Below are 57,671 nucleotides of genomic sequence, written 5' to 3'. Positions count from 1 at the left end.
AGCCGATCTTGCCGCCGCTTCTCGTGGTGGCGGCGGCAAACCGGCCTTGCTCAGGAAATATGACGACGCAATCGTCCGGCAACGCCAGCAGATTTCAAAGGCCGTCAGCCAGGCCAGCAGCGCCGGCTGCGGCTTTTCGCTGTCTCGCCGCAACGCCAACGCATGCGCGGCACTTGACGCCACCATCGATCGCATGGCAGCCAATCTCGACGCCCTGCAGGCCAAGCGCGCCGACCTTGCCGGCGGTGGTTCGCGACGCGATCGCGCGCGCATATTGACGTTGCTTGACGCCAATGGCTGCCGCGATGATGCGGCGCCGCCGACGCCCGCACCGGTCCGCGAAGCCAGCCGTGAAAACGGCCACCGAAACCTGCTCGACCAGCTTTTGGGCAGTGACACAAGTGAACCGGGCGCGCCCGACCAGCCTGAAGGGCCCAGCCAGGCCGAAGAGCTAAGCCAGCCGGGCAACATCCGCACCATGCTCAACAACGCCGACATGGGCCAGCCCCAAGGCGAATTCCGCACCATGTGCGTGCGCACCTGCGACGGTTATTTCTTCCCGATGTCGAATGCCGCCTCACTGGGCGATTTCGAGCGCGACCAGAAGAATTGCGAATCGAGCTGCCCCGGCACCGAAATGCAGGTTTTCTACACGCGCGGCATGAATGGCGATTCGGCGTCCATGACGTCTTCGGTGACCGGCAGGCCTTATATCGAACTGCCGACGGCCTACCTCTACAAGCAGTCCGACATGCCGCGGCCGCCGGCCTGCGGCTGCAATGCCGCGCAGAATTTCGAGATCATCGCCGGCAACCCGCCAACCCGGGAACAATCTGAGTCGAATGTAGAGAGTACCCCGTTCATGCCGCTGCCGGTTGCCAAGCCTGATCCGGGCGTCGACCCGGAGTCCTTGGCCAATGCGCAAGGCGGCCTCGACCGTGAGGCGATCAGACGCCTTGCCGTCAAGCCCGTGCCTTCGCCGACATCGCTGCCGCCGCCGGAACAGCGCAAGGTCAGGGTCGTCGGGCCAACGTTCCTTCCCGACCCAGCAGCGGCAACAGATCTGCAAGCTCCGGACCCGAAGGCTGTCCCGTAAGCGCCAGCCTGAGCGGCATGAACAGCGCCTTGCCCTTACGACCGCTCGCTTCTCGGATCTTGCCGGTCCAGTCTTTCCAGACGGCGCCGTTCCAAGGCTCCTCCGGCAGCAGTTCGAACGCCTGGCGAAGAAAGTCGCGGTCATCGTCGGAAAACTCCGCCGGCTCCTCTGGACCGTCTCGAAGCGTACGCCACCAGATCGCCGCATCAGCCAGCCTGTCGAGATTGCCGCGCACCGCCAGCCAGAAAGGCTCGGCCTGTTCGCCAGAGATGCCGAGCACGATCAGCCGGTCGCGCGCCTCGGAAAACGGCATGTGGTGCAGCAACGTGCGGTTGAGCACGAAGAGCTCGTCCGGATCGAATTTGGCGGCGGATTTCGATGTTGCAGCCGGATCGAAGCGCTCGGCAAGTTCAGCCATCGTCGGCACCGCCACGACGTTTTCCGAGGTACCGACGAGCACCGCCAGCGAAGCGACCGCCATTGGCTCGATGCCGCTCTCACGCAGGCTCTGGATGGACAGCGCGCCGGTGCGCTTGGAAAGCCCCTCGCCTGATGCTGTTGTCAGAAGATTGTGGTGGCCGAACACCGGCGGCTCGGCGCTGAGCGCCCGGAACAGGGCTATCTGGACGCCGGTATTGGTGACGTGGTCGTCGCCACGAATGACATGGCTGACGCCCATTTCGATGTCGTCGATCACCGAAGGCAGCGTGTAGAGATAGGTGCCGTCCTCGCGCCGCAAAACTGGATCTGAAAGCGAGGCGAGGTCGACGGTCTCCTCGCCGCGCACCAGATCGTTCCAGTGGATTTCAGTGCGCTCCGGCTGCAGCGGATCGCCGGTGAAGTTGGGCAGCAGAAAGCGCCAGTGCGGCCGCCGGCCATCGGCCTCATATTCCGCGACCTGCTCGGGTGCCAGCGTCAGCGCCTCGCGGCCATAGACTGGCGGCAGACCACGCGTGCGGCGCACCTTGCGCCTCAGGTCGAGCTCTTCAGGTGTCTCATAGCAGGCATAGACGAGGCGCGCCTCCTTCAGTCTTTCCAGTGCGGCATCATAGATTTCGACCCGCCGCGACTGATACTCCGTGGCGTCGGGGAAGATGCCCAGCCAATGCAGGTCGTAAAGGATGGCGTCGGAAAATTCCTGCGTCGAACGGGCAACGTCGGTATCGTCGAAGCGCTGGATGAAGCGGCCCTTGTTCTTGATGGCAAACAGCCAATTGAACAAAGCGGTGCGCGCATTGCCGATATGGATGCGGCCGGTCGGTGACGGGGCGAAACGGACGGTAACTGTCATGAGCGGGGCGTACCGGATGGTTTTGCTGTTGACAAGACGCGCCCCCGCGCTCGGCGGCAGACATAGAACATGACGAAGGCGAAGAAAAGACTGCAGCGCCACGCGTCCATCAGGACGCGCGGCGCCGCAACCGTCAGATCACCATGCTTTTGGTCAGCTCAAGCGCCTGGCGTTCGAACAGCCGGCGGTAGATGCCGCCTTGCAGCCGGATCAGCTGGTCATGCGAGCCCTCTTCGACGATGCGGCCGCGATCGAACACCAAAAGCCTGTCCAGCGCCCGCACCGTCGACAGCCGGTGGGCAATGACCAGCGTCGTGCGGCCGACCATCAACCGCTCCATCGCCTGCTGGATCAGCACCTCCGATTCCGAATCGAGACTCGACGTTGCCTCATCCAGGATGAGAATGCGCGCATCGGCAAGAAAGGCGCGTGCGATTGCAACGCGCTGACGCTCACCACCCGATAGCTTTACGCCACGCTCGCCGACCAGCGTGCCATAGCCTTTCGGCAAATTGGCGATGAAGTCATGCGCGCTGGCCAACCGCGCCGCGTGCTCGATCTCGGCCTGCGTGGCGGCCGGCCGGGCATAGGCGATGTTTTCGGCCAGCGACCGGTGAAACAGGATCGGCTCCTGCTGGACAATGGCGATCTGTGCGCGCAGCGACGCCTGCGCGACACCGGCAATGTCCTGGCCGTCGATCAGGATATTTCCCGCGGTCACGTCATAGAGGCGCTGGATCAGCTTGACGAATGTCGTTTTGCCGGAGCCCGAATGGCCAACCAGCCCGACCCGCTCGCCCGGCGCGATGTCCACCGAAAAGTCGCGATAGAGCGGCAGGCGGTGGCTGCCATAATGGAACGTGACATTGTCGAAGGTGATACGGCCATCGGTGATCCGGATCGGTTTGGCGCCGGGCCGATCCTCAATGCCGAGTGGTTCGGACTGGAAGTCGACCAGTTCCTCCATGTCGTTGATCGAGCGCTGCAGATTGCGGATATGTGTGCCGATGTCGCGCAGATAGCCTTGCAGCACGAAGAATGAGGTCAGCACGAAGGCGACATCGCCGGCGCTCGCCTGCCCCCACGACCACAACAGCAGGGAGAACCCGATGACCGCTGCCCTCAAAAGCAGCAGCATCGTCCCTTGCGTGGTGCCGTTGACGGTGCCGCGCATCCAGGTGCGGCGCGTGCGACCGCGCCATTTGGCGACGACCTCGGCAAGCCGCGTCTCCTCGCGTTCCTCGGCGCCAAAACCCTTGACCACGGCGTTGCAGCTCACCGCATCGGCCAGCGAGCCGCCAAGCCGTGTATCCCACGCATTGGCAAGCCTTGCCGCGGGCGCGACATAGCCAAGCGACAGCATCGTCGTCACCGCGATGAACAGAACCGAACCGGTGGCGACGACAGCACCCATCAGCGGCCAGAACCAGCCAAGCAGCAGCGTCGAGCCGACGAGCATGACGACCGATGGCAGCAGCGCGATCAGGATCGTGTCGTTGAGCAGGTCGAGCGCCCACATGCCGCGCGTTATCTTGCGCACCGTCGATCCGGCGAAGCTGTTGGCATGCCAGTCGGTGGAAAAGCGCTGGACGCGGTGGAAGGCGTCGGCGGCAATATCCGCCATCATCTTCAACGTCAGCTCGACGATGGCCATGAAGGCGAGATTGCGCAGCACGACACCGGTGAGCGCCAGCGCCACCAGCATCGAAAAGGCAGCCATCGCCGCATTCCATGCGGCATCGTCGGCTGTGGCACTACTGGCAACGGCGTCGACCAGCCGGCCGGAATAGAGCGGCGTCAGCACGTCGGCCAAGGTCGACAGCAGGAACGTGCCCATAATGCCGGCAAGCCGCCACGGCTGACGTCGCCAATGGCTGAGCGTGAAGCCAAGAACGCTGCGAAAGGCGCCCGCGCGCAAATCTATTCGAAAACGAGTCATGATGTCATTCGGGCGCAAACGAGCCCGATCCCACGAAAGTAGAAATTGAAAAACCGCGTCGGCGCCGTTTGGCGCCCGGAGATGCGGAGGTTTGGCGTATTTGGCGGCCCTGTAGAGGGGCGGCGACCGGCAGCGGCGAAATACCTGCCTCGGTTCAGCCTTGCCGCGAGGCTATCTCGCGGCGCACTGACCAAGACCTAGGCTTCGCGGCCTCGCATAACGATGTCAAATCCTGGCATTCGGTTCCTCCTGAAGGGGAATCGCGGAGAGGTGTTTATAGAGACGCCTCAACGCCGCGCCAAGTCAGTAGATAGCCAAAAGCGCATCTGGTCCAAGCAGTGAGACGATTTTGCAACAATCGCGGGTTGTGCGCTGCCTCTGTTCAGGTTGCCGGGATACGGTCGAAGCGCATATAGCGGCCGTCGGTGGAAGGCCTGAAGCCGAGCTTTTCGTAAACCGCATGGGCGTCGTTGGTCGACAGGCTCCAATGCGTGACCGTCTTGACGTCCGAGTGGTCGATAAGCGCCTGGACAAGCCGGGTTCCGATGCCTTGTCCGCGATACCCGGGCCAGACAATTATGTCGGCGAGATAGGCAAATACCGTACGGTCGGTGATCGCCCGGCCGAAGCCGACCTGATTGCCGCCGACATAGGCGCCGACGCACAGTGAGTTGGCGAAGGCGCGGCGGTGCAGTTCGTCGCTGCGGCCACTGCCCCAATAGCTCTCCTTCAAAATGTCGGACGTCGCCCGGAAGTCGATCCGCGACGGGTCAAAGCTGATTTCAAGGTTGGCCATGGCTAAACCGTTAAACAGGCCAATCGCCTACCCGCCATCCCTGAACCGGTTGGTAATGGGATAGCGGCGGTCGCGGCCGAAATTCTTCCTGGTGATCTTCACACCGGGCGCCGCCTGCCGGCGCTTGTATTCGGCGACGTAAAGCAGGTGCTCGACGCGCGTCACCGTCGCCCGGTCATGGCCGCGCGCGACGATGTCGTCGACACCCATCTCGTTTTCGATCAGGCACTCCAATATGTCGTCGAGCACCGGATAGGGCGGCAGCGAATCCTGGTCCGTCTGGTTCTCTCGCAGTTCCGCCGAGGGCGCCTTGTCGATGATGTTGTTCGGGATCACCTCGCCGGACGGACCGAGCGCACCCGGCGGCACATGCGCGTTGCGCCAGCGCGACAGCGCATAGACCTGCATCTTGTAGAGGTCCTTGATCGGATTGAAGCCGCCATTCATGTCGCCATAGAGCGTCGCGTAGCCGACCGACATCTCGCTTTTGTTGCCGGTGGTGACCACCATCGAGCCGAACTTGTTGGAAATCGCCATCAGGATGGTGCCGCGGGCCCGGCTCTGCAGGTTTTCCTCGGTGATGCCTTCCTTGGTGCCCTCGAAAAGCTGTGTCAACGTGTGCAGGAAACCCTCGACTGGCTCGAAGATCGGCACGATGTCGTAGCGGCAGCCGAGCGCGCGGGCGCAGTCCTCGGCATCCTTGAGCGAGTCCTTCGAAGTGTAGCGGTAAGGCATCATCACGGCGCGCAGCCGTTCCTCGCCGAGCGCATCGACGGCAAGTGCCGCGCAGATCGCCGAATCGATGCCGCCGGAGAGGCCGAGCACGACATTCTTGAAGCCGTTCTTGTTGACGTAATCGCGCAGGCCCAACATGCAGGCGCGATAGTCGGCCTCCTCCTTTTCCGGGATTTTCGACATCGGTCCGTCAGAGCAGACCCAGATGTCATTCTTTCGCTTCCAGGTGGTGACGTTGACCGTCTCCTCGAACTGGCTCATCTGGAAGGCCAGCGTCTTGTCAGAACCTATGGCAAACGATGCGCCATCGAAAACCAGCTCGTCCTGGCCGCCAAGCTGGTTGGCATAGATAATCGGCAGTCCGCATTCGATGACCTGGCGGATGACGATCTGGTGGCGGACGTCGACCTTGCCGCGGTAATAGGGCGAGCCGTTCGGGACCAGCAGGATTTCCGCGCCGCTTTCGGCCAGCGTCTCGCAGACGGCAACCTCGCCCCAGATATCTTCGCAGATCGGCACTCCCACGCGCACGCCGCGGAAATTGACCGGCCCCTGGATCTCGGGGCCGGCCTGGAAGACGCGCTTCTCGTCGAACTCACCGTAATTCGGCAGATCGAGCTTGTAGCGTTCGGCAAGGATCTTGCCGCCATCGGCAAAGATGATCGAATTGTGCGTGCCGGTCTTGCGCTTCAACGGCGTGCCGATGACGAAACCCGGGCCGCCGTCGGCGGTATCGCCGGCGAAATCCTCCGCCGCCCGCTCGCAGGCCTTCAGGAAGGCGGGCTTCAGCACCAGATCCTCAGGCGGATAGCCGGCAAGGAAAAGCTCGGTAAACAGCACGAGGTCGGCGCCTTGGCGGGCGGCATCCGCCCTCGCCTCGCGTGCCTTGGCAAGATTGCCGGCGACGTCGCCGACCGTCGGATTGAGCTGGGCGACGGCGATGCGCAATATGTCTGGAGCGGTCTTGTCTGTCATGCCCGTGGGTTTAGCGCGGCAAAATTCGTCGGGCAATGGCGTTCGTTTGGACCAAACAGTCGATCCTATTCGCCCATATATTCGCGCAAGGCTTCCGGCGGATGGTTCTCGCCGATCGACATTGCCAGAATGCGCGAAATGTGCCGGCGCGGCAGCCCGGTTTCCGCCGCCCAGGCGTTTATCTGCACTTGGATCTTGCCCAGGTCCTTCTTCGATGTCGGGCTCTGCGCGAGGTCGAGCCCGGCGTCGCGCAGCGCTGCCGCCATGTCGGCCGAGACGATGAAGGCGTCCCACTCCAGCCAGCGCAGAAAATACTGGCCGGTATTGCCGCCGAGCCGGCTGCCGTGCTTGCCGAGATAGGCCATCAATCCGACCTGGTCATCCGCCGGCCAATTGGCCAGGAACTTGCCGAAGCTGCCATGCTCCTTCGACACGCGCTCGACGAAGGCTGCGTTGTCGCGTACGGATTTGATCTTCTGCGGATTGCGGACGATGCGCTTGTCGGCTGTGAGATCGTGCCAGAAATCGTCAGGCTGGAACAGCAGCCGCTTCGGCTCGAAGCCAAGAAATGCTTCCTCGAAACCCGGCCATTTCTGCTCGATGACGCGCCAGACAAAGCCGGCGGCAAAAACCCGCTCGGCCATGGTCGACAGGATCCGGTCGTCCGCAATCTTTGCCACCGCGGCATTATCGGGCATAGGACCCAGCAGCGACGTCAGCGCTGCCTCACCGCCTTTGCGCTTCGCTGCACGGGCGCGAATTTTCTGAAAATCCACCATTGTTTCCTGATCCCATCGCGTCAATCTACCACTTCCCGTATGAACCGGCAGCTTCTACCTCATCGCTGACGACGGAGGCGACGATGAACAAAACGATCGAGGACCTGGCAAGCCGCTGGCTGAAGCGAAAGCCGGACGGCCTCAGCGCGCTCGAAAGTCGGGTACTGCAATCTACGCTCGAGCGCACCACGATCTCCAAGGACACCAACAAGGCCGTCGCCTTTCACCAGACGTTTGGAGATCGCCTGGCCGACACCATCGCCCGGATCGGCGGCTCGTGGTCCTTCATCCTGGCATTCATTGGCTTCCTGATCCTGTGGACGGCAGGCAATGTCTGGCTCTTGTCGCGCGCCGCCTTCGATCCCTATCCCTTCATCTTCCTCAATCTCGTGCTTTCCATGGTTGCCGCCCTGCAGGCGCCAGTGATCATGATGGCGCAGAACCGCCAGACGGAGCGCGATCGAATCGACGCCGCGCACGACTATGAGGTTAATCTCAAGGCCGAGATCGAGATCATGGCGTTACACGAAAAGCTCGACGAACTGCGCCACAGCCAGATCATCGGCATGCGAGACGAGATCGCCCGGCTGGCCGAGCAGGTGAAGCGCATCGACGACATTCTGTCGAAGCAGCGAACGTCTTCATGACGGAAGTCATCCATCGTCTCATTGAGCAATATGGGCTGGTCGCGGTTTTTCTGGGCTGCGTCGCCGAGGGCGAAAGCGCCGCCATTCTCGGCGGTTTTTTCGCGCATCAGCATGTCTTCGTCCCGTGGCAGGCCTTCCTCGCGGCGGCGCTCGGCGCCTTCGGTGGCGACACGTTCTTCTTCATCTTGGGACGGAGCTTCGCCGACCATAAATTCGTGATCAGGCTCCGAGCCCGGCCGGGCTTCAGCCACGCCTACCGCCTTGTCACCTCTCATCCCAACATTTTCGTGCTGTCGAACCGTTACATCTATGGCCTGCGACTGGTCGGCGGAATCGCGGCCGGGCTGTCGGGCATCGCCGCGGCGCACTTCATCATCCTCAACGCCATCTCGTCGGTAGTCTGGGCGGCACTGTTCTGCACTGTCGGTTATGTCTTCGGGCTGGGCGCGGAGCACATCGTCGGCCAGGCGCTGGCCCGCCACGAGCGGTTGCTGATCGCTCTGGCAATCGGCCTCGTTGTGGCCATCCTCGGCTGGCTCGCGGCCCATATCGTCGCCAAGAAGGAACTCCACAAGGGAAGCTGATCGTCAATCAATGCCGAGCGCACGATCACCCTTCTCGAGGATCAGCGGAATGATCAGGTCTTCCTCGTCGGCAAGATGCCGGGTCAACATGGCGATCAGCCGGCTGTTCTCGTCAGCATAGGCATCGGCGGCGAAACGCTGTTTGTCTTCGCTCTCCTGAAGCGTGCGGATGAAGGCATTTGCCGCCTGGGCATTGCGCTCCAGTCCCTCATGGATTGTGTGGTGATCGGCATCCAGGATTTCGAAGCCGCGCTTCAGACGGGTCTCGGCCCTGGCGAAGACCGGGAAATAATGATGGTCCTCGACATTGTGGTGGCCGTCGAGATTGCCGAGGAAATGGTTGAGGCGCGGCGCGAACCAGCGCGCGAATTCCTGCGCGTTCAGCCTACCATCCCGATAATCGCCAATACCACTGGTGAGCATGCCGCCAAGCTCGCGGAACATGTCGTGCCGCTGCAGCCACATATTGGCTATGCCGTGGATGTTGGCATGCGCCTGCCAGACCTCGCGTGGAAATTTTTCAACCAGCCAGCGAAGATCGTCCGGCAGGCCCTCACGTTCGAGCAGCAGAAATCCGGCGGTATCGGCCATATCGGTTTCCTCAGACCATGATCCCGAAAGTGGTACCGGTCTTCGGAAAAGATCATGGTCAAAACGAGAGATGCAGTGACGGCATGTAGTGTCTGAAACCTCAGATCGGTACCCCGAGGATCCGCTCGATGACGGCGACGCCCCAGACGCCGGCAGCGATCGCCACCGAAATCAGCACCGCCAGCGAACCGCAATCCTTGGCCAGTTGGATATCGATGTTGAATTCGCGGCTGAACGCGTCGCATGCCGCCTCGATGCCGGTGTTCAACACCTCGATCATGATCATGAGCAGCACCGCGCCGATCAGCAACGCATAGCCGCGCCACGATTCCGAAAGGAACCAGCCGAGCGGCAAGGCAAGCACGAGCAGTGTCAGCTCCAGCTGGAAAGCCTCCTCGCTGGCCGCCAGTTTGCGAAACGCCCGCACCGAATTGTAAAAAGCGTCGATCAGCCGCTGCATACCAAAACCCTTCGGAATCACCGGCAGGGGATTAGCGCAATGGCTGGACCAAGGGAATAAGGCGACCTCTTCAAAATCAGTCGCCTGCCACCTTGATCGACGGCGTCGACTTCTCGAACTGCGGCAGCCCATCATCGATGGCGTAATAATCGCCCTTGTCGCCGACGAAGATATGGCATTCTCCTTGAAGCCCGGTTGGCGCGTCGAACAGCCCTGCCATGACCGAAACATAGCCGTCATCGCTCGGCTTCCAGAACAGCAGAGAGCCGCATGTCTTGCAGAAGCCGCGCCTGGCGAACGAAGAGGCCTCGTACCAGGTGATGCTCTCCGCGCCGGTGATTGTGATGTCGCGGTCGGCAACGTTGGCCGCCGCATAAAAATGCCCGCTCTGCTTCCGGCACTGCGAGCAATGGCAGTAGACGACACCGCGTAGCGGTCCTCGTGTCTGGAACCGCACTGCCCCGCACAAGCATGATCCGCAGTGACTGTCAGTCATGTCGGCCTCCCGATGCAATTGCCATCGCCTGGCAGGATTCCAGTTTTGCGCGCGTTAGGCACGAGCAAATGCGACACCGGCGGGATTGAATAGAAAAAGCGCCGGTTTTCGCCCGGCGCTTCTTCAATGACATCACAGTTCAGATCGTATCAGCCATTGACGGCCTGCTTGTGCTGCACCGGATGGGTCTTCTTGAGCAGATCGGAGACCAGGAACGCCAACTCGATCGCCTGGTCAGCGTTGAGGCGCGGATCGCAATGGGTGTGGTAGCGATCCTGCAGCTCTTCGGCGGTGATGGCGCGGGCGCCACCGGTGCATTCCGTGACGTTCTTGCCGGTCATCTCGACATGGATGCCGCCCGGATGCGTGCCTTCGGCGCGATGCACCTCGAAGAAGGTCTGCACCTCCTTCAGGATGCGGTCGAACGGCCGTGTCTTGTAGCCGGCGGCCTCGATGGTGTTGCCATGCATCGGGTCGGACGACCACACCACGCTGCGGCCTTCCTTCTGCACCGCGCGCACCAGCTTCGGCAGGTGGTCAGCAACCTTGTCGGAACCGAAACGCGCGATCAGCGTCAGCCGGCCGGGCTCGTTCTCCGGATTGAGCAGGTCGATGAGCTGCAACAGGCCATCCGGCGTCAGCGACGGGCCACATTTCAGGCCGAGCGGGTTCTTGATGCCACGGCAGTATTCGACATGGGCATGGTCGGGCTGGCGCGTGCGATCGCCGATCCAGATCATGTGGCCGGAGGTGGCGTACCAGTCGCCGGAGGTCGAATCGACGCGGGTCAGCGCCTCCTCATAGCCGAGCAGCAACGCTTCGTGGCTGGTGTAAAAATCGGTCTCGCGCAGCGCGTAATTGGTCTCCGAGGTGATGCCGACGGCCTTCATGAAGTCCATCGTCTCGGTGATGCGGTTGGCGAGCGACTCGTATTTCTCCCCCTGCGGGCTGTCGGACACGAAGCCAAGCATCCATTGATGCACGTTCTCCAGGCTGGCATAGCCACCTTGGGCGAAGGCACGCAAAAGGTTGAGCGTCGCCGCCGACTGGCGGTACGCCATCTCCTGTCTTGCAGGATCGGGAATGCGCGACTTGGCGTCGAACTCGATGCCGTTAATGATGTCGCCGCGATAGCTCGGCAGCGTCACACCGCCCTTGGTCTCATTGTCGGACGAGCGCGGCTTGGCAAACTGGCCGGCGACACGGCCGACCTTCACCACCGGCTGCGCGCCGGCGAAGGTCAGTACCACCGACATCTGCAGGAAGACGCGGAAGAAGTCGCGGATATTGTCGGCGCCATGCTCGGCGAAGCTCTCGGCGCAATCGCCGCCCTGCAGAAGGAATGCGTCTCCGGCAGCGACGGTCGCAAGCTGCTTCTTCAGCTTGCGTGCCTCACCTGCAAAAACCAACGGCGGAAACGTGGCAAGCTGGGCTTCCGTGTTCCTCAGCGCGGCAAGATCCGGATAGGCAGGAACCTGCTGGATCGGCTTAGCTCTCCACGAATTCGGCGACCATTTCGTCATCGAAACACCTAACGCTCTTTCACACGGACGCCATCGCCCGCCAATCCGCCCCATATGGGGTCGCGGCTCCATACACGAAGCCGATTTCCTATTCTAGACCGGAAGTGGTCGCGTGGCGAATGAGCACGGCACTGCGAAAGTGCCGGTGCGGCTGTGCCCAGAGCACCAGCGACGCGCTGCTACGCCGCCTTCTCCACCAGCCGCGCCAGCTGCGTCATGACAACCGCTGAGCCAGCCAGCCGCTTCTCGGGCGTCGCCCAGTCGCGGCTGAAGACGACGCTCTGGTCGGGTCGGATCTTGGCCAGCGAGCCCTGTTCGCCGATGAGCTTGACCAGCCCGACCGGATTGGGGAATTCCCGCTTGCGGAAATGGATGACGACGCCTTTCGGCCCGGCGTCGAGCTTCTCCACGTTGGCCTTGCGGCAAAGCGCCTTGATGAAGACGATCTTCAACAGATGCTTTACCTCTTCCGGCAGCGGCCCGAACCGGTCGATCAGCTCGGCGCCGAAAGCATCGATCTCTTCCGTATTTTCGAGATCGCCAAGACGGCGATAGAGCGCCAGCCTGAGCTGCAGATCCGGGACGTAGCTTTCCGGGATCATCACCGCCGTGCCGACGGCGATCTGCGGCGACCAGCCGCCGTCCTGCACCTCGCCGGAATCCTTCACTTCGGCCACCGCCTCCTCCAGCATCTGCTGGTAGAGCTCGAAGCCGACCTCCTTAATGTGGCCCGACTGCTCTTCGCCAAGCAGATTGCCGGCGCCGCGGATATCGAGGTCGTGGCTGGCCAGCTGGAAACCGGCGCCGAGCGTGTCGAGCGACTGCAGCACTTTCAGCCGACGCTCGGCCGTATCGGTGAGCTTGCGGTTGGCCGGCAGCGTGAACAGCGCATAGGCGCGCACCTTCGAACGCCCGACGCGGCCACGCAGCTGATAGAGCTGCGACAGTCCGAACATATCGGCGCGGTGCACGATCAGCGTGTTGGCGGTCGGTATATCGAGGCCGGATTCGACGATTGTGGTCGACAAAAGCACATCGTACTGGCCGTCATAGAAGGCGTTCATGATGTCGTCGAGTTCGCCGGGCGGCATCTGGCCGTGGGCCACGGCCACTTTCAGCTCAGGCACGGATTCGCGCAGGAAATCATGGATTTCCGCGAGATCGCTGATGCGCGGTACGACGTAGAAGGAATGGCCGCCGCGGTAGCGTTCTCTGAGCAGCGTCTCGCGGATGACCAGCGGATCGAAGGGCGAGATGAAGGTGCGCACCGCCAGGCGGTCGACCGGCGGCGTAGCGATCAGCGACAACTCGCGCACGCCGGTCAAGGCAAGCTGCAGCGTGCGTGGGATCGGCGTCGCCGACAAAGTCAGAACGTGGACGTCGGTCTTCAGATCCTTCAGCCGCTCCTTGTGCTTGACGCCGAAATGCTGCTCCTCGTCGATGATCAGCAGACCAAGATTCTTGAACGAGATCGAGGAGCCGAGCAGTGCATGCGTGCCGACGACGATGTCGATCTGGCCTAGGGCGATGCCCTTCTTGGTCTCCGCCAATTCCTTGGCGCCGACCAGCCGCGAGGCCTGGGCGACGCGGATCGGCAGGCCGGAGAAGCGCTGCGAGAAAGTCTTGAAATGCTGGCGCGACAACAATGTCGTCGGCACTACTATGGCCACCTGAAAGCCTTCCATCGCCCCAATGAAGGCGGCGCGAAGTGCAACTTCGGTCTTGCCGAAGCCGACGTCACCGCAGATCAGCCGGTCCATCGGCTTTCCGGCGCCTAGATCATCCACGACTGAATCGATCGCGGTCTGCTGGTCATCGGTCTCCTCATAAGGAAAACGCGCTGCAAACTCGCCATAGAGGCCTTCCGCCGGCACCAGCGCCGGTGCTGCCCGCATTTGCCGCTCGGCGGCAATGCGGATCAGCTGCCCGGCCATGTCGAGCAGGCGTTTCTTCAGCCGCGCCTTGCGCGATTGCCAGGCGCCACCGCCAAGCTTGTCGAGCGTCGCCTCGGCCGAATCCGAGCCATAGCGCGACAGCAGCTCGATGTTTTCCACCGGCAAGAATAGCCGATCGTCGCCGGCATAGTGGATCTCGAGGCAATCGTGAGGCGCACCAACCGCCTCGATGGTACGCAACCCGATGAAACGGCCAATGCCATGGTCGGCATGGACGACGATATCGCCTGACGACAAGGCCGAAGCCTCGGCGATGAAGTCGGACGCACGCTTCTTGCGCTTCGAGCGCCGGATCAGCCGGTCGCCGAGAATGTCCTGCTCGGCGACGACGACCAGTTTCTCGGTCTCGAAGCCGGATTCGAGCGGCAGCACGGCCAGCGCCGCCTCCCCTGGCTCAAGCTTTTCGGCTTCGGCAAGCGTCGCCACCGGCTTCAGATTGCCAAGATGATGCTCGGCAAGGATCTGACCAAGCCGGTCGAGCGAACCCTCGGTCCAGCCGGCGACGATGACGCGGCGGCGTCCAGCGCGCTCGTCGGAAATGTGTTTTACGACGACGTCGAAAACGTTGGCGTTAGGATCGGCGCGTTCCTCGACGAAGCTGCGGCCGTGGCGCGAGCCGGCATGGAACACCTTTTTCGCGCCGGCATCGGGCGCGTCGAAGGCCGTGAAATCTATCGCCTCGCGCGGGCCAAGCGAGGCAATCAGGTTCTCGGGCGACAGATAGAGCAGATCCGGCGGCACCGGCTTGTAGGGCACCGCGTCCTTCAAGGCGCCGTCGGCCTGCTTCTTGCGCGCTTCGTAGTGGTCGAGGATTAGAGTGTGGCGCTCGGCCAGTGCCTCATGCGCCAGATGGTCGAAAACCACAGGCGCATCGGGCAGGTAGTCGAAGACGGTTTCCAGCCGCTCATAGAAGAACGGCAGCCAGTGCTCCATGCCGGCAAACCGCCTGCCCTCGCTGACCGCCGCATAGAGCCCATCGTCGCGGGAGGGCGCGCCAAAGGCTTCGATGTAGGCGCGGCGGAAGCGGCTGATGGTTTCCGGCGTCAGCGCCACCTCGCTCATCGCCTGCAGCGCCATCGATTTGCGTTGGCCGATGGTGCGCTGGGTTGCGGTGTCGAAGACGCGGATCGATTCCAGCGTATCGCCGAAGAAATCGAGGCGCAGTGCCTCCGTCCAGCCGGGCGCGAAGAGATCGAGAATGCCGCCGCGCACCGCAAATTCGCCGATGCCGCGCACCGTCGGCACTCGCTCGAAGCCGGAATTCTCCAGCCGCGACACCAGCACGTTCATGTCTATCTGGTTGCCGGGTTTGGCGTGGAAGGTCTGCGCCTCGACGAGTTCAGCCGGCGGAATGCGTTGCAACAGCGCATTCGCGGTGGTGAGGACGACGGCTCGGTGCGGCTTCTTCGCCAGCGCAATCATTGCGGCCAGTGCATCGAGCCGCCTTGCGGCGGCGTCGGCGCCGGGCGAGACGCGGTCGTAAGGCAGGCAGTCCCAGGCCGGCAGTTCCAGCACCGGCAGGCCCGGCGCCGCAAAGGCAAGCGCCTCGACGATCGCCGGCAGACGCTGGCCGTCGCGTGCCACGAACAGCACCGGCTTGTCAGGGGCGATCTCGTGCGCAGCCTGCACCAGCGCAAAGGCTTCGTAGCCGTCGGCGACGCCATCGACGATGAACTGGCCGGCGCGGCCTTTCGGCAGACCGATCGTAGGGATAAGGCTCATGGCTACACGTTGTTCAGAAGGTCATCTCCCGGCGCGAAGCCAGGATTTTTTGCAGGACGGCACAGTCGATATCCGCCGGAACCGGGCGTTCGCCAGTGACGAGAGGCAGGAATTCGGTGTCGGGAATGTCGAGGAGCCTCTCATATTGGTCGATTTCGTCGCCGGTCAAGGCGCCGATCTCGGCGTCGGCGAAGCTGCCGAGTATAAGGTCCATCTCGCGCATGCCGCGGTGCCACGAACGAAACAGAAGCTTGCGGCGGCGGGCATCGAGCCCCTCGCTTGATCGTTTCGTTCCGGTCATCTTGCAACATCCTTGCCCAGGCGGCGCATATAGCGTGGATAGGAGGCGGTGTCAGCCTTGCGCTACAGTCGCCGCAACATAAGCTGACATCATGCGTCCCTCCCTCCTCGATCCGCTGTTTGTCCCGATCACCTCGCTTGCCGGGGTCGGGCCAAAAGTTGGCGCCCTGATCGAAAAAGTCGTGGCAGCCGACCTCGGCGACCGGGCCGCGCGCGCCGGGGATCTCTTGTTCGTGCTGCCGCATACTGTCATCGACCGCCGCAACCGGCCTGGCATCGCCGGCTCGGCGGAAGGCGCCATCGTTACGCTCGACGTCCGCATCGACCGCCACCAGCCGCCGCCACGCGGCAACAGGTCGGTCCCGTACCGGGTCTACGCCCATGACGACACCGGCGAGATCGCGCTGACCTTCTTCCATGCCCATGCCGCCTATCTCGAAAAAGCAATGCCCGCAGGCGAGCATGTCGTCGTCTCCGGCCGCATGGAATGGTTCAACGGCCGCCCGACCATGGTTCACCCCGACCATATCGCACTTGCCGGCGACGCGGAAAACCTGCCGCTGGTCGAGCCGGTCTATCCGCTGACCGCCGGGCTCTCGGGCAAGGTGCTGCGCCGGGCCATCGGCCAGGCGCTGGCCCGCCTGCCGGTGCTGCCCGAATGGCAGGACGGTGAGTTCCAGCGCCGCCATGCCTTTCCTGCTTTTAGCGATGCGCTCAACCGCATCCACAATCCTGCCGACCCGATCGACATCTCTGTCGACGGCGCAGCGTGGCGGCGCCTTGCCTATGACGAGTTCTTGGCCGGCCAGGTATCGCTGGCGCTGGTGCGGGCCAAGGTCCGCCGATTATCTGGCCGGCCACTCGTCGGCGACGGCCGCATAGTCGAACAACTGCGCGTGGCACTCCCCTATTCGCTGACCATGTCGCAGGAAATGGCGCTTGCCGAAATCAACGCCGATCTCGGTGACCCCGAACGCATGCTGCGCCTTTTGCAGGGCGATGTCGGCTCCGGCAAGACGGTGGTCGCGTTGCTTGCCATGGCGCGTGCCGTCGAGGCCGGCGGCCAGGCGGCATTGATGGCGCCGACCGAAATCCTGGCGCGCCAGCATCTGGCAACGATTGCGCCGTTGGCGGAACGGGCCGGCCTGCGTGTCGCTGTCCTCACAGGTCGCGAAAAGGGCCGCGAGCGTGCCGACACGCTGACCGGGCTGGCCAATGGTGACATCGACATCGTCGTCGGCACCCATGCGCTGTTCCAGGAAACGGTGACGTTCCGTGACCTCGTGTTCGCCGTCGTCGACGAGCAGCACCGTTTCGGCGTCCATCAGCGCCTTGCCATTACCGCCAAGGGCGATGCGCCCGACATGCTGGTGATGACAGCAACGCCGATACCGCGGACGCTGGTGCTGACTGCATTCGGCGACATGGATGTGTCGAAGCTGACGGAAAAGCCGGCCGGCCGCCAGCCGATCCGCACCGTCACCTTGCCGCTTGAACGGCTCGACGAACTGATCGGACGCATGCTCGACGCCGTCGCCGATGGCCAGAAAATCTACTGGATCTGTCCGCTGGTCGAGGAATCCGAGGAGATCAAGCTGATGTCGGCCGAGGACCGTTTTGCCTCGCTGAAGCCGCTGTTCGGCGACCGCGTCGGCCTGGTGCATGGTCGCATGAAAGGCGCCGACAAGGACGAGGCGATGCGCGCCTTCAAGCAGGGTGACACCCGTATCCTGATCGCCACCACAGTGATAGAGGTCGGCGTCGATGTGCCTGATGCGACAATCATGGTTATCGAGCATGCCGAGCGTTTTGGCCTTACCCAGTTGCACCAATTGCGCGGCCGGGTCGGGCGTGGCGACAAGCCTTCATCGTGCGTGCTGCTCTACAAGGATCCGCTCGGCGAGACGGCAAAACGCCGTTTGTCGGTAATGCGCGAGACCGAGGACGGCTTCCGTATCGCCGAAGAGGATCTGAAGCTGCGCGGCGAAGGCGAGTTGCTCGGCACCCGCCAGTCCGGCACGCCGGGCTTCCAGGTGGCGCGCATCGAGGCGCATGCCGACCTGCTCGAGGCCGCTCGCGACGATGCGCGGCTGATCCTGTCGCGCGATCCGGAATTGCAGTCCGATCGCGGCACGGCGCTGCGCCTGTTGCTCTATCTGTTCGGCCGCGACGAGGCCGTGCGGCTCCTGCGTGCCGGCTGAGGCATCGTGTCGAGCGGAGGATTGGCAAGCGCGCCGTGGATCTGCTCGCCGTTCACCGTCACCATTTTGACCGCCGGCGCCACCAAGCCGGCCGACACGATCAGCTTGGCTCCGTCCTCGATTGTCATGTCGAGCAGCACAATGTCGGATTTCGGCACATACATCAGAAAGCCCGTCGTCGGGTTGGGCGTACATGGCATGAATACGGCAATCAGCGGATCGCCTTCCCGGTCGAGCTTCTGGTTGATCTCGGTTTCCTTCTCGCTGGCGACGAAGACCAGCGACCAGACCCCTTTGCGCGGATATTCGACCAACCCGACCTGGCGGAACATGTCGCCCTTGTTCGACAGCACGGTCTCGAAAATCTGCTTCAGCGAACGGTAGATGCCGCGCACCAGCGGCATGCGGCCAAGCAGGCGCTCGCCGAAATTGACGATGGCGCGGCCAACGATATTGGCGGTCATAAAGCCGATGAAGGTGATGAGGATCAAGGCAACGATCAGCCCAAAACCCGGCACTGGAAACGGCAGGTAGGTGTCCGGATTGTAGCGTACCGGAATGTAGGGTTTCACCCAGGAATCGACCCAGCCGATCAGCGACCAGGCAATGTAGGCGGTAATCGCCAGCGGCGCGCAAACGACGAAGCCGGTCAGGAAATAGTTTCTCAGCCGGGTCATGCCTGAGGTCTTGAGAGCATCCGACATGGTTCACCGCAGCGTGTGTTTGCAGCGCGACACTACTGAACCCCAAGGCGCTTTGGAATGGCGAAGTTTTTAAACGAGACCTATTCCACCGTTACCGATTTCGCCAGATTGCGCGGCTGGTCGACATCCGTGCCCATGAACACGGCGGTGAAATAGGCGAGCATCTGGATCGGCAGCGCGTAGATGATCGGCGAGATGATTTCCGGCACGTCCGGCAAAACGATCGTCTCCATCGTCTTCACCGTAGCGTGTGCAGCGCCCTTGCTGTCGGTGATCAGGATGATCTTGCCGCCGCGTGCCGCGACCTCCTGCATGTTCGACACGGTCTTTTCGAAGATGCGGTCATGCGGCGCGATGACGATGACGGGCATGTTCTCGTCGATCAGCGCGATCGGGCCGTGTTTCAACTCGCCGGCAGCATAGCCTTCGGCATGGATGTAGGAGATCTCCTTGAGCTTCAGCGCACCTTCCATGGCCAGCGGAAAATTGGTGTCACGGCCGAGATAAAGCACATTCTTGTAGTGCGAGAGGTCGCGCGCGACCTTTTCGATCTGCCCGTCGAGCTTTAGCACCTGGTTCGCATAACGCGGCGCTTCCGACAGCTCGCGTATCAGCGTTTTCTCCTGCTCCTGCGAAATCGTTCCGCGCGCCACGCCCGCCCGCACCGCCAGCGAGGCCAGCACGGAAAGCTGGCAGGTGAACGCCTTGGTCGAAGCGACGCCGATCTCCGGGCCGGCCAACGTCGGCAGGATGACGTCGGATTCGCGCGCCATGGTCGATTCGCGCACATTGACGACCGCGCCGATCTTCATGCCGGCCTTGCGGCAGTAGCGCAGCGACGCCAGCGTGTCGGCGGTCTCACCCGATTGCGAGATGAAGAAAGCGGCATCGTTCTTCGACAGCGGCATCTCGCGATAGCGGAACTCCGAAGCGACATCGATGTCGACCGGCAGCCGCGCATAGCGCTCGAACCAGTATTTGCTGATCAGCCCGGCGAGATAGGCGGTGCCGCAGGCCGAGATCGCCAGCCGGTCGATCTTGGCGAAATCGAACGGCAGGTCGAGCGGCTTCGAGACGCCGCTGACGAAATCAACATAATGCGCCAGCGTGTGCGAGATCACTTCCGGCTGCTCATGGATTTCCTTTTCCATGAAATGGCGGCGGTTGCCTTTGTCGACCATGAAGCTCGTGCTGAGCGACTGTTGGCGTTTGCGGTCGACCTTGTTGCCGCCCATGTCGAAAATATCGACCTCGTTGCGGCGCACCACCGCCCAGTCGCCGTCTTCCAGATAGGTGATCGAATTGGTGAAAGGGGCAAGCGCAATGGCGTCGGAGCCAAGGAACATCTGGCCGTCGCCATGACCGACCGCGAGCGGCGGGCCATTGCGCGCGCCGACGATCAGATCCTCGTCGCCCTTGAACATGATGGCGAGCGCAAAGGCGCCTTCCAGCCGCTTCAGCGCCTTGTGCGCCGCCTCAACCGGCTTCAGCCCCTTGGCCAGTTCGCGCGCCACCAGATGAGCGACGACTTCGGTATCGGTCTGCGAGGCGAAGCTGTAGCCGTCGCGCATCAGCTCGTCGCGCAATTCGGCGAAATTCTCGATGATGCCGTTATGGACGATGGCGACGCCGTCGGAAAAATGCGGATGCGCATTGCTCTCGTTTGGAACGCCATGTGTGGCCCAGCGCGTGTGGCCGATGCCGATCATGCCGTCGAGCGGTTCGTCCTTCAGCCGGCGCTCGAGATTGACCAGCTTGCCCTCGGCGCGGCGGCGGTCAAGCCTGCCATGCTCGATCGTGGCGACGCCGGCCGAGTCATAGCCGCGATATTCGAGCCTTTTCAGCGCATCGACGATAAGCGGCGCGACCGGCGAGTTACCCACAATTCCAACGATACCGCACATGGCGCTTGCCCCCGATTCCGACCTCAAACCCGGCGCTATTTAGAGACTGCCGGGCTGTCGCGAAAAATCACATTCCATTTCGTCCGGTATCAGCCGGACTATCCTGCACAGATGCACCATGACAGGGCGCACTTGCAATCCGGTTACTGCAATTGCTCAGTTTCTCCGCTTATGTATCCTATCTCGGCTCAACGGCTCCAGAAATCAGTCAAAGACATGATGCGGCTATGAACGAACGAATTGACACGGTGACGCTTTGGCGTCCGGTTGGCCCCCGCGAACTGGAGTTGATCCAGAGGGCAGGGATGCGCGCCTTTCCTCCTCGACTTGCCGATCAGCCGATCTTCTATCCGGTCACCAGCGAGGCCTATGCCACCCAGATCGCCCGAGACTGGAATGTGCCCGCGAGCGGATCAGGTTTCGTGACGCGTTTCGAGGTGCGTCGCAGCTTTCTGGACCGTTACAGCGTCCAGCATGCCGGCAGCCGGGCGCATCTGGAATACTGGATCCCGGCCGAAGACCTGTCGACGTTCAACAATGCAATCGTTGGCGAAATCCAGCTTGTCGCCGAGTTCCGCTAGTCTACCCTTTTTTGCGGGCCGCCGCGGCCTGAGAAAAACGCTCTCGCAACTCCTTGCCCTTGCCGGCTAGAGTCCGCTGGCGGGCGCGGCCGAAGGCCAGCGCATCGTCGGGTACGCTTTCGGTGATGACGCTGCCCGAGGCGATGTAGCCGCCCTTGCCGATCGACACCGGCGCCACCAGCGAGGAGTTCGAGCCTATGAAGGCGCCCTCGCCGATATCGGTGAAGAATTTCGAATAGCCGTCATAATTGCAGGTGATGGTGCCGGCGCCGATATTGGCGCCGGCGCCGATGCGGGCATCGCCGATATAGGTCAGATGGTTGACCTTGGCGCCCTCCTCGACGATCGCCTGCTTGACCTCGCAGAAATTGCCGACCTTGGCCTTGGTTCTCAGATCGGCCCCGGGCCGCAGCCGCGCGAACGGCCCGACATCGCAATTCGACGCGATGGTGGCGCCTTCGATATGGCTGAAGGCATGGATCTTGGCCCCCGTGGCGATTTTCACGCCCGGCCCGAACCAGACATTGGGTTCGACGATCGTGTCGGCACCGATCTCGGTGTCGTGCGAGAAGAACACGGTTTCGGGCGCGATCAGCGTAACGCCAGAAAGCATCGCCTCGCGCCGCCGGCGCGCCTGCCAGATACCTTCCGCCTGGGCAAGCTCGGCACGGTTGTTGATGCCGAGCGCGTTCTCGAAACTGGCTTCGGTGGCTACGACATCAAGTCCCTGCGCAGCGGCGATCTCGACGATGTCGGTGAGATAATACTCGCCCTTGGCGTTCTTGCTGCCGACTTGATCGAGCAGATTCAGCGCGTGCCTGCCGGCGACCGCCATCAGCCCGCCATTGCAGAAGGTGATTTTCTTCTCCTCGTCCGAGCAGTCCTTCTCCTCGCGGATGGCCACGAGCCTGCCGGCCTTTTCGATAAGCCGGCCGTAGCCCGAAGGATTTTCCGTACGGAAGCCGACCACGACGACGGCCGCACCTTCCGCCAGCTTCAGCCGCGCCGCCGCGAGCGCTTCCGGATCGATCAACGGCGTGTCGCCAAACATCACCAAGATGTCGTCATAACCTTTTGATATTGCTGCGCGTGCGGCAAGCACGGCGTGCGCGGTGCCGAGACGTTTTTCCTGAACGAAAGCCTCGGCCTTCGGCGCAAACTTGAGTGCGGCCTTGCGCATCTCATCGGCGCCGTGGCCGATCACCAGCGCCAACTCGCCGCTGCCGGCGGCTTCGGCCGCCTTGACGACATGGGCAACCATCGGCAGGCCGGCGATTGTGTGCAGCACTTTCGGCACTGCACTCTTCATGCGCGTGCCTTCGCCGGCGGCGAGGATGATGGACAGGCAGGATCTCTGGCTCATGGGGACAGCAACCGTTGAAAGGGGTCTGGAATCGAAGCGTTAGTAGCACCGGCGCCATGCTGCACCAATGCGGTTAAATTCCGGTGAGACGGTGGAACCTCCAACCCGCGACACGCTCAGACCGATCGGCTCAGGCGGCTTCCGCCTCGTTGCGTGATGCGAAACTGGAGGCTCGCCCACGGCCGTATTGCCGTGGCGAACAGTTCATGACCCGCTTGAAGGCTGTGCTGAAGGCGCTTTCGGATTCGTAGCCGAGCGAAAGCGCTATGACGGCGACGGGATCGCTGGAATTCGTCAGCCGGTCGCCGGCCAGCAGCATTCGCCAGCGCGTCAAATAGTCCATCGGCGACGCGCCGACCGTCTCCTTGAATCTGAGCGCAAAGGTCGATCGCGACATGCCGGCCCGTTCCGCCAGTTCCTGTAACGTCCAGCCATGCGCCGGATCGTCATGCATCGCGCTGATCGCCGCGCCGATCTGTTTATCCGCGAGGGCAAAGAGCCAGCCGATGCCACCTTTCAATCCTTCCGAAAGATGCAGCCGCAGCGCCTGAACCAGCATCATGTGGGCGAGGTGCTGGATCATCAGAAAGCCGCCCGGCTGCGGCTTGCGCAGCTCCTGCATCATCCGCTCCACCGACCAGCGCAGCGCCGACTGGTCCGACTCTTTGCGGATATGCACAATGGCTGGCAGCATCCGCAACAGGATGCCGGCATGATTGCCGCCAAGCGCGAAGCGGCTGCTGACCAGAAAGAAATCACCACCGCCATTGTGGGTCACGACACCGCCGGCTCGCGCAGGCGGAAAAATCTTGACGGCTTCAACAGGCGTCAAGCTCATGTCGCTTGCAAGGCGGAAAGGCCGTCCACGCGGCAGCAGGAAGCAGTCTCCCGTCTCAAGGCGCACTGCGTCAGCAACGCCCTCCACAGATAGCCAGCACCGACCGGAGACCACCGCTCCGGTCTTGATGCTTTGCTGCTGGTCGGGGAACTGGATCGACCATTCACCACCAGCATCGAAACCGGCCGACATATAGTTTCGCGGCTTCAGCAGCGAGAGCACATCTGAAAGGGGATCCACAGGTCATTCCGGACGATTGCGAAGACAATACGGACTTTACCGCATAGATCGTATTTTCTCAAGCGCCTATCACGACACAACTGAGCCGCGAAAATGGTCGTGGTCAGAAACGAACAAGGAGAAGTCGTGATGCGTGTTTTCGTTACCGGAGCGACCGGATTCGTCGGTTCTGCCGTCGTTCAAGAACTCATCGGCGCCGGCCATCAGGTGCTCGGCCTCGCCCGCTCGGCGGCGTCGGCCAAGTCGCTTGCAGCCACCGGAGCCGAGGTGCATCGAGGTGACCTCGAAGACCTCGAAAGCCTCAGCAGGGGCGCAGCGGCAGCTGATGGAGTGATCCATACCGGCTTCAACCACGACTTCTCGAAATTCGCGCAAAATTGCGAGATGGACCGGCGCGCCATCGAGGCCTTGGGCGGTGCACTCGAAGGCTCCGAGCGGCCCCTGCTCGTCACCTCCGGAACCGCGCTCCAGGCGCGGGGCCGTATCGCGACCGAGGAAGATGCGCCTGTCCCCTCTTCCGCTTCGTATCCCCGCGCCTCCGAAGCGATAGCCGCCGCGCTGGCGGCACGCGGCGTGCGCGCGTCGGTTGTGCGCCTTCCTCCGTCGGTCCATGGCCAGGGCGACCACGCTTTTGTTCCTATTCTCATCGACCTCGCTCGCAAGAAGGGCGTGTCGGCCTATATCGGCGAAGGGCTCAATCGCTGGCCTGCCGTGCATCGGTTCGATACCGCCCGCGTTTACCGGCTTGCGCTCGAGCATGGAGCCGATGGCGGGCGATATCACGCGATCGCCGAAGAAGGCGTGCCGTTCAAGGACATCGCCGGCGTGATCGGCCGGCGCCTGAACGTGCCGGTCGTCGCCAAGTCCGCGGAAGAAGCCGCCGATCATTTTGGCTGGTTCGCGATGTTCGCGGCGATGGATGTCCCGACCTCGAGCGAGCGGACTCGCGCGCTGCTGGGGTGGGCGCCGAGCGGACCCGGGCTCATCGCCGATATCGACCAGCCGGGCTATTTCGAAGGCTGAACGGATCACTTAGCTGCGGTGCCCTTGCGCCGCAGCTACGGCCTCGCGCTTCGGCCGGGCGGCAAACCTATCCCAATTGCCCGAGCACCGGAAAATTCTCGAGCAGCCAGTATGACACCGCCTGCACGCCGCCGGTCAGGAAAAACACGCCGGCGACCACCAGCAGCGCGCCGATGGCCTTTTCGACACGCCCGAGATGGACGCGGAATTTTCCGAGAAAGCGCATGAAGGCGCCTGAAAACAGCGCCGCGACCAGGAAGGGAATACCGAGGCCGAGCGAATAGGCGGCAAGCAGCAGCGCGCCCTCGCCCACCGTCTCGCGGCCGCCGGCAAGCGTCAGGATCGGCCCCAGCACCGGGCCTATGCAGGGCGTCCAGCCAAAGGCGAAGGCCAAGCCCATGACATAGGCCGCGACCAGGCTGGCCGGCTTGCCTTGCGACTGGAAGCGCGCCTCGCGTGAAAGCAAAGGGATGCGCAGTACGCCGAGGAAATTCAGCCCCATCAGGATGATCAGCACGCCGGCCGCCATTGCCAGCGGCTCCTGCCAGACTCGCAGCAGATGGCCGATGGTCGAGGCGCCGGCGCCGAGCGCGACGAAGACGGTCGAAAAGCCGAGCACGAAGGCGATGGAGGAATTAACCAGCGCGCCTCGCGCACCGGCCTTTGCCGTAATGCCGGCCTCGCCGCGGAAATCGTCGACCGACACGCCGGCCATATAGCACAGGTAAGGCGGCACCAGCGGCAGCACGCAGGGTGACAGGAACGAAATCGCTCCCGCCCCGATCGCACTGACATAGCCGACGTCCAATGCCATTTCCGTCTCCCGATGACTGCGCAGCCATATAGCCGCGACAACGGCCGTCCGCCAATCACCATCGCGTGGCCCCATCACATTGGGTAGCAAGTCGACGCCCGCCCGGGAAGAAAGGGCAGCCAGGCAGCGTTGATCAAACGAAGCTGCGTTGTTCCGCGCGCTCTTCGAATGATCCAGGGAGAAGTCCATGAAAACGATCGCAATTGGCACGGCCGCGCTTTTGCTCGGCACTGCCGCATCCTTCGCCGCCGAGGCGTGGAAGGAAGCGGAAGTCGGCGGCACCAAGATCTACACCGACGCCAGCGGCATGACGCTCTACACCTACGACAAGGACGAGACGGGCAAGTCGAACTGCTACGACAAATGCGCCGCCAATTGGCCGCCGCTGAAGGCTGACGCCAACGCCAAGGCCGAGGGCGAGTGGACGATCGTCGACCGCACCGACGGCACCAGGATGTGGGCCTACGAAGGTAAGCCGCTCTACACGTTCATCAAGGACAAGAAGGCCGGCGACGTGACCGGCGAGGGTGTCGGCGGCGTCTGGCACATCGCCAAGGCCGACTAGGCCTTGAGCTTCTGATCGGCTGTAACAGGCGGTAACACGGTTGGTCGCTGGGAACTCGACCCAACCGCCCCGGCGGCCAGCTTTTCAGCACGGTACTTCCTTGCGACTGTCCGAGCAAAATGCCGGGCTACCGACTGCGCGCTTCACAGCATCTGTTCAAGCAGGGCTGGCGCGTGCTCGATGTTTCTCTTATATCCGCGGGAGAGTTTGTCCCGTTCTCCAGGATCAATTGCCGGGCTTGTCCAGCGATAAGCTGGCCATTTCCCTTAGCCAGGATTGCGGAAAATCGCATGGCGCCGTTGGGTTGCGCATTCGGTACAGGGCCGCATTTTGACTGCTTGGCCTTGACCGGATGCAAAAGCGCGGCCATGTGAGCGACACATTGAACGAGATTTCGTCGCGCGCAGCGGAATTCTTCTGCCGCATCACAACTGATATGAGACCGTATGGACGTCGTCGTCGTCGAATCGCCGGCCAAGGCCAAGACAATCAACAAATACCTCGGCAAGAACTACAAGGTTCTGGCCTCGTTCGGCCATGTCCGCGATCTGCCGGCCAAGGATGGCTCGGTGCGTCCGGATGAGGACTTTGCCATGTCCTGGGCCGTCGACACCGCGTCTGGAAAGCGTCTCGCCGATATCGCCAAGGCGGTCAAGGACGCCGACGGGCTGATCCTCGCCACCGATCCGGACCGCGAGGGCGAAGCGATCTCCTGGCATGTCCTGGAAGTGCTGAAGCAAAAGCGCGCGTTGAAGGACAAGCCGGTCAGCCGCGTCGTCTTCAACGCCATCACCAAGGCGTCGGTGCTGGAGGCGATGGCCAATCCGCGCCAGATCGACGCGCCGCTGGTCGATGCCTATCTCGCCCGCCGCGCGCTCGACTATCTGGTCGGCTTCACGCTGTCGCCCGTGCTGTGGCGCAAGCTGCCCGGCGCCCGCTCCGCCGGCCGCGTCCAGTCGGTGGCGCTGCGTCTGGTCTGCGACCGCGAATCCGAGATCGAGCGCTTCATCCGCGAGGAATACTGGCAGGTCGCCGCCATTCTCGGTACGCCGCGCAAGGAAAATTTCGAGGCGCGGCTGACCGCCTTCGAGCGCAAGAAGCTGCAAAAGCTCGACATTTCCAACAAGGCGCAGGCCGACGACATCAAAGCGATGCTCGAAGGCGCCAGCTTCAAGGCGGCGTCTGTCGAAGCCAAGCCGACCAAGCGCAATCCCGGGCCGCCCTTCACCACCTCGACGCTGCAGCAGGCAGCCTCATCGGGTCTCGGCTTTTCGGCCAACCGCACCATGCAGGTGGCGCAGCGGCTCTATGAGGGCATGGAGATCGGCGGTGAGACCACCGGCCTGATCACCTACATGCGAACCGACGGCGTGCAGATGGCGCAGGAGGCGATCTCTGCCGCGCGCGATGCGATTGCCAAGGAATTCGGCTCTAAATACCTGCCTGAAAAGCCGCGCGTCTATTCCGCCAAGGCCAAGAATGCCCAGGAGGCGCACGAAGCGATCCGTCCGACCGATTTCATGCGCACGCCGGCCTCCGTCAGGCAGTATCTCGACGCCGACCAGGCGCGGCTTTACGAGATGATCTGGAAACGCGCCATCGCCAGCCAGATGCAGCCGGCCGAGATAGAGCGCACCACGGTCGAGATCGAGGCAGTCAACGGCCCGCGCACCGCCGAGCTTCGCGCTGTAGGCTCGGTTGTTCGCTTCGACGGCTTCCTTGCCGCTTACATCGAGCAGAAGGAAGAAGATTCGGAAGACGAGGAAAGCCGCCGCCTGCCCGAGATCCGTCCCGGCGAGCAGCTCACACGCGAGGCGATCAACGCCACCCAGCACACCACCGAGCCGCCGCCGCGTTATTCGGAAGCTTCGCTGATCAAGAAGCTGGAAGAGTTGGGCATCGGCCGGCCGTCGACTTATACGGCGATCCTGAAGACGCTCGAGGATCGTGACTATGTCACCATCGACAAGCGCAAGCTGGTGCCGCAGGCCAAGGGCCGGCTATTGTCAGCCTTCCTCGAAAGCTTCTTCGAGCGTTATGTCGAGTACGACTTCACCGCTTCGCTGGAGGAAAAGCTCGACGAGATTTCCGACGGCAAGCTCGCATGGAAGGACGTGCTGCGCGATTTCTGGAAGGATTTTTCCGGCGCCGTCGCCGACATCAAGGAGTTGCGCGTCACCGACGTCCTCGATGCATTGAACGAGGAACTGGCGCCGCTGGTCTTTCCCGCGCGGGAAGACGGTTCGAACCCGCGCATCTGTCCGAAATGCGGCACCGGCAACCTGTCGCTGAAGCTCGGCAAGTTCGGCGCCTTCGTCGGCTGTTCGAACTATCCCGAATGCTCCTTCACCCGCCAGCTCGGCGACGCCGCCAATGCCAATGGCGAGAACGGCGGTGGCGAAGACGGCACCAAAGTGCTGGGCAAGGACCCCTATACCGCCGAGGAGATCACGCTGCGCAATGGCCGGTTCGGCCCCTATATCCAGCGCGGCGACGGCAAGGATGCCAAGCGCTCCAGCCTGCCCAAGGGCTGGACGGTCGATTCGATCGATCACGAAAAGGCGCTCGCCCTTTTGTCGCTGCCGCGCGACGTCGGCAAGCATCCGGAATCCGGCAAGATGATTTCGGCCGGGCTGGGGCGCTACGGGCCGTTCGTGCTGCATGACGGCACCTACGCCAATCTCGACAGCATCGAGGACGTGTTCTCGATCGGCCTCAATCGCGCCGTCTCCGTGATCGCCGAGAAGCAATTGAAGGGCAAAGGCGGCCGCAATGGCGGCACAGCCGCTGCGCTCAAGGAACTTGGCGAGCATCCTGCCGGCGGCGGCAAGATCGTCGTGCGCGACGGCAAATACGGGCCTTATGTGAATTTCGGCAAGGTCAATGCGACGCTGCCGAAGGGCAAGGATCCGCAATCGGTGACGATCGAGGATGCGGTGGCGCTCATTGCGGAAAAGGAAGCCAAGGGCGGCAATGGCGCCAGGAAGCCCTTCCGCAAAGCGGCCGTGCCTGCGAAGAAATCGGCTGCGGCCAAAAAACCGGCGGCCAGGAAAAAGGGATAGGACGGGTTGGCGCGCAAAGTCTCCGGAAGAAGCCACGGCGATCTGCGCACCGCCGATACCCGTGCCAAGGTCAGGGACAATTACCGGCCTTCACGCGACGAGATACTGCGTTACATCGCCGAAAATCCGGACCGCGCCGGAAAACGCGACATCGCCAAGGCGTTTGCGCTGCGCGGCGAAGACCGTATCTGGCTGAAGGACGTCTTGCGCGACCTGCAGGATGAAGGCCTGCTGACCAAGGAGCGCAAGCGGCTTGCCCGTGTCGGCGCCCTGCCCCACGTCGCGGTGCTCGACATCTTCGGCCGTGACGCCCACGGTGTGCTGCTGGCGCACCCGACCGAAGCGATTGGCAATGGCGAACCTCCGGTCATAGCGATCCGCGTGTCGCGCGGCGGCAATGGGCCGACGCCTGGCATCGGCGACCGCGTGCTGGCCAAGACCTTTCCGACCGACGATCCGGCAGGCCCCGCCTATACCGGCCGGGTGATGAAGATATTCGAGAAGCGCACCGATGCGGTTCTCGGCGTTTTCCGTGTGCTGAAGGACGGCACGTTCCGCATCGAGCCGGTGGAAAGGCGCCAGCCGGAGCTGGTCGTCGACAAGGAATTCCAGAACGGCGCCAAGAACGGCGATCTGGTCGAGGTCGAGCCGGCGCGGGCCTCGCGCTACGGGCTGCCGCGAGCCAAGGTTCTGGCGGTGTTGGGGTCGCTGACCAGCGAAAAGGCGGTCTCGATGATCGCCATCCACGCACACGACATTCCGCATATTTTCCCGGCCGACGTCATCGCCGAGGCGGAGGCGGTCAAGCCGGCGACGCTTGCCGGTCGCGAGGATTGGCGTGAGCTGCCGCTGCTCACCATCGATCCGGCCGACGCCAAGGATCATGACGACGCGGTGTTCGCCATGCCCGACACCGACGAGAAGAACGCCGGCGGCGTGGTTGTCACCGTCGCCATTGCCGATGTCGCTGCATACGTGCGCTATGCCACGGCGCTCGATCGCGAAGCGCTGAAGCGCGGCAATTCGGTTTATTTTCCGGACCGAGTCGTGCCGATGCTGCCGGAGCGCATCTCGAACGACCTCTGTTCACTGCGCGAGGGCCAGGATCGTCCGGCGATAGCGGTGCGTATGACTTTCTCGGCCGATGGCCACAAACTCAGACACTCCTTCCATCGCGTCATGATGAAGTCGGCGGCGAAACTCGCCTATCAGCAGGCGCAAGCGGCGATCGACGGCGCACCGGATGACACGACTGGCCCGATCGTCGATACGGTGCTGAAGCCGCTATGGGACGCCTACGCGATCCTGAAGCGCGGCCGCGACACGCGCCAGCCGCTCGAACTCGATTTGCCCGAGCGCAAGATCCTGCTCAAGCAGGACGGCACCGTCGACAAGGTCGTCGTGCCGGAGCGGCTCGACGCGCACAAGCTGATCGAAGAGTTCATGATCCAGGCCAATGTCGCCGCCGCCGAGACACTCGAGGCGAAGCGGCAGGCGCTAGTCTACCGCATCCACGATGCGCCTTCGCTCGCCAAGCAGGAATCGCTGCGTGAATTCCTGCAGACGCTCGGCCTGTCGCTGGCCCGCGGCGCGCAAATGCGGCCGAACCAGTTCAACGGCATCCTCGCTCGCGTGCGCGGCGCCGACAATGAGGGGTTGGTCAACGAAGTGGTGCTGCGCTCGCAGAGCCAGGCCGAATATTCGCCCGCCAATATCGGCCATTTCGGCCTCAACCTGAAGCGCTACGCGCATTTCACCTCGCCGATCCGCAGATATGCCGACCTCATCGTGCATCGCGGGCTGATTGCCGCACTCGGCCTTGGTCCGGCGGGCCTGACGCAGGACGAGGCGGAGCGGCTGGAAGAGGTCTCGGCGCTGATTTCGGCGACCGAGCGGCGCGCGATGGCCGCCGAGCGGGACACGGTCGACCGGCTGATCGCCGCCTATCTCGCCGAGCGCATCGACGACCGTTTCGACGCCCGCATCTCGGGCGTCACCAAATCGGGCCTGTTTGTCCAATTGCCGCAGTATGGCGCGGATGGCTTCATTCCGGTTTCAACCCTGGGCGGCGACTACTATATATACGACGAAACTGCTCGATCGCTTTTCGGAGAACGCACCGGCAAGGGCTATCAGCTTGCTGATCGCGTCGAGGTTCGCCTGATCGAGGTGGCGCCGATGGCCGGCGCGATGCGTTTCGAGATGCTGACCGAGCCAAAGCCGCTGCCCGGCTCCAAACGGTCGTTCCACAAGGCCAAAGGCCGCGCCCGGGCGTCGCAATCGCGTCCAGGCTCGCGCGGCAGGAGACGGTAATGCCAACAGAACTGCAGGTGGAAGAACGGATTTTCGGCGGCGAACATCACTCGGGCCGGACCGCCCGGCCGCTATGGACGGCAATGAAGCGCGGCATGCTCGGCCGCTGCCCGCATTGCGGCGAGGGCAAGCTGTTTCGCGCCTTCGTCAAGACCGTCGACAAATGCGATCATTGCGGCGAGGAACTTCACCACCATCGCGCCGACGACCTGCCGGCCTATCTTGTGGTGGTCATTGTCGGCCACATCGTGCTCGGCGCCTTCATGGGTGTCGAAGCGACCTCGACGCTGTCGACCTGGCAGCACATCGCCATCTGGGTGCCATTGACCATCATTCTCGCCGTCGTCCTGCTGCAGCCGGTCAAGGGCGCTGTCATCGGCCTGCAATGGGCGTTTTATATGCACGGCTTTGGCGGTGAAGAAGATCTGATCGAGTCGCATCCCGAGGCTTGAAACCGAGGCTGGCGCAAATCGGCATGGCTGGACGCCACTTTCGCATCGGAGAAGATTCCGCTAGGTCGAGCGCATGGACGTTATGACCAAGGCGGAAATCGACAAGGTTGCGCGGATCGCGCTCGATGCCAAGCCTATACGCCCGCGCGACGCCGCGACGCTGATCCTGCTCGACCGCAAGGGCGACGAGTTCCTGGTGCTGATGGGCCGGCGCCACGCCCGTCATGCCTTCATGCCAGGAAAATTCGTGTTTCCCGGCGGCCGCACCGATCCGGCCGACAGCCGCATCTCGATAGCCACCGCACTTCATCCCGAGGAAGAAGCGAGTTTGACCGCTGGCATCGGTCGCACCAGCCCGGCTCGCGCCCGCGCCATTGCCTTGTCGGCAATCCGCGAAACCTATGAGGAGGCCGGCCTGCTGATCGGTCAAAAAGGCGTGTTCGCAACCGGCAGGCGCGACTGGCAGGGCTTTGTCGAACACGGCGTCATCCCATCACTGCAAGCGCTGCGCTTCGTCGCACGCGCCATCACCCCGCCCAACCGGGTGCGCCGCTTCGATACGCGCTTTCTCGCCGCATGGCGCGACGATGTCGCCGTGCAACTGCCGGATGGCGGTCCGACCGACGAGTTGGAAGACGTCGTTTGGCTGCCGCTGGCCAAGGCCCGGCAAGCCGATATTCCAGACATCACGCGCACGGTCCTGGAGGAGCTGGAAACCCGGCTCGCCCGGGATCCGCTGCTGAGCCCCGGCGGTCCCGTGCCGTTCTACCGGCTTGTCCGCAATCGCTTCGTCCGCGAAATTCTCTAGAGCAGCCAGGCATTCCATGACAGTCGACATCCAGCCGCAGGGCAAGGAACGCGTACACTGGCTGCCGATGGTCGCGGCGATCTCGTCGATCAGCGTCGTCGGCATTGCCATCGGCCTTGGCATGCCGCTGCTCAGCGTGATCCTGGAAACGCGTGGCCATTCCGCGTCGATGATCGGTCTCAACACCGCGGTCGCCGGCCTCGCCTCTATCGCCGGCGCGCCCCTCGCCACCCCGCTCGCCATGCGGTTCGGGGTCGCCTGGACGATGCTTGCCATGATCGCCGCCGGGGCGCTGGCCTTTGTCGGTTTCCATTTCGCGCCAGCTTTCTGGATGTGGTTTCCGCTGCGCGTGCTGCTGCATATCGCGCTGACGGTGCTGTTCATCCTGTCGGAATTCTGGATCAGCACCTCGGCGCCGCCACACCGGCGCGGACTGGTCCTCGGCATCTATGCCACCGTGCTGTCTCTCGGCTTTGCCGCCGGGCCTTGGCTGTTCGCCCATCTCGGCAGCAGTGGCTTCCTGCCCTTCGGCGTTACCATCGCCTTGGTTACGCTCGCTGCCATACCGGTCCTGGCGGCACGCAACGAGAGCCCGACGATCGTCTCGGACGGCGAAACCAGCAATTTCCTGCGTTACATCTGGCTGGTGCCGACTGCGACCGCGGCCGTGCTGGTGTTCGGCGCAGTCGAGACCGGCGGCTTTGCACTGTTCCCGGTCTACGGTAGCCGCATCGGCTACTCAGAGGCGGACGCCGCCCTTTTGCTCACCATGATCGGGCTTGGCAACGTGCTGTTGCAGATCCCGATCGGCATGATCAGCGACCGCGTAAGCGACCGTCGCTATCTGCTGATGGCCTGTGCCACCGTCGGGCTTGCCGGCACGGTCTTCATGCCGTACTTCGCGCAGAACTGGCATTTGATGGCAGCGCTTCTGTTCGTCTGGGGCGGTGTGGTCGCTGCCATGTACACAATCGGCCTGGCGCATCTCGGCTCGCAGCTTTCCGGCCACGAATTGGCCTCCGCCAACGCCGCCTTCGTGCTCTGCTACGGCGTCGGCATGGTGCTTGGCCCGCAGGCGATCGGCATCGGCATGGACGCTTTCGGGCCGTCGGGCTTCGGTTGGGCGCTCGGCCTGTTCTTCGCCTGCTATATCGTGCTCGTCGGCACCAGGCTGCTCCGCAAAATCCTCTGAGTCGGCCAGCTGCCGACATCGCTCCCACTGCTGACCAACTCCTGACACAACCATGTCAGGAGGGCTCGAGTATATGCTCCCCAAAGTGCATAAGCAGGGAGACCTCGGATGATCGATAGTGGCTTTGAAACGAAATCGCTGCGGATGGAATTGCTGCTGCTGGTGACCTTTCAGGCACCGGCAGCCGATGTCGACCGCATCATGGAAGCGGTGGTCGCGATCGCGCCGCTCGGAATGGGCAAATATGACAGCAATGCCTTTCAGTCGGCGGACGGCATCGAACGTTACCGGCCGCTTGAAGGTGCCGCCGCCGGCGCCGAGACGGAATTGCGCAGGCGGTCGGGCACTGTCGAGGTGTCGTTCGAACTGCCCGATGACCAGAAGCTCGCCGCTCGCGTCGTCGAAGCGATTTACCAGGTTCACAGCTATCAGGAGCCGGTGATCCGGATTCAGCCACTGCTTGCCAGCCGCTCCAAGGGTCTCGACGACCGCGCCAACCCGAACCGCTGGTGGAACACGACGGGAGACTGGAAGAAGGCGTTGCAACCGGAAACCGTCGCGGCGGAGTGACCGGAACCTGGTCGTATCTCGGTTTGAATTTTGGCTGTCAGGAAGCCTGCCGATGAATGATGAAGCAAACCGCAAACCGGCAAGCGATCCCCAGGACCTGGCGCGGCTATTGGTTTCTCGTGAGCAAGCGGGAGACGCGGAAGGAATGGCTGCTCTTTACGAACCCGGTGCCATCCTCAATACCGGCAACGGACAGTTGGCCTGCGGCAGAGATGCCATCCGCCGATTTTACGCCAAGTTGGTGGCAGCGGGACGAAAGTTTGATCTCGGAGATCAGCGTCCGGCTATCATCAACAGGGATTTGGCGCTCACTTCCACGCGCCTTGCCGACGGCACCGTTACTGCGGAAATCGCTCGCCGGCAAGGTGACGGGAACTGGCTTTGGGTGATCGATCAGCCGTCCATCGCTCGATACTCATAGCCAGCATTCAAACTGAGACGCCACCCGGAGGACGGCCGGAGGCACACAGGAGCCTCCCGCGGCTGTCGGCACCCAATCAAATTGTCGGGTTTTGGTAGCACATCAATGTCCGCTTCGTCCCCAGCCTCCATCGGCTGGCAATAAACCCGGACAACTCATGTGCTACCTAATCCGGACAACTCATCTGCTTACGACACAGAACCTGGACAAGGGTTGACTTTCCGGGCGCGTTCTTTATGTGTCGCGGCAAGTTTCCCGCGTCCGGGTGTTTCCCCGTGCTCCAGCGGCCAAAACTCCACGAACATTTAACGGACGAATATCATGGCCAAAGCCGCAAACATCAAGATCAAGCTTCTGTCGACCGCCGACACCGGTTTCTTCTACGTGACCAGCAAGAACAGCCGCACCAAGACGGACAAGCTGTCGTTCCGCAAATACGACCCGGTCGCCAAGAAGCACGTCGAATTCAAGGAAACCAAGATCAAGTAATCGGGTTTCTCTCGCAGTACTGAAACGCCGCCTTCCGGGCGGCGTTTTTCGTTTCGGGAATTCAGGACTAGCCGATGCGATCGCCGCTTGCCGGATCGAACAGATGGAGCGATGCCGGATCAGCCGACAGGCGCACGGCCTCACCCGGCTTCACGCTGGCCCGGCCCATGGCAAACACGCAGACCTGCTGGCCGGCAAGCCTGGCATAGAACTGGGTGGACAGGCCGAGCGGCTCCACGACGCCCACCTCGCCCTTTAGCGCACCATTGTCGGCGAGCCGGATATGCTCGGGCCGCAAGCCGACGGTGATCGTATCGCCATCCCTGAGCGGCAGGCCGTCCGGCAGCCTCAGCTTCTGGCCGTCGGCCAGGATGGCATCCGGCTTGGCGCCCTTTTCAACTACGGCAGGCAGAAAATTCATGCCGGGCGAGCCGATGAACCCGGCGACGAACATGTTGACCGGCCGGTCGTACAGATCGAGCGGCACACCGACCTGCTGGACGAGGCCGTCATGCATGACGACGATGCGGTCGGCCATTGTCATCGCTTCGGTCTGGTCGTGGGTGACATAGACCGAAGTGGTCTTCAATTGCTGGTGCAGCGCCTTGATCTCGGCACGCATGTGAACGCGCAGCTTGGCGTCGAGGTTCGAAAGCGGCTCGTCGAAGAGAAAGACCTTCGGATCGCGCACGATGGCCCGTCCCATGGCGACGCGCTGACGCTGGCCGCCGGATAATTGCCGAGGCAGGCGCTGCAGAAGCGCATCGAGCCCGAGCCGCTTGGCGGCACTGTCCACCCTTGCATCGATCGCCGGCTTGCCGGCCTTTCTCAGCATCAGGCTGAAACCCATGTTCTTCGACACGTCCATGTGCGGATAGAGCGCGTAGGACTGGAACACCATGGCAATGTCGCGGTCCTTTGGCGCAATGTCGTTGACCAGGCGCTCACCAATATGGATTTCGCCGTCGGAGACCTCCTCCAGCCCGGCGATCATACGCAGCAGTGTCGATTTCCCACAGCCGGACGGGCCGACCAGAACGACGAACTCGCCGTCGGCGATTTCGAGATCGACCGCGTGCAGAACGCGCACGGCTCCATAGTCTTTGCGGACTTTGTCGAGTGTAACGGAGGCCATCGATCTATCCCTTGACGGCGCCGGCGGTAAGGCCGGTGACGAGGTAGCGTTGCAGGAAGGCAAAGAAGACGCAGACCGGGATCAGCGCCAGGATGGAAGCAGCCATCATCTGTCCCCAGTCGACCGCGAATTTGCCGATATAGGTGAGCAGGCCGACCGCGAAGGTCTTCTGGTCGTCGCTGGAAATCAGCATCAGCGCAAACAGCAACTCGCTCCAGGCGGCGGTAAAGACGAAGCCGAGCGTCGCGCCCATGCCGGGTAGCGTCAGCGGCACGATCACCTTGCGCATCGCCTGCAGGCGCGTGCAGCCGTCGATCATGGCTGCCTCTTCCAGGTCTCTCGGGATGCCGTCGAAGAAAGATTGCATCAGGAAGGTCGCAAAGGCCGTATTGAACGCGGTGTAGATGATGACGAGGCCGGTCAGGCTGTTGATAAGGCCGATCTGCCCCATGATGCGGTAGATCGGCGGAATGACCATCACCAGCGGAAAAGTCTGGGTGAGCAAAAGCAGGATGGCCAGGGTCGCCTTGCCGCGGAAGGAAAATCGCGACATGGCGTAGCCGGCCAGCGTGGCAATCACCGTTACGAAGGCTGCCGTCGACACCGAAACGATAACGCTGTTCAGGAAATAGCGTGGAAAGTCGGTGGCTTCGAGCACGGTGACGAAGTTCTGCAGCGTCGCTTGCGACGGCCAAAAAGTGATGCCTTCGGAATAGAGCAGCCGCTCCGGCGTAACCGAGATCTTCAACGTCCAGAAGATCGGGAACAACGCGAAGGCCATATAGGCACCGATGCCGCCGTAAAGGCCGATGCCGCCGAGAATGCGCGAGGAGACGGAGCGTCCGGCAATCATCAGACGTGCCTCACCAGCGAGCGACGGATGCCGATCAGTGCAATCGCATAGACGATGAGCAGCACAAGCAGCAGCACCGCCACCGCGGAGGCATAGCCTTTGTCCAGCGACTTGAACGCGCTGACGTAGATATAGACCGGGACGGTAGCGGTCGAACCGGCAGGCCCGCCTTCGGTCATGACGAAGATCAGGTCGGCGAAGGTGGCGATCCATATCGTGCGCAGCATGACGGTAATGACGATGGTTGGTGCCAGGAACGGCAGCGTCACCTTGGTGAAGCGCTGCCACGGCGAGGCGCCGTCGATCGCCGCCGCCTCATGCAGTTCTGACGGGATCGACTTCAACGCCGCCAAAAGCGTGATGGCAAAAAAGGGAATGCCGAACCAGACATTGGCGACGATCGGCCCCCACATGGCTGTCGAGGGATCGGAGAGCACGTTGGTCGGCTCGGCTTTCAGCCCCAAGGCGTAGAGCCAATGCGGCAGCGGCCCGATGATCGGGTTGAACAGCCAGGCCCAGGTCAGGCCCGAGAGGAAGGATGGTACCGCCCAGGGCAGGAACACCACCGCCTGCACGATCTTTCTGCCCCGGAACGGCGTGTCGAGCAGCAGCGCCAGGCCAAGTCCAAGGAAAAATTGGAAGAACAGGCTGGCTGCCGTCCACCATAGCGTGTTGACGAGCGCCTGCCCGAGCACAGGATCCGACAGCATCGCCTGATACTGCCCAAGCCCGACATATTCGGATTTGAAAGCAGAGAATTTGCGGAACGAGTAGCCGACACCGATAACCAGCGGCACCAGGAGCACGACGACCAGCAGCGCGATCGCCGGGCTAAGATAGAGCCAAGGCTCGATCGCGGCATGGGATAGCCGCTTCTTTCGCGGCCTGCCGGCGGATCGGATTTCGGACACGGCATAGGTCATTGGTACTGGATCGTCTCCTGGGTAAGCACGGGCTGGCGACAGCGCCTTCCCCGTTTGCGGGGAGATGCCGGTCCACCCTCCGCAGCTGCAGCGCAGCTGCTGCGGAGGACGGGCAGGCGGATGAGAGGCAACACGAGCCGCGACGGGTTGGCGCCGCCCCTCATCCGTCACGTCGTGGCACCCCCTCCCCGTGAACGGGGAGAAGGAACAAAAGCTATTTCTTGTTCTTGGCCAGCCAGTCCTGCTGTTCCTTGGTCAGGAACTTGGCCCATTCGTCGGCCACGTCCTTGGCCGCCTTCTGACCAAGCAGCACTTCCTGAAAATTCTTGATCGCCACCTGGTCGACGAAATTGCCGAGATTTTCCAAATGCGTCGGAGGCGTCACCATCTCGTATTTGTCGCCGTTGTTCAGTTCCTCGAACCAGCCTTTGAATTGCTCGGTCCTGAAGTGGGCGTCCTGGTCGGCGCCGTTGTGGATTGGAATGACGCCGACTTCCTTTGCCCATTCCAGATTGTCCTTGGGCGACAACAGCGTCGCCATCAGCTTCCATGCATCGTCCTTGTGCTGGGAATTGGCGAACATCGCCCAGCCGGCATAACCGAGCGTCGGATAGGATTTGCCGCTCGGCCCGACCGGCATCGGCGCCACGGCGAAGTCGTCGGCGCTCATCTTGTCGGCGATGCCGAGCAGCGCGTCGGGATCCTGGTTCAGCATGGCGCAGGTGCCGCTGTAGAAGCCGGTGACGGTCTCGTTAAAACCCCAGCTCACCGCATCTTTCGGCGCCAGGCCGTTCTTGTACATGTCGGCGAGCATCTGCAGGCCCTTGACCGAGCCTTCCTCGTTGATGGTCGAGGTGCCGTCCTCGTTGAAATAGCCGCCCTTGCCGGCGGCGATGTTCATGAACATATGCATGCCGTTGAAGGCGCCCGGGCCGCCGCGCAGGCAGTAGCCGTATTTGCCCGGTATCGCCGAGATTTTTTTGGAGTCCTCGACGAATTCATCAAGCGTCGCCGGCGGACCGTCCAGACCGGCCTCCTTGAACAGCTTCTTGTTCCAGAACAGCGCGTTCAGGTAATAGCCGTAAGGGATCATGTACTGCTTGTTATCGACCGTCGAGCCGAACTGCTTGGCACGCTCGCCCAGCGTTTTGGCATCGTCCCATTTGGCCATGTATGGCCCGAGATCCTCGAGCTGGCCGTTGGTCGCATAGAGACCCATCCAGCGTTCCGGCATCTCGACGATGTCGGGCGTGTCGCCGGCCTGCACCATGGTGAGGAACTTCTCGAACGCCTGGCCCCAGGGCAGCGATACCAGCTCGACCTTGACGCCCGGATTGGCCGCCTCGAATTCGGCGATCTGCTTCTTGAGGAATTCGGTACGCGGCGGACTGGTGATTACCTCGACCATCTTGACCGTGGAATCGGCCAGCACGCTGCCGGCGGAAATCGCCAGACCCGCGACGGCACCAAGAAGGATGCTCAGTTTTTTCATGTTCAGCACTCCCATTTTGAACGGCTCCTTTATCTTTTTGCTCTGTCGAAGGCCTGGGCAACATCCGCCCACAGGTCTTCGACACTTTCCAATCCGACACTGAAGCGGATGGTTCGTGGGCTGACGCCGAAGCGCGCCATCGAATTCAGGCCCGGCGTCTGCTCGAGCGAGGCCTTTGCCGGAACGACCAGGCTCTCATGGCCGCCCCAGCTGACGCCGATGCGAAAGAGTTTCAGCGCATCGACGAAGGCCGGGATGTCGACGTCTTCCGTCACTTCGAACGAGAACAGCCCGGCATAGCCGGCAAGCGTCGCCTTGCCTGGATGGTTGGAATAGGCCGGGTGATTGACCCGCTCGACATGGTCATGCGCTTTCAGCCGTTCGGCGATGGTCAGCCCGCTCTTCATGTGATGCGGCAACCGCAGCGGCAATGTGCGCAGGCCACGCAGCAACAGCCAGGCCTCGAAAGGCGAAAGTTTGCCGCCGAGATAGGAATAGGTCTGCTCGTTGATCTGTCGGATATGGGCGGCCGAACCGGCCACCACACCGGCGACGGTGTCGCTGTGGCCGCCGAGATATTTCGAGGCCGAATGCAGCACCAGGTCGACACCGTGCGAAATCGGCTTCTGGAACACCGGCGTCGCCCAGGAATTGTCGATCGAGGTGATGATGCCCTGCTCTTTGGCCAGCCCCGCCAGCTGGGTTATGTCCTGGAGCTCGAACATCATCGACGTCGGGCTTTCCAGGTAGAGCAGCTTGGCGCCGGGAAGTGCTGCCGCGACCGCGTCCGGATCCGAACCGTCGACATAGTCGACCTTGATGTTGAGCCGTGGCAAAAGCCGTTCGAACAGCCGGTAGGCATCGCCGTAGCAATTGCGCACGACAACCATGCGCTCACCGGCACCGACGAAAGCAAGCACCGTGGCGCTGATCGCCGCCATGCCGCTGGAAAAGCCGCGCGCGGCCTCCGCGCCTTCGAGAGCGGCGACACGCGCCTCGAACTCCATGACCGTCGGGTTGTCGCCGCGCGAATAGATCGGCTGACGTCGCCTGCCGGCGAATGTGTCGGCCATCTCGGAATAGTTGGCGAAGGTGAAGAGCGAAGTCTGGTAGATCGGCGGGACCACCGCGCCGCCGGGGAAAGGCTCGTCATGGGCGAGAAGCGTCGCTGCCTCGGCGAGATAGTCGTTTTCGAAACCGGCGGGATGATCGCTCATTTCTGGCCTGAAAGTTCGAGTTTGGCCGCGCCGCGCTTCAGATCGTCCTCGACGGTGGCGATCAGCTTGAGCGCCTCGGCCCGGGCCCCCTCCGGATCGTGCGCGGCGATGCGTTCGTAGATGGTGCGGTGGTAAGGAAAGCTGGCGTGGCCGAAATCACGCACGCCGAGCGGATGCTCCCAGAAACGATGGAACAGTTCGTGCATGGCGGCGATGATCTGCTCGAACAGCGGATTGCCGGAACTGCGGTAGATCGACTGGTGGAATTCCCAGTCCTCCTCCGCCGACATCCCGGCGCGGGTGTGGAAGGCCTGCTCCATAATGTCGAGCTTGCGCCCGATCTCCACGAGATCTGCCTGGCCCGCGCGGACGGCGCACAGGGCGGCGGCTTCCGCTTCCAGTGCGCGGCGGATTTCCAGCGTCTGCATCAGGCTGGTGAAATCATTGCCGCCGGCCAGCGTCAGCGGCATGTGCAGCATGTCCAGCGAGACCACTCCCTTGAGATAGGTGCCGCTGCCTTGCCGCCGTTCGACCAGGCCGAGCCCTTCCCAGCGCGTCAGCGCCTCGCGCACGGTGTTGCGGCTCACCTTGAGGCGCTCGGCAAGGATGCGTTCGGTCGGCAGTCTCTGGCCGGGCCCGAGAGCTTCCCGCATCACAAAGCCGGCCAGCGCCTTGAGCACCGCGTCGTCGCGAGCAGTTGCCTGTATGGGGGAAAGGCCGAATTCGGTCATGCCAACGGGTCACCAAATGGCTCAATGGTCCAACCAATTTCTGCATAGAAGACAGGCCCTGTCAACCGACTGCGGTCGCATACGCTCTGCCCAGCCGGCTATTTCAAAAGGCGCTGTCCCTGCCGCAACAAAAACCAAGCGTTTTCCGGGTCTTGGCGTAGAATCCTGATGTGTTTTGAAAATTGGGGGCCGGCCGGCGTTTGGCAGCGGTACGAGGAGGCCACTATGTGCCAGCGCCGGCCGGCCGACCCCACGGACCCAGGAGATGCGGCGGACCTGAGCATCATGGGGTATTCTTCGGGTCGAACCGGCGATCTAGCCTCGTGCCGGTTACGTCTAAGGGCTGCACATTTGCGCAACAACTTATGGAAATCAACCGTTTCTTAACCAAGCCTCGCAAATCGCTTGGATTAAGGTAAATTCGTAACCTTGTCGCGTTGACCGGGCAATTGGTGTTCGGTGCTAAGCCGCCTTGGCGACGACGCGATTGCGGCCGCCGCTCTTGGCTTCGTAGAGCGCGAGGTCGGCGCGTTTCATCAGCGCCGAGACCGTGTCTACCCCCTTCAGCACCGACGACACGCCGACGCTGACGGTGACTTCGACGGCCTTGCCTTCGGTGCCGATGGCAAACGGCAGCTGGGCGATTTCGGCGCGAATGCGCTCGGCGACCTTTTCGGCTACCGCGCCGTCGGTGTCCGGCATCACCACGACGAACTCCTCACCGCCGAAGCGGCAGGCTAGATCGATGCCGCGCACATTCTTGCGCAGCCGCCGCGCGAATTCGCGCAGCACGTCGTCGCCGCCGTCATGGCCATGCGCGTCGTTGATGCTCTTGAAGCGGTCCAGATCGGTGATCATCACCGACAGCGGCCGGCGCCTTGCCACGGCGCGGTCGAACAGCGTCTGCAAATGGCTGTCGAGATAGCGGCGGTTGTGCAGGCCGGTCAGGGCATCGGTCACCGCCATCTCGATGGTCTGGGTGACGCTGGCGCGAAGCTGGTCGTTGTAGCGCTTGCGGCGCACCTGCGTACGCAGCCGCGCGGTCAGCTCCTGCTGGTCGATCGGCCGCATCAGATAATCGTTGATGCCGAGTTCGAGGCCGCGGATGATACGTCCCTCCTCGCCCTCGTCCGCCAGAAGGATGATCGGCAGGAAACGGGTGCGATCGAGCGAGCGCAATTGCGAGCAGAGCCTCAGCGGGTCGAAATCGGCGAAGGCCGTCGAGATCATCACGCATTCATACGGCTGCTCGGCGGCCTGGAAGAAGCCGGCATGCGGATCGTTGGCGACGTCGAGATCGGCACTGCCGCGCAGCATCTTCTGGATGCGCTCGAACGAGGATTTGCGCTCGTCGACCAGCAGCACCTTCGGCACCGCATCGTCGCTAGCGAAGTTGCGGCTCAAAAGCTCCTCGATGCCGATATTGCGTGTCGTCGAGGCGCGCAGCCGCAGCTCGTCGGTCAGCGATTTCAGCCTGACCAGGCTCTTGACGCGCGTCATCAACTGCAGATCGTTAACCGGCTTGGTCAAAAAATCGTCGGCGCCGGCCTCGAGGCCGCGCACCCGGTCCGAAACCTGGTCGAGCGCGGTGATCATCACGACAGGGATGTGCGATGTCGCCGGGTCGCCCTTCAGCCGCCGGCAGACCTCGAACCCGTCCATGTCGGGCATCATCACGTCGAGCAGCACGACGTCGACCTTGCCGTTCTCGCAGATCTCGATCGCGTCCGGCCCGTTGGTGGCGGTCAGGACCTCGAAATATTCGGCGAGCAGCCGAACCTCCAGCAGCCTGACATTTGCTGGGATGTCGTCGACGACGAGGATCCGCGCGGTCATTTCACAAAGCTCCGGCTCGGCTGGAAAGATACATCAGGCATCGCCCAGGTAGGATTTGATGGTTTCGATGAAACGCGGCACCGAGATCGGCTTGGAGATGTATGCCTCGCAGCCGCCCTGGCGAATGCGCTCCTCGTCCCCCTTCATCGCGAAGGCGGTGACGGCGATGACCGGGATGACGTGGAGATCATCGTCCTCCTTCAGCCATTTGGTGACCTCGAGGCCCGACACTTCCGGCAGCTGGATGTCCATCAGGATGAGGTCCGGCCTGTGCTGGCGCGCCAGATCCAGCGCTTCCAGGCCGTTGCGTGTGCGCACCGTCTCGTAGCCGCTCGCTTCGATGAGGTCGCGAAAGAGCTTCATGTTGAGCTCGTTGTCTTCGACGATCATAACCTTCTTTGGCATCGATTTCCCGTCCCGGCTGACCTTTCACTCGAAGGGTGCCGTCATGCGCCCCTTGTCGGCACGCACCAAACCTGTTCCCACTATACGGCAATATGATTGACGAAACGGAAACCGGTCGTCCTAAAAGCGTTCGGATTCCAGGTCGGCGAGCTTGCTGCCGGCGACACTTGCCAGTACTGCGAAAACAGAACGATTCCGCCCATGAAGGAAGGTAGCGATGGCAAACGCAGCGTCAATGCGCGAGGAAGCGGAAACGGTTGCCGTAAAGGCGTTGGGCTTCGTCGCCGCCGATCCGGAACTTCTGCCCCGCTTCCTGGCGATCACCGGCATCGAAGCCCATTCCATCCGCCGGGCGGCGGGCGAGCCGGGATTCCTGGCCGGCGTGCTGCAGTTCATCCTTGCCCACGAGCCGACGCTGATGCGTTTCTCCGAGGAGACCGGGACGCCGCCGGCCGCAGTCGGCAAGGCATTGCGGGCGCTGCCGCTCGGCGACGACAATCATGAGCATTCGGTATGAGCGACGATCCCGAGACGGCGCGGCAGATCGAGGAGCTGGCCGACGACGACCGGCCGCTGCTGGTGCTCGACGTCGACGACGTCGTGCTCGAATTCATCCGGCCGTTTCCGCATTTCCTCAAATCGCGCGGCTTCGGCCTGACGCTGGCTTCCTTCCGCCTCACCGGCAACATCACCGAAACGGCGAGCGGCCGTTTGATCGAACAGCCCGAGGTTACGGCACTTCTGGGGGAATTCTTTGACGCCCAGGCCGATTGGCAAAGCATCACCGACGGTGCCGAGGATGCTCTTGCAGCGCTTAGCGACAGCGCCGAGATCGTTCTGCTAACCGCCATGCCGCACAAGCACCGCGTGGTGCGCCGTGCGCATCTCGACGCGTTCGGATTGCCCTACCCGCTTTTGACCACCGAAATGGCCAAGGGACCGGCGGTGGCCAAATTGCGCGGCAACAAGGGCCGCCCGGTCGCTTTCGTCGACGATCAGCCGTCCAATCTTGTGTCGGTGCAGAACTCGGTCGCCGATGCGTATCTCTTCCATCTGATGGCCGACAATTCGCTGCGCGCTTTCCTGCCGCCGCCGCCGGACGGCGTCAGAGTCGTCGAAGACTGGCGCGACGCCGCGCCGAAGATCGCGAGCGCTCTGGGGCTTTAATGCGAGCGCTCAGGGCTGCAGCTTCGGTCCTGCCCCGCCATTGTCGCCGCCGTCCGAATCCTCGCCCCCGGTCGAATTGTCCGTTCCATTCGCGCCATCATCGCCCGAGTTGTCATCCTGGCCGGCGCTGTCGTCCTGGACTTCATCCGGCCCCTTCAGCATGGCGCCGTTGACCGCAACGGACCCATCGGCCTTGGTGTTGATCACCCATTCAAGCCGGCCATCCGGCAGCGTCTTGCCAAAACCTTTGACGGCCAGCGCAAAGGGGAAGGCCTGCGCCATCTGCTCATCGCTCTTGGCGCCTTCCTTCAGGGCATCGACGATCTTGTCGTAGCCGGCCACAGCGACGGTCACGGTCGCATCAGGCTTTTCGCCGCCCGGGAAAGTCATCTCGCCTTCCATGGCGACTTCGACGTCGCCATTCTTCACGGTCGAGTGGCCGAGGATTACTTTGGGTTTCTTGGCCTTGAAATCGGCGACCAAAGCCTTGCCGAATTCCCCCGGCAACGGCGGATTCTTATTGAGATCAAAGGCTTCGATCGCCTTCTTCGCCATCGTGTCGAGATCGATATTGGCACCGCCGAAGTTAAGGTCGATATCCGTCGGCACCAGTGGACCAGTCCAGGCGGGCAGCAATTGCCGGGGGATCGTCAGACCGGAGGCCTTGATCCCATAGTTGATTTTGCCGTTCTGGGAGACGCCATCCATGCCGCTAGCCAAATCCAACTGCTTCGCACCCCACTTGCCGACTGGGCTCTCAATTGCGAAATCCTTGAAGGCGTACGTTCCGTCGATTCTTTCCCAGACAGGCAACGCCGCAAGGAGACGTGACTTAAGTTCCGCCTGATTTACTTTCAGTTTCGCCTCGTCTTCATTAGCGACGGCAAAAGCAAGCAGATCCATCAACGGCTTTGTCCGAACACCCTTGCCGTTTGCATGCACCGAAAGTTCCGGCGCATTGAGGGTGACCGGGAAATTCAACCCTCGCTCGGGATCGTTGATTTTGAGGACTTCAGCAAAATTCAAGATCTTTTCCGCGACAGTGAAATCGATGCCGCCGTTCGCCGATTTCGTCGAATTTAGCGTGGCGGTGCCGGCACCGGCAGAGACATCGGCCTCTTGCTTCGGCTCCCGGGTTTTCATCGTTATAGCGTCCATTGACCCCGTGGCGCTGACGAAGGCCACCAGGGCCGGATCATATACACCGGTGAACTTGTTGTTCGACACCGAAAAGTCGATGTGCTGCGGCCCTTGAGGCCCCTTGAAATCGAACGATCCGGTCAGCGACGTATCCGCCGACACGTCCCACTGCCCGTCCTGGCGCGGCTTGACCCGCATGTCGTAAGGCGTGACGTCGAACTTGAAGGAATCCTGTTTCGACAGCAAAGCGACGAGCGGCTTGAAATCGACGGCGAGTTTGTACGCATCGCCGTCGGCAGTGATTTTCACCAGCCCGATATCGAAACCCTGCCTGCCGAAATAATGTGCCAGATCATCGGTAAGCTTCTTCGCGCCTTGGCTGTCGACGGTCTGGGCGAAAGCGGGCGCGCTAAACGCGACGGCGAGAACAAGTGGCAATACACGCTTCACGTCGATTCTCCGTTGTCTCGGGCCAAATCATTGCTTGTGTTAGTGAAACAGCGTTACAGCGGCAAGACGCCGACTGTAGGCCAAAAGCGCATCCGGCTAAAGCACCAGCCGCACCAGCGGTCGGCCTGGCTTACGTTCGACCAATCGCTGGAACCCGGCCTTTTCGAAGACCCGCGACGAGCCGACGAACAGCCCGATCGAGCGCGAATCCTTCGACAGGTCGATCGGGCAGGCCTCGATCAGCCGCGCGCCGTTCTCGCGGGCGAACTCGATGCCGCCTTGGACCAGGCGGTGCGACAGGCCCTTGCCCCGTGCTTTGGTGCGGATGAAGAAGCAGGAAATCGCCCAGACGCCCAGATCGCTGGCGTCGGCGGGGTCGATCGGCGCCGACCCCCTGCCCTGGTTGTTCCATTCGGGCACGTCGGCACGCGGGCCGATCTGCATCCAGCCGACCGCCTGGCCACCCTCGAAAGCCAGCAGGCCGGGCGGCGGCCCGGCCTCGATCCGCGCCTTGATGTGGTCCTTGTTGCGCTCCCGGTTGCTCGCGCGGCGTGCTGCGGGCGACAGCCGGAAATGTGTGCACCAGCAGCCGTAGCAGGCGCCTTGCCTACCGAAAAGATCTTCGAAATCCGCCCAAAGCTCGGGCACTAGCGGCGCTATGGTCGTATTCATGAGCTCTCTCCCGGCCCACCGCCTTGTCGTGGCATCCGTCCTGACGTACGATTGCATTTGTTCTCTTTATGTTCGCAGCGATGGCGGCCCCTGTCAACAATTCCGAACACGGTTTTTGCCGCGACTGCCTGAGTTTTCAGTGCAGCGAGGCACGCCGTTGCGAGCGCTGCGGCAGTCCACGGCTCGCCCGCCATCCGGAGCTCTACCGGCTGCGCCTTGCGCATATCGATTGCGACGCGTTCTACGCGGCGGTCGAAAAGCGCGACAACCCGGCGTTGAAGGACCGGCCATTGATCATCGGCGGCGGCAAGCGCGGCGTCGTCTCCACCGCATGCTACATTGCCCGCATCCACGGCGTGCGCTCGGCAATGCCGATGTTCAAGGCGCTCGAAGCCTGTCCGGAAGCGGTGGTCCTGCCGCCGGACATGGAAAAATACGTCCGCGTCGGCCGTGAGGTGCGCGCTATGATGCAGGCGCTGACGCCGCTGGTCGAGCCGCTCTCGATCGACGAGGCCTTTCTCGACCTCGCCGGCACCGAGCGCCTGCATGGCCTGCCGCCTGCGGTGGTGCTGGCGCGCTTCGCACTCGGCGTGGAAAAGGAGATCGGCATCACCGTTTCGGCCGGTCTTTCCTACTGCAAGTTCCTGGCCAAGGTGGCATCGGACTTCCGCAAGCCGCGCGGCTTTTCGGTGATCGGCGAGGCCGAGGCTATCGGCTTCCTGGCCGAGCAGCCGGTGACGCTGATCTGGGGGGTCGGCAAGGCCTTTGCCGCCACCCTCGAGCGCGACGGCATCCGCACCATCGGCCAGTTGCAGCGCATGGAACGTGGCGATCTGATGCGCCGCTACGGCGTCATGGGCGACCGGCTCTACCGGCTTTCGCGCGGCGAGGACGACCGTCGCGTCGTTCCCGACCAGGACGCGAAAAGCGTCTCGGCGGAAACCACTTTCGATACCGACATCGCCTCCGTCGACGAACTGGTTTCGGTGCTGAGGGCGCTGTCGGAAAAAGTCTCGGCCCGGCTGAAGAAATCCGGCATTGCCGGACGCACCGTCGTCCTCAAGCTGAAGACCCAGGATTTCAAGATCCGCACGCGCAATCGCCAGCTCGGCGATCCGACCCGGCTGGCCGACCGCATCTTTCAGACCGGGCTCGAGCTGCTGCGCAAGGAAGCGGATGGCACGAAATACCGGCTGCTCGGCATTGGCGTCAGCGATCTCTCCGACGATGACCGGGCGGACCCGCCCGATCTGGTCGACGTCCAGTCACGCAAGCGCGCCATGGCCGAAGGCGCCATCGACACGCTGCGCGGCAAGTTCGGCCGCAGGGCGGTGGAAACCGGCTATACCTTCGGCAAGGGCCGCGATGCCCATCCGCCCGAACCGGTCGAGGAATGATACCGGCATGTTTGAGATTCAGGTCAGGCCGAGTCGAGAAGGGTGGTTTCCGAGAACCGGAGCGGAGCGCACTTGTGAGTACGTGAGCACTGGATGCGCAGGAAACCGCCTTTCGCAGGCCGGCCTCACCTGAATATCAACTTGCCCCAGTCACGTGCGCTGCAGATCGATCCGGGTGGTCACCACACTCTTCCCGGTTTTCGGATCGGTATCGACGACGATCAGCCGCATGCCATTCTCGCCGTTCTTCTCGACCGTCATTTGCGCCTTGCGATCGCCATTGACCTCCTTGGCCCAACGGATGCCGAGATTGATTGCGTTGCCGGAGCGGCTGCCGCTCAATTGCGCCGGCCCGGTGCGCGATCCGACATAGGTGCCGGTGTATTTCGTCCCGCTCGATTTGAGATCGGCGCTGATGGCGCGCGTTACCACGATAAGACCGCGGCAGCTGCCGTCGAGCGATAGCGAGCTCGACGTTGCGTCGGAATTGAAATAACAGGAGACATTCACCGTCGGCGCATCGGTGGTCACCTTGACGATGCCTTTGCCGGCGAAATTCCCCTGGAATGAGCGAAGAAAATCCGGATCGTCGGCATGCGCTGTCCCGGCCCCGGCCCCGGCCGTCAGGCAGCCGGCAAGTACAAATCGTGCAAGTGATTTCATCGGACCGCTCCTCGTTGGTATCCAAAACACAGCACGCAAACACTGAGGGACCAACGCTTCCCTCAGCGGCGGGTTCCGGCTTCAACATCACTGTTTGCAACGCTGCACGGCTGGCCCAGTCGAATGCGTCGGCTAGCGGTTGCGATGAGCGCTCCGGCTTGCGACATAGCCGCATGGCACCCGCACCCTCGATCCCCAAGGCCGCGTTCTGGATGGCGCTGTCGATCGCCTCGTTCCTGGCGATGTCGGTGGCCGGCCGTGCCACGACGGCCGAACTAAACGTCTTCCAGGTGCTCGAGCTGCGCTCGGTGATCGGCTTTTTCATCCTGTTGCCGCTGGTCATGATGTCAGGCGGTTTTGCGGCGATGCGCACCGGACGCCCGCTGGCTCATATCGCCCGCAACGTCGTCCACTATACCGGCCAGACTGCCTGGCTCTACGCCCTGACGCTGATCCCGCTTGCGGTACTGATCTCGATCGAATTCACGACGCCGATCTGGACCGCTTTGCTGGCCGTCGCTTTCCTCGGCGAAAGGCTGTCCCGGCCACGGCTGGCGGCGATCGTGCTCGGGCTGATCGGCGTTGTGATCATCGTGCGTCCGGGCGTCGGCGCGGTCAATCCGGGACATGTCATCGTGCTGGGAGCCGCGGTCTGCTTCGGCGTCTCGGTGGTCCTCGTCAAGTCGCTGACGCGGACGGACAGCGTCGTGCGCATCATCTTCTGGATGCTGATCATCCAGTCGCTGCTTGGCCTCGTCCCGGCGCTTTACGAATGGCGCAACCCGCCGCTTGAGCTCTGGCCGTGGATCCTGCTCATCGCCTTCACCGGCATGTCGTCGCATTTCTGCATGGCCCGCGCACTTGTCTATGCCGATGCGACGGTCATCTCGCCAATGGACTTTTTGCGCGTGCCGCTGTCGGCGGTGATCGGATGGCTGCTCTATCACGAGCAGATCGACGCCTTCACCGCCGGTGGCGCCCTGCTGATCCTCATGGGAAATCTGCTCAACCTGCAGCGGAGAGCACCGCAACCGGCGGAGATCGCCGCTTCATAAGCGTGCGCTAACTCTTAGACCAGTTCCACCTCGACCACGCCCGGCACCGCCCGCATCGCCGACGCGATCTGCGGCGATACGCGGTAGCGGTTGGGCAACTCGATCTCGACCTCGCCCTCGCCGCCTTCCTTGATGACGATGATGCTCACCTGACTGTCGCCACGCTGGCCAAGCTGCGATTGGATTGTCGATGCCGGTGCGTCATTTCTGACGAAGATGCGCAACGCTTTCTGGATACGGCTTGCCTCTTCCTCCAACGACTGCACGGTCTGGATGCGCAGATTGACGCCTTCAGGCCTGTCCTCGGCCGAAACGGTGATCACCACCGAGCGGCCGGGTTCGAGCAAGTCGCGGTATTGCGCCAGCCCCTCGGAAAACAGCACCGCTTCATACTGGCCGGACGTGTCGGAGAACTGCACGACGCCCATCTTGTTGCCGGTGCGCGTCTTGCGCTCCTGCTTGGTGGTCACCGTGCCGGCGAGCCGGCCGGCGGCAGCACCGCGTTTGACGGCGGCCGAAAACTCGCCCCAGGTCTGCACCCGCATTTTCTGCAGCGCCGCCTTGTATTCGTCGAGCGGATGCGCCGAGAGATAGAACCCGACCACCTGGAATTCACGATGCAGGCGGTCGGCGGCGAGCCAGGGATCGGTCGCCGGCAAGTTGAGCGCCTGCGACTGTGCGCCGAGCGAGGCGCCAAAGATGTCATGCTGGCCGGTGACGGCATTCTGCTGCGCCAGCGACGCCAGCCCCATCATCCGCTCGACGCCGGCCATCATCGCCGCGCGGTCATGACCGAAGCAGTCGAGCGCGCCGGCCATGATCAGGCTTTCGAAGACGCGCTTGCCGACGATCTTCGGATCGACCCTTTCACAGAAATCGGCGAGACTCTTGAAGGGTTTTTCGCCGCGCGTGGCGACGATGTGCTCGACCGCCGCATCGCCGACGCCCTTGAGCGCGGCCAGCGAATAGAAGATGCGGTTCTCGCCGACCTCGAAATCCCGGAACGACGTCATGACCGACGGCGCCACCACCTCGATGCCGAGGCGCAGCGCATCCTGGCGGAAATCGGCGAGCTTGTCCGTATTGCCCATGTCGAGCGTCATCGATGCCGCCAGGAATTCGACGGGGTAATGCGCCTTCAGATAGGCGGTCTGGTAGGAGACGACGGCATAGGCGGCGGCATGCGATTTGTTGAAACCGTAGTCGGCAAACTTTGCCAGCAGGTCGAAGATGAAGTCGGCTTGCGGCTTGCCGACGCCGCGCTCGACCGCGCCCGAAACAAAGCGCTCGCGCTGCTTGTCCATCTCGGCGCGGATCTTCTTGCCCATGGCGCGGCGCAGCAGATCGGCTTCGCCCAGCGAATAGCCGGAGAGCTCCTGCGCGATCTGCATCACCTGTTCCTGGTAGACGATGACGCCTTGCGTCTCCTTGACGAGATGGTCGATCTTCGGGTGGATCGACGCCATCTCCTCCTCGCCGTGCTTTCTGGCGTTGTAGGTCGGTATGTTCTCCATCGGCCCCGGCCGGTAGAGCGCGACCAGCGCGATAATGTCCTCGATACAGTCGGGCCGCATGCCGATCAGCGCCTTGCGCATGCCGGCACTTTCCACCTGGAACACGCCGACCACCTCGCCGCGCGACAGCATGGCGTAGGTTTCGGGGTCGTCGAGCGGAATGTGGGCAAGATCGATCTCGATCCCGCGGCGGCGGATCAGCTTGACGGCCCTGTCCAGCACCGTCAGCGTCTTCAGGCCAAGGAAGTCGAATTTCACCAGCCCGGCCTGCTCGACATATTTCATGTTGAACTGCGTGACCGGCATGTCCGAGCGCGGATCGCGGTACATCGGCACCAGCTCCGACAGCGGCCGGTCGCCGATGACGATGCCGGCGGCGTGCGTCGAGGCGTGCCGATAAAGACCTTCCAGTTTCTGCGCCGTATCGAGCAGCGTCTGCACGATCGGCTCACGCTCCGCCTCTTCGGCAAAGCGCGGCTCGTTGGCGATGGCGTCGGCGAGCTTGACCGGATTGGCCGGGTTCGACGGCACCATCTTGCTCAGCTTGTCGACCTGCCCGTAAGGCATCTGCAGCACGCGGCCGACGTCGCGCAGCACCGCGCGCGCCTGCAGCGTGCCGAAGGTGATGATCTGGCCAACCTGGTCGCGGCCGTATTTCTGCTGGACGTAGCGGATGACTTCCTCGCGCCGGTCCTGGCAGAAGTCGATGTCGAAGTCGGGCATCGACACGCGGTCGGGATTGAGGAAGCGCTCGAACAGCAGCGAAAAACGCAGTGGGTCGATGTCGGTGATGGTCGTGGCATAGGCGACCAGCGAGCCGGCGCCCGATCCGCGGCCCGGGCCGACCGGAATCCCTTGTGCCTTGGCCCATTTGATGAAGTCGGCAACGATCAGGAAATAGCCCGGATATTTCATCTTCTCGATGACGCCGAGCTCGAAATCCAGCCTTTCGCGATATTGCTCGACGGTATAGCCGGGCGTCGGCCCGTGCGCCGCCAGCCGCGCCTCTAGCCCTTCATGCGCCTGCCTGGCAAGCTCTTGCGCCTCCGCCTTGACCGCAGCATCGGCGTCGGCGACATCGCGGCCGGCAAAGCGCGGCAGAATCGGATTGCGGGTCTTCGGGTAATACGAGCAGCGCAGCGCGATCTCGACGGTGTTGTCGATTGCTTCCGGCAGGTCGGCGAACAGCCTCGCCATATCGGCCTGGCCTCTCAGGAAGTGGTCGGGCGAAAGTCGGCGGCGATTGTCGGCCGCAACCACGGAACCTTCGGCGATGGCGATCAGGGCGTCATGCGCCTCATAGTCTTCACGAGAGAAGAAAAACGCCTCGTTGGTGGCAACCAGCGGCAGATCGTGGCGGTAGGCGAGATCGACCGACGACTGCTCGATGGCGCGGTCATAGCCGGACACGCGCTCAAGCTCGACATAGAGCCGGTCGCCGAACAGGCTCTTGAGCGCCGAGAGCCGGGTCTCGGCGAGTTCGCGGCGATCCTGTTTCAATGCAGTGCCTATCGGACCGCGCGGCCCGCCCGTAAGGCAGATCAATCCGTCGGTGTGGCCCTGCAGCATCTCGCTCGTCAGATGCACCGCTTCGCAGGGCGGTGTCTCGAGGTAGACGCGGCTGACCAGCCTGACCAGATTGCCGTAGCCGGCCTCGGTTGCGGCGATCAGGACGACCGGCCGCATCTCCGGTCCTTGCCGCCGGCGGTCGCGCTGGCTGTCGCTCGCCTCGCCGGAAAAGGCGAGGTCGATCTGGCAGCCGATGATCGGCTGGATGCCGTCCTTTACCGCCTTCTGGGCGAATTCCAGCGCGCCGAACAGATTGTTGGTGTCGGTGACGGCGATTGCCGGGCATTCGTCCTGCACCGCATGGCCGACGATCTTGCCGAGCTGCAAGGCACCTTCGAGCAGCGAATAGGCCGAATGCACGCGCAGATGAATGAACCGACGCGCCGCCGCCTCCGCCCGCGACGCCTTTGCATAGGCCTCGCGCAGCAAGGGATCGCGTGGAAGTCTCTCATCCGCCATGGTTTTTTCGCGCCGCCTCACAAGGACTCAGTCGATGAAGATGTATTGTCCGGCACCGGGTAACACGAGTCCAGCGGTAGTGATTGGAGCTTTGGAAGTTTAGAGCAACCGCCGAATCTGCCAATCTCCCCCCTCGTGGGGGAGATGTCCGGCAGGACAGAGAGGGCGCTGTCCCGCCAACCTCAGGTCGGAAACACAAAACCCGCCACAGCGGGCGGGTCGTTGGAGCCAATTAGCACCAAATTACTAGCATAGCTGCCGGCACAAAGCAAGAACAAAATACGTTGTGACGGCAAAAAAGTGCGAATTCCTCACGGCCTCGCCTTGTCCCTCCTCAAGCGAGCATGCTCAACCAATTGCAAAGTCGCGTTCCTTCGCGCCCCCCTCTGTCCTGCCGGACATCTCCCCCACGAGGGGGGAGATTGGCCATCATCTCGGCTTTCGCCAATTTCCAACGTTGCAGGAGCGAGCGAGGCGCCGAGGCTGCCAATCTCCCCCCTGGAGGGGGAGATGTCCGGCAGGACAGAGGGGGGCGCTGTCCCGCCAACTTCTGACGGGCGTCGAGGGCGGGGGTTTCGGCCTCACGCGAATTCCATGATCACCGCATCAACGGCAAGGCTGTCGCCTGGCCTGGCGTTGAGCTTCGAGACGATGAGATCGCGCTCGGCGCGCAGCACGTTTTCCATCTTCATCGCCTCGACCACGGCCAGCGTCTCGCCGGCCTTGACCTCCTGCCCCTCGGCAACGGCGATCGAGACGACGAGGCCGGGCATCGGGCAGAGCAGCATCTTGGAGGTGTCCGGCGCCACTTTTTCCGGCATCAGCCGTTCGAGCTCGGCGGTGCGCGGCAGCATGGCGCGGGCTGTCACCGAGATGCCTTTCCAGGCGATGCGGAACCCGTTCAGCACCGGCCTGACTTGCGCCGCGACCTTGCGGCCGCCGACCGTGCCGCGCCAGATGAGATCGCCCGGCCGCCAGTCGGATGCCACCGTTAGCGGTTTGCCGCCGTCGATTGTGAGGTCGAGCTCCATCGGAATGGAAATCATGCCTTCGACGATGGCAACCGAAAGATAATCCCGGCCGATCTTCACCGCCCAATCGCGTTTCAAGGCGCCCGAATGCGGCGCCAGCCGCCCGCCCAGCCGGTCGAGCCGGTCGCGGCGCAGCAGTTCGACCGCGGTTGCGATCGCGGCCAGCACCGCGTTTTCTTCGCTGTTCGGCACAATGGGTGCGAAGCCGTCGGGATACTCCTCGGCGATGAACGCCGTCGATAGCCGCCCTTCCCGCCAGCGCGGATGCTGCATCAGCGCCGCCAGGAACGGTATGTTGTGCTCGATGCCGTCGACGACGAAACTGTCCAGCGCTTCCGACATCGCGTCGATCGCCGCCAGCCGTGTCGGCGCCCAGGTGCACAGCTTGGCGACCATCGGGTCGTAGAACATCGAGATTTCCGAGCCTTCGGTAACGCCGGTATCGTTGCGGATGACGATTTCGCCGAATTTTCCCTCTTCCGGCGGCCGGTATTTCGTCAGCCTGCCGATCGACGGCAGAAAGTTGCGATACGGATCTTCGGCATAGAGGCGGCTTTCCACCGCCCAGCCATTCAGCTTGACGTCGCTCTGCTTGATGGCGAGCTTTTCGCCGGCTGCCACGCGGATCATCTGCTCGACCAGGTCGATGCCGGTGACGAGTTCCGTCACCGGATGCTCGACCTGCAGCCGCGTGTTCATTTCCAGGAAATAGAAGTTCTTGTCGCTGTCGACGATGAACTCGACGGTGCCGGCGCTCTGGTAGTCGACGGCCTTGGCCAGCGCCACCGACTGCTCGCCCATGGCTTTGCGGGTCTTGGCGTCGAGGAACGGCGACGGCGCCTCCTCCACGACCTTCTGGTTGCGGCGCTGGATCGAGCATTCGCGCTCGCCGAGATAGAGCGTGTTGCCATGCGCGTCGGCGAGCACCTGGATTTCGATATGGCGCGGATCGACGATGAATTTTTCGATGAAGACGCGGTCATCGCCGAACGAGCTTTTCGCCTCCGACCGCGCCCGGTCGAAGCCGTCGCGCACCTCTGCCTTGCTCCAGGCGATGCGCATGCCCTTGCCGCCGCCGCCGGCCGAAGCCTTGATCATCACGGGATAGCCGATTTCGCCGGCTATTCTTTCGGCATGGGCGGCGCTTTCGACGACGCCGAGCCAGCCGGGCACCGTCGACAACTTGGCCGCGTTGGCGAACTTCTTCGATTCGATCTTGTCGCCCATCGCCTTGATGGCCTTGGGCTTCGGGCCGATGAAGACGATGCCTTGCTGCTCCAGCGCTTCGCAGAAGGATGCCCGCTCGGACAGGAAACCGTAGCCGGGATGCACGGCCTCTGCTCCTGTCGCCTTGCAGGCGGCGATGATCTTTTCCGCGACCAGATAACTTTGCGCAGCCGGCGAAGGCCCGATATGCACCGCCTCGTCGGCCATTTCGACATGCACGGCGTCGCGGTCGGCGTCGGAATGGACCGCGACGGTGGCGATGCCCATCTTGCGCGCCGTCTTGATCACGCGGCAGGCGATCTCGCCACGGTTGGCGACCAGGATCTTTGTGAACATGCAGGCCTCGTCCCTCGGCTGCCCTTCTTTTACGGGCTTCCCGTTTTATGGGCTTCAGGGGGCCGGTCAAGGCAAAGTCGGAGCCTATCCCGCATGCAAATCGGCGGGCGCTGACGAAAATCCGGGGTCAGAACGTCGCTTCGTGCATAGCGCAGAGCTGAATGGTAAGTTAAATCTAACCTGGATTGCAGACTGCCTTGGGAGGATTGCCTGATGAAAACGCGCGCCGCTGTCGCCGTCGCCGCCGGAAAGCCGCTGCAGATCATGGAGGTCGACCTCGACGGTCCGCGTGATGGCGAGGTGCTGGTCGAGATCAAGGCAACCGGCATCTGCCACACCGACGAGTTCACGCTGTCGGGCGCCGACCCGGAAGGCCTGTTTCCGGCGATCCTTGGCCATGAGGGCGCCGGCATCGTCGTCGACGTCGGCAAGGGCGTCTCCTCGGTCAGGAAGGGCGACCATGTCATCCCGCTCTACACGCCGGAATGCCGGCAGTGCCCGTCCTGCCTGTCGCGCAAGACCAATCTGTGCACCGCCATCCGCGCCACGCAGGGACAGGGCTTGATGCCGGACGGCACCTCGCGCTTCTCGATCGGCAAGGACAAGCTGTTCCACTACATGGGCTGCTCGACCTTCTCCAACTTCACCGTGCTGCCCGAGATCGCGGTGGCCAAGGTCAATGCCGACGCCCCGTTCGACAAGATCTGCTACATCGGCTGCGGCGTCACCACCGGCATCGGTGCGGTGATCAACACGGCCAAGGTCGAGCAAGGCGCGACGGCGATCGTGTTCGGCCTCGGCGGCATCGGCCTCAACGTCATCCAGGGCCTGCGCCTTGCCGGCGCCGACATGATCATCGGCGTCGACCTGAACAACGACAGACGAGCCTGGGGCGAGAAATTCGGCATGACGCATTTCGTCAATCCGAAGGAGATCGACGGCGATGTCGTGGCTTATCTCGTCAACATGA

At 62.8% G+C, this 57,671-nt stretch carries 49 protein-coding genes (1 of these 49 running past the window's edge); 20 read left to right on the top strand and 29 right to left on the bottom strand.

Annotated features, from left to right (window positions below):
- A protein-coding gene (locus NKJ20_RS03435; protein WP_352742588.1) for a DUF2865 domain-containing protein crosses the window boundary here: on the top strand, positions 1-1,096 show its 3' portion. The gene continues 116 nt to the left of window position 1, outside the view; 1,096 of the gene's 1,212 nt are visible here — the last part of the coding sequence; the start codon falls outside the window, past its left edge; its stop codon occupies positions 1,094-1,096.
- On the opposite strand, the gene gltX is transcribed toward NKJ20_RS03435, so the two are convergent.
- The 5 genes from gltX to NKJ20_RS03410 all read right to left on the bottom strand — a co-directional run bounded on the left by gltX (position 1,014) and on the right by NKJ20_RS03410 (position 7,611).
- Complete coding sequence (gene gltX / locus NKJ20_RS03430) at positions 1,014-2,387, bottom strand: glutamate--tRNA ligase (RefSeq protein WP_352742586.1); 1,374 nt, start codon at positions 2,385-2,387, stop codon at positions 1,014-1,016. The two genes, NKJ20_RS03435 and gltX, sit on opposite strands and share 83 nt — an antisense overlap.
- A gap of 133 nt (positions 2,388-2,520) precedes the next feature.
- The gene (locus tag NKJ20_RS03425; protein WP_352742584.1) at positions 2,521-4,326 is read right to left on the bottom strand and encodes an ABC transporter ATP-binding protein; all 1,806 of its coding nucleotides are present in this window, start codon (positions 4,324-4,326) and stop codon (positions 2,521-2,523) included.
- A 382-nt stretch (positions 4,327-4,708) separates the two neighbouring features.
- Positions 4,709-5,122, bottom strand: coding sequence for a GNAT family N-acetyltransferase (locus NKJ20_RS03420; RefSeq protein ID WP_352619846.1), 414 nt, complete (start codon positions 5,120-5,122; stop codon positions 4,709-4,711).
- Between the two features lie 27 nt (positions 5,123-5,149).
- The gene (locus NKJ20_RS03415) at positions 5,150-6,832 is read right to left on the bottom strand and encodes an NAD+ synthase (protein WP_352540624.1); all 1,683 of its coding nucleotides are present in this window, start codon (positions 6,830-6,832) and stop codon (positions 5,150-5,152) included.
- Between the two features lie 65 nt (positions 6,833-6,897).
- Positions 6,898-7,611, bottom strand: coding sequence for a DNA-3-methyladenine glycosylase I (locus tag NKJ20_RS03410; protein WP_352540625.1), 714 nt, complete (start codon positions 7,609-7,611; stop codon positions 6,898-6,900).
- 83 nt (positions 7,612-7,694) lie between these two features.
- Between NKJ20_RS03410 and NKJ20_RS03405 the strand changes: the two genes are divergently transcribed.
- A complete protein-coding gene (locus NKJ20_RS03405; protein ID WP_023680015.1) occupies positions 7,695-8,258 on the top strand; it encodes a DUF1003 domain-containing protein in 564 nt (187 codons plus the stop codon).
- Positions 8,255-8,842, top strand: coding sequence for a DedA family protein (locus NKJ20_RS03400; protein ID WP_352448714.1), 588 nt, complete (start codon positions 8,255-8,257; stop codon positions 8,840-8,842). Before NKJ20_RS03405 ends, NKJ20_RS03400 begins: the two co-directional genes overlap by 4 nt.
- 3 nt (positions 8,843-8,845) lie before the next feature.
- Here NKJ20_RS03400 and NKJ20_RS03395 read toward each other — a convergent pair whose 3' ends face one another.
- The 6 genes from NKJ20_RS03395 to NKJ20_RS03370 form a co-directional block, all read right to left on the bottom strand.
- Positions 8,846-9,433: a hemerythrin domain-containing protein gene (locus NKJ20_RS03395; RefSeq protein ID WP_352448713.1), complete on the bottom strand. Its 588-nt coding sequence runs from the start codon at positions 9,431-9,433 to the stop codon at positions 8,846-8,848.
- A 100-nt stretch (positions 9,434-9,533) separates the two neighbouring features.
- Entirely contained in the window at positions 9,534-9,893 is a 360-nt protein-coding gene (locus NKJ20_RS03390; protein ID WP_352742581.1) for a diacylglycerol kinase, read from the bottom strand.
- Between the two features lie 76 nt (positions 9,894-9,969).
- Entirely contained in the window at positions 9,970-10,389 is a 420-nt protein-coding gene (locus NKJ20_RS03385; RefSeq protein ID WP_352448711.1) for a GFA family protein, read from the bottom strand.
- Positions 10,390-10,538: 149 nt separating this feature from the next.
- A complete protein-coding gene (locus NKJ20_RS03380; RefSeq protein WP_352742579.1) occupies positions 10,539-11,912 on the bottom strand; it encodes a class II 3-deoxy-7-phosphoheptulonate synthase in 1,374 nt (457 codons plus the stop codon).
- Positions 11,913-12,091: 179 nt separating this feature from the next.
- On the bottom strand, positions 12,092-15,589 hold the full coding sequence (gene mfd, locus NKJ20_RS03375; RefSeq protein WP_352742577.1) for a transcription-repair coupling factor: 3,498 nt from the start codon (positions 15,587-15,589) through the stop codon (positions 12,092-12,094).
- A gap of 13 nt (positions 15,590-15,602) precedes the next feature.
- The gene (locus NKJ20_RS03370) at positions 15,603-15,890 is read right to left on the bottom strand and encodes an FAD assembly factor SdhE (protein ID WP_023680023.1); all 288 of its coding nucleotides are present in this window, start codon (positions 15,888-15,890) and stop codon (positions 15,603-15,605) included.
- A 91-nt stretch (positions 15,891-15,981) separates the two neighbouring features.
- On the opposite strand from NKJ20_RS03370, the gene recG reads away from it, so the two are divergent.
- Positions 15,982-18,090: an ATP-dependent DNA helicase RecG gene (recG, locus tag NKJ20_RS03365; RefSeq protein WP_352742575.1), complete on the top strand. Its 2,109-nt coding sequence runs from the start codon at positions 15,982-15,984 to the stop codon at positions 18,088-18,090.
- On the opposite strand, the gene NKJ20_RS03360 is transcribed toward recG, so the two are convergent.
- On the bottom strand, positions 18,042-18,794 hold the full coding sequence (locus NKJ20_RS03360; protein WP_023680026.1) for a DUF502 domain-containing protein: 753 nt from the start codon (positions 18,792-18,794) through the stop codon (positions 18,042-18,044). The genes recG and NKJ20_RS03360 overlap by 49 nt on opposite strands.
- 80 nt (positions 18,795-18,874) lie before the next feature.
- The gene (glmS, locus tag NKJ20_RS03355; RefSeq protein WP_352455656.1) at positions 18,875-20,698 is read right to left on the bottom strand and encodes a glutamine--fructose-6-phosphate transaminase (isomerizing); all 1,824 of its coding nucleotides are present in this window, start codon (positions 20,696-20,698) and stop codon (positions 18,875-18,877) included.
- Between the two features lie 227 nt (positions 20,699-20,925).
- Between glmS and NKJ20_RS03350 the strand changes: the two genes are divergently transcribed.
- Positions 20,926-21,279: an ADP-ribosylation/crystallin J1 gene (locus NKJ20_RS03350; protein ID WP_352742573.1), complete on the top strand. Its 354-nt coding sequence runs from the start codon at positions 20,926-20,928 to the stop codon at positions 21,277-21,279.
- Between the two features lies 1 nt (position 21,280).
- Here the strand turns inward: NKJ20_RS03350 and glmU are convergent, their stop codons facing one another.
- Together glmU and NKJ20_RS03340 are read right to left on the bottom strand one after the other, a co-directional pair.
- Entirely contained in the window at positions 21,281-22,642 is a 1,362-nt protein-coding gene (glmU, locus tag NKJ20_RS03345; protein ID WP_352742572.1) for a bifunctional UDP-N-acetylglucosamine diphosphorylase/glucosamine-1-phosphate N-acetyltransferase GlmU, read from the bottom strand.
- A 130-nt stretch (positions 22,643-22,772) separates the two neighbouring features.
- Positions 22,773-23,720, bottom strand: coding sequence for an AraC family transcriptional regulator (locus tag NKJ20_RS03340; RefSeq protein ID WP_352742570.1), 948 nt, complete (start codon positions 23,718-23,720; stop codon positions 22,773-22,775).
- Between the two features lie 129 nt (positions 23,721-23,849).
- Between NKJ20_RS03340 and NKJ20_RS03335 the strand changes: the two genes are divergently transcribed.
- Positions 23,850-24,743, top strand: a complete 894-nt coding sequence (locus NKJ20_RS03335) for an SDR family oxidoreductase (RefSeq protein WP_352742569.1) — start codon at positions 23,850-23,852, stop codon at positions 24,741-24,743.
- A gap of 67 nt (positions 24,744-24,810) precedes the next feature.
- On the opposite strand, the gene NKJ20_RS03330 is transcribed toward NKJ20_RS03335, so the two are convergent.
- Positions 24,811-25,557, bottom strand: coding sequence for a cytochrome c biogenesis CcdA family protein (locus tag NKJ20_RS03330; protein WP_352742567.1), 747 nt, complete (start codon positions 25,555-25,557; stop codon positions 24,811-24,813).
- 187 nt (positions 25,558-25,744) lie between these two features.
- Between NKJ20_RS03330 and NKJ20_RS03325 the strand changes: the two genes are divergently transcribed.
- From NKJ20_RS03325 to rpmG, 9 genes are all read left to right on the top strand, one after another.
- Positions 25,745-26,122 carry a COG4315 family predicted lipoprotein gene (locus tag NKJ20_RS03325; protein ID WP_352742565.1) on the top strand — a complete coding sequence of 126 codons (378 nt, stop codon included), beginning with the start codon at positions 25,745-25,747 and terminating at the stop codon, positions 26,120-26,122.
- 446 nt (positions 26,123-26,568) lie between these two features.
- Positions 26,569-29,184, top strand: a complete 2,616-nt coding sequence (topA, locus tag NKJ20_RS03320) for a type I DNA topoisomerase (RefSeq protein WP_352742563.1) — start codon at positions 26,569-26,571, stop codon at positions 29,182-29,184.
- Positions 29,185-29,190: 6 nt separating this feature from the next.
- Entirely contained in the window at positions 29,191-31,497 is a 2,307-nt protein-coding gene (gene rnr / locus NKJ20_RS03315) for a ribonuclease R (protein ID WP_502902794.1), read from the top strand.
- The gene (locus NKJ20_RS03310) at positions 31,497-31,949 is read left to right on the top strand and encodes a DUF983 domain-containing protein (RefSeq protein ID WP_023679976.1); all 453 of its coding nucleotides are present in this window, start codon (positions 31,497-31,499) and stop codon (positions 31,947-31,949) included. Before rnr ends, NKJ20_RS03310 begins: the two co-directional genes overlap by 1 nt.
- Before the next feature lie 73 nt (positions 31,950-32,022).
- Positions 32,023-32,757, top strand: coding sequence for an NUDIX hydrolase (locus NKJ20_RS03305; protein ID WP_352742561.1), 735 nt, complete (start codon positions 32,023-32,025; stop codon positions 32,755-32,757).
- 16 nt (positions 32,758-32,773) lie between these two features.
- Positions 32,774-33,949: an MFS transporter gene (locus tag NKJ20_RS03300; RefSeq protein WP_352742559.1), complete on the top strand. Its 1,176-nt coding sequence runs from the start codon at positions 32,774-32,776 to the stop codon at positions 33,947-33,949.
- Positions 33,950-34,057: 108 nt separating this feature from the next.
- Positions 34,058-34,519, top strand: coding sequence for a YqfO family protein (locus NKJ20_RS03295; RefSeq protein ID WP_352619858.1), 462 nt, complete (start codon positions 34,058-34,060; stop codon positions 34,517-34,519).
- A gap of 52 nt (positions 34,520-34,571) precedes the next feature.
- Positions 34,572-34,940 (top strand): YybH family protein, encoded by a 369-nt coding sequence (locus NKJ20_RS03290; RefSeq protein ID WP_352742557.1) that lies wholly within the window; start codon positions 34,572-34,574, stop codon positions 34,938-34,940.
- Between the two features lie 321 nt (positions 34,941-35,261).
- Positions 35,262-35,429: a 50S ribosomal protein L33 gene (gene rpmG, locus NKJ20_RS03285; protein WP_006201775.1), complete on the top strand. Its 168-nt coding sequence runs from the start codon at positions 35,262-35,264 to the stop codon at positions 35,427-35,429.
- Positions 35,430-35,496: 67 nt separating this feature from the next.
- On the opposite strand, the gene NKJ20_RS03280 is transcribed toward rpmG, so the two are convergent.
- The 8 genes from NKJ20_RS03280 to NKJ20_RS03245 form a co-directional block, all read right to left on the bottom strand.
- The gene (locus tag NKJ20_RS03280) at positions 35,497-36,564 is read right to left on the bottom strand and encodes an ABC transporter ATP-binding protein (protein ID WP_352742555.1); all 1,068 of its coding nucleotides are present in this window, start codon (positions 36,562-36,564) and stop codon (positions 35,497-35,499) included.
- 4 nt (positions 36,565-36,568) lie between these two features.
- On the bottom strand, positions 36,569-37,417 hold the full coding sequence (locus NKJ20_RS03275; protein ID WP_352684119.1) for a carbohydrate ABC transporter permease: 849 nt from the start codon (positions 37,415-37,417) through the stop codon (positions 36,569-36,571).
- Positions 37,417-38,340: a carbohydrate ABC transporter permease gene (locus NKJ20_RS03270; RefSeq protein ID WP_023679983.1), complete on the bottom strand. Its 924-nt coding sequence runs from the start codon at positions 38,338-38,340 to the stop codon at positions 37,417-37,419. Before NKJ20_RS03270 ends, NKJ20_RS03275 begins: the two co-directional genes overlap by 1 nt.
- A gap of 214 nt (positions 38,341-38,554) precedes the next feature.
- Positions 38,555-39,832 (bottom strand): ABC transporter substrate-binding protein, encoded by a 1,278-nt coding sequence (locus tag NKJ20_RS03265; RefSeq protein WP_031212851.1) that lies wholly within the window; start codon positions 39,830-39,832, stop codon positions 38,555-38,557.
- A gap of 29 nt (positions 39,833-39,861) precedes the next feature.
- Positions 39,862-41,049, bottom strand: a complete 1,188-nt coding sequence (locus NKJ20_RS03260) for a PLP-dependent transferase (RefSeq protein ID WP_352742553.1) — start codon at positions 41,047-41,049, stop codon at positions 39,862-39,864.
- Entirely contained in the window at positions 41,046-41,780 is a 735-nt protein-coding gene (locus tag NKJ20_RS03255; RefSeq protein ID WP_023679986.1) for a FadR/GntR family transcriptional regulator, read from the bottom strand. The genes NKJ20_RS03260 and NKJ20_RS03255 overlap by 4 nt, the downstream gene beginning before the upstream one ends.
- A 462-nt stretch (positions 41,781-42,242) precedes the next feature.
- Positions 42,243-43,616, bottom strand: coding sequence for a PleD family two-component system response regulator (locus NKJ20_RS03250; RefSeq protein WP_352742551.1), 1,374 nt, complete (start codon positions 43,614-43,616; stop codon positions 42,243-42,245).
- Positions 43,617-43,649: 33 nt separating this feature from the next.
- Positions 43,650-44,021, bottom strand: a complete 372-nt coding sequence (locus NKJ20_RS03245) for a response regulator (RefSeq protein ID WP_006334976.1) — start codon at positions 44,019-44,021, stop codon at positions 43,650-43,652.
- Between the two features lie 217 nt (positions 44,022-44,238).
- Here NKJ20_RS03245 and NKJ20_RS03240 point away from each other — a divergent pair, with 217 nt between their 5' ends.
- Both NKJ20_RS03240 and NKJ20_RS03235 read left to right on the top strand, forming a co-directional pair.
- Complete coding sequence (locus tag NKJ20_RS03240; protein WP_352742549.1) at positions 44,239-44,538, top strand: DUF3572 domain-containing protein; 300 nt, start codon at positions 44,239-44,241, stop codon at positions 44,536-44,538.
- On the top strand, positions 44,535-45,188 hold the full coding sequence (locus tag NKJ20_RS03235) for a hypothetical protein (protein ID WP_352742547.1): 654 nt from the start codon (positions 44,535-44,537) through the stop codon (positions 45,186-45,188). The genes NKJ20_RS03240 and NKJ20_RS03235 overlap by 4 nt, the downstream gene beginning before the upstream one ends.
- Positions 45,189-45,197: 9 nt before the next feature.
- On the opposite strand, the gene NKJ20_RS03230 is transcribed toward NKJ20_RS03235, so the two are convergent.
- Positions 45,198-46,778 carry a hypothetical protein gene (locus NKJ20_RS03230; RefSeq protein ID WP_352742545.1) on the bottom strand — a complete coding sequence of 527 codons (1,581 nt, stop codon included), beginning with the start codon at positions 46,776-46,778 and terminating at the stop codon, positions 45,198-45,200.
- 96 nt (positions 46,779-46,874) lie between these two features.
- Positions 46,875-47,450 (bottom strand): GNAT family N-acetyltransferase, encoded by a 576-nt coding sequence (locus NKJ20_RS03225; RefSeq protein WP_352742543.1) that lies wholly within the window; start codon positions 47,448-47,450, stop codon positions 46,875-46,877.
- 68 nt (positions 47,451-47,518) lie between these two features.
- On the opposite strand from NKJ20_RS03225, the gene NKJ20_RS03220 reads away from it, so the two are divergent.
- Positions 47,519-48,847, top strand: coding sequence for a DNA polymerase IV (locus NKJ20_RS03220; protein WP_352742541.1), 1,329 nt, complete (start codon positions 47,519-47,521; stop codon positions 48,845-48,847).
- Positions 48,848-48,997: 150 nt separating this feature from the next.
- On the opposite strand, the gene NKJ20_RS03215 is transcribed toward NKJ20_RS03220, so the two are convergent.
- Positions 48,998-49,510 (bottom strand): hypothetical protein, encoded by a 513-nt coding sequence (locus tag NKJ20_RS03215; protein ID WP_352742539.1) that lies wholly within the window; start codon positions 49,508-49,510, stop codon positions 48,998-49,000.
- A 173-nt stretch (positions 49,511-49,683) separates the two neighbouring features.
- Here NKJ20_RS03215 and NKJ20_RS03210 point away from each other — a divergent pair, with 173 nt between their 5' ends.
- Positions 49,684-50,565: a DMT family transporter gene (locus NKJ20_RS03210; protein ID WP_352742537.1), complete on the top strand. Its 882-nt coding sequence runs from the start codon at positions 49,684-49,686 to the stop codon at positions 50,563-50,565.
- Positions 50,566-50,579: 14 nt separating this feature from the next.
- Here NKJ20_RS03210 and dnaE read toward each other — a convergent pair whose 3' ends face one another.
- Both dnaE and NKJ20_RS03200 read right to left on the bottom strand, forming a co-directional pair.
- The gene (dnaE, locus tag NKJ20_RS03205; RefSeq protein WP_352742535.1) at positions 50,580-54,107 is read right to left on the bottom strand and encodes a DNA polymerase III subunit alpha; all 3,528 of its coding nucleotides are present in this window, start codon (positions 54,105-54,107) and stop codon (positions 50,580-50,582) included.
- 581 nt (positions 54,108-54,688) lie between these two features.
- Positions 54,689-56,701, bottom strand: coding sequence for an acetyl-CoA carboxylase biotin carboxylase subunit (locus NKJ20_RS03200; RefSeq protein WP_352742533.1), 2,013 nt, complete (start codon positions 56,699-56,701; stop codon positions 54,689-54,691).
- Between the two features lie 213 nt (positions 56,702-56,914).
- On the opposite strand from NKJ20_RS03200, the gene NKJ20_RS03195 reads away from it, so the two are divergent.
- Positions 56,915-57,671, top strand: a 757-nt coding sequence (locus tag NKJ20_RS03195) for an alcohol dehydrogenase catalytic domain-containing protein (RefSeq protein WP_352742531.1), incomplete at its 3' end; no start/stop codon positions are given.

The sequence above is a fragment of the Mesorhizobium sp. M0185 genome, from assembly GCF_040322175.1.
In the GTDB taxonomy this organism is placed as follows: Bacteria; Pseudomonadota; Alphaproteobacteria; order Rhizobiales; family Rhizobiaceae; genus Mesorhizobium.
Note: the sequence above shows the minus strand (reverse complement) of the source record. Positions and strands in the feature narration are given on the sequence as shown.

Bases quoted from the DNA above. Each gene is read 5' to 3' on its own strand.
- NKJ20_RS03295 (WP_352619858.1), top strand. From the start codon at position 34,058: ATGATCGATAGTGGCTTTGAAACGAAATCGCTGCGGATGGAATTGCTG.
- NKJ20_RS03380 (WP_352742579.1), bottom strand. From the start codon at position 11,912: ATGACGAAATGGTCGCCGAATTCGTGGAGAGCTAAGCCGATCCAGCAG.
- NKJ20_RS03210 (WP_352742537.1), top strand. From the start codon at position 49,684: ATGGCACCCGCACCCTCGATCCCCAAGGCCGCGTTCTGGATGGCGCTG.
- NKJ20_RS03410 (WP_352540625.1), bottom strand. From the start codon at position 7,611: ATGGTGGATTTTCAGAAAATTCGCGCCCGTGCAGCGAAGCGCAAAGGC.
- NKJ20_RS03200 (WP_352742533.1), bottom strand. From the start codon at position 56,701: ATGTTCACAAAGATCCTGGTCGCCAACCGTGGCGAGATCGCCTGCCGC.
- mfd (WP_352742577.1), bottom strand. From the start codon at position 15,589: ATGAGCCTTATCCCTACGATCGGTCTGCCGAAAGGCCGCGCCGGCCAG.
- NKJ20_RS03270 (WP_023679983.1), bottom strand. From the start codon at position 38,340: ATGACCTATGCCGTGTCCGAAATCCGATCCGCCGGCAGGCCGCGAAAG.
- NKJ20_RS03330 (WP_352742567.1), bottom strand. From the start codon at position 25,557: ATGGCATTGGACGTCGGCTATGTCAGTGCGATCGGGGCGGGAGCGATT.
- NKJ20_RS03350 (WP_352742573.1), top strand. From the start codon at position 20,926: ATGAACGAACGAATTGACACGGTGACGCTTTGGCGTCCGGTTGGCCCC.
- NKJ20_RS03360 (WP_023680026.1), bottom strand. From the start codon at position 18,794: ATGTCGGATGCTCTCAAGACCTCAGGCATGACCCGGCTGAGAAACTAT.
- NKJ20_RS03275 (WP_352684119.1), bottom strand. From the start codon at position 37,417: ATGATTGCCGGACGCTCCGTCTCCTCGCGCATTCTCGGCGGCATCGGC.
- NKJ20_RS03255 (WP_023679986.1), bottom strand. From the start codon at position 41,780: ATGACCGAATTCGGCCTTTCCCCCATACAGGCAACTGCTCGCGACGAC.
- recG (WP_352742575.1), top strand. From the start codon at position 15,982: ATGCGTCCCTCCCTCCTCGATCCGCTGTTTGTCCCGATCACCTCGCTT.
- gltX (WP_352742586.1), bottom strand. From the start codon at position 2,387: ATGACAGTTACCGTCCGTTTCGCCCCGTCACCGACCGGCCGCATCCAT.
- NKJ20_RS03290 (WP_352742557.1), top strand. From the start codon at position 34,572: ATGAATGATGAAGCAAACCGCAAACCGGCAAGCGATCCCCAGGACCTG.
- NKJ20_RS03250 (WP_352742551.1), bottom strand. From the start codon at position 43,616: ATGACCGCGCGGATCCTCGTCGTCGACGACATCCCAGCAAATGTCAGG.
- NKJ20_RS03390 (WP_352742581.1), bottom strand. From the start codon at position 9,893: ATGCAGCGGCTGATCGACGCTTTTTACAATTCGGTGCGGGCGTTTCGC.
- NKJ20_RS03325 (WP_352742565.1), top strand. From the start codon at position 25,745: ATGAAAACGATCGCAATTGGCACGGCCGCGCTTTTGCTCGGCACTGCC.
- NKJ20_RS03395 (WP_352448713.1), bottom strand. From the start codon at position 9,433: ATGGCCGATACCGCCGGATTTCTGCTGCTCGAACGTGAGGGCCTGCCG.
- NKJ20_RS03385 (WP_352448711.1), bottom strand. From the start codon at position 10,389: ATGACTGACAGTCACTGCGGATCATGCTTGTGCGGGGCAGTGCGGTTC.
- NKJ20_RS03335 (WP_352742569.1), top strand. From the start codon at position 23,850: ATGCGTGTTTTCGTTACCGGAGCGACCGGATTCGTCGGTTCTGCCGTC.
- NKJ20_RS03405 (WP_023680015.1), top strand. From the start codon at position 7,695: ATGAACAAAACGATCGAGGACCTGGCAAGCCGCTGGCTGAAGCGAAAG.
- NKJ20_RS03305 (WP_352742561.1), top strand. From the start codon at position 32,023: ATGGACGTTATGACCAAGGCGGAAATCGACAAGGTTGCGCGGATCGCG.
- NKJ20_RS03260 (WP_352742553.1), bottom strand. From the start codon at position 41,049: ATGAGCGATCATCCCGCCGGTTTCGAAAACGACTATCTCGCCGAGGCA.
- NKJ20_RS03280 (WP_352742555.1), bottom strand. From the start codon at position 36,564: ATGGCCTCCGTTACACTCGACAAAGTCCGCAAAGACTATGGAGCCGTG.
- NKJ20_RS03310 (WP_023679976.1), top strand. From the start codon at position 31,497: ATGCCAACAGAACTGCAGGTGGAAGAACGGATTTTCGGCGGCGAACAT.
- NKJ20_RS03265 (WP_031212851.1), bottom strand. From the start codon at position 39,832: ATGAAAAAACTGAGCATCCTTCTTGGTGCCGTCGCGGGTCTGGCGATT.
- rpmG (WP_006201775.1), top strand. From the start codon at position 35,262: ATGGCCAAAGCCGCAAACATCAAGATCAAGCTTCTGTCGACCGCCGAC.
- NKJ20_RS03215 (WP_352742539.1), bottom strand. From the start codon at position 49,510: ATGAAATCACTTGCACGATTTGTACTTGCCGGCTGCCTGACGGCCGGG.
- glmS (WP_352455656.1), bottom strand. From the start codon at position 20,698: ATGTGCGGTATCGTTGGAATTGTGGGTAACTCGCCGGTCGCGCCGCTT.
- NKJ20_RS03420 (WP_352619846.1), bottom strand. From the start codon at position 5,122: ATGGCCAACCTTGAAATCAGCTTTGACCCGTCGCGGATCGACTTCCGG.
- NKJ20_RS03300 (WP_352742559.1), top strand. From the start codon at position 32,774: ATGACAGTCGACATCCAGCCGCAGGGCAAGGAACGCGTACACTGGCTG.
- NKJ20_RS03425 (WP_352742584.1), bottom strand. From the start codon at position 4,326: ATGACTCGTTTTCGAATAGATTTGCGCGCGGGCGCCTTTCGCAGCGTT.
- NKJ20_RS03240 (WP_352742549.1), top strand. From the start codon at position 44,239: ATGGCAAACGCAGCGTCAATGCGCGAGGAAGCGGAAACGGTTGCCGTA.
- NKJ20_RS03225 (WP_352742543.1), bottom strand. From the start codon at position 47,450: ATGAATACGACCATAGCGCCGCTAGTGCCCGAGCTTTGGGCGGATTTC.
- dnaE (WP_352742535.1), bottom strand. From the start codon at position 54,107: ATGGCGGATGAGAGACTTCCACGCGATCCCTTGCTGCGCGAGGCCTAT.
- NKJ20_RS03235 (WP_352742547.1), top strand. From the start codon at position 44,535: ATGAGCGACGATCCCGAGACGGCGCGGCAGATCGAGGAGCTGGCCGAC.
- topA (WP_352742563.1), top strand. From the start codon at position 26,569: ATGGACGTCGTCGTCGTCGAATCGCCGGCCAAGGCCAAGACAATCAAC.
- NKJ20_RS03370 (WP_023680023.1), bottom strand. From the start codon at position 15,890: ATGACCGGAACGAAACGATCAAGCGAGGGGCTCGATGCCCGCCGCCGC.
- glmU (WP_352742572.1), bottom strand. From the start codon at position 22,642: ATGAGCCAGAGATCCTGCCTGTCCATCATCCTCGCCGCCGGCGAAGGC.
- NKJ20_RS03400 (WP_352448714.1), top strand. From the start codon at position 8,255: ATGACGGAAGTCATCCATCGTCTCATTGAGCAATATGGGCTGGTCGCG.
- NKJ20_RS03245 (WP_006334976.1), bottom strand. From the start codon at position 44,021: ATGCCAAAGAAGGTTATGATCGTCGAAGACAACGAGCTCAACATGAAG.
- NKJ20_RS03220 (WP_352742541.1), top strand. From the start codon at position 47,519: ATGTTCGCAGCGATGGCGGCCCCTGTCAACAATTCCGAACACGGTTTT.
- NKJ20_RS03415 (WP_352540624.1), bottom strand. From the start codon at position 6,832: ATGACAGACAAGACCGCTCCAGACATATTGCGCATCGCCGTCGCCCAG.